General features: G+C 70.8%; 52 protein-coding genes and 1 pseudogene (2 of these 53 running past the window's edge). 45 read left to right on the top strand and 8 right to left on the bottom strand.

All coding sequences use genetic code 11. The features are described 5' to 3' along the window. The 4 genes from ACIBK6_RS12535 to ACIBK6_RS12520 form a co-directional block, all read left to right on the top strand. Nucleotides 1-400 carry the 3' portion of a DUF4365 domain-containing protein gene (locus tag ACIBK6_RS12535; RefSeq protein ID WP_399051175.1) on the top strand. 179 nt of this gene lie to the left of the window's left edge, so only the last 400 of its 579 coding nucleotides appear in the window; its start codon lies beyond the left edge, outside the window; its stop codon occupies nt 398-400. After that, nucleotides 400-1,593 (top strand): hypothetical protein, encoded by a 1,194-nt coding sequence (locus tag ACIBK6_RS12530; protein WP_399051174.1) that lies wholly within the window; start codon nt 400-402, stop codon nt 1,591-1,593. Before ACIBK6_RS12535 ends, ACIBK6_RS12530 begins: the two co-directional genes overlap by 1 nt. A 195-nt stretch (nt 1,594-1,788) precedes the next feature. Continuing rightward, on the top strand, nt 1,789-3,765 hold the full coding sequence (gene thrS / locus ACIBK6_RS12525; protein ID WP_399051173.1) for a threonine--tRNA ligase: 1,977 nt from the start codon (nt 1,789-1,791) through the stop codon (nt 3,763-3,765). A gap of 106 nt (nt 3,766-3,871) precedes the next feature. Beyond that, on the top strand, nt 3,872-4,432 hold the full coding sequence (locus tag ACIBK6_RS12520; protein ID WP_399051172.1) for an HIT family protein: 561 nt from the start codon (nt 3,872-3,874) through the stop codon (nt 4,430-4,432). A 3-nt stretch (nt 4,433-4,435) separates the two neighbouring features. Here ACIBK6_RS12520 and ACIBK6_RS12515 read toward each other — a convergent pair whose 3' ends face one another. Both ACIBK6_RS12515 and ACIBK6_RS12510 read right to left on the bottom strand, forming a co-directional pair. Next, nucleotides 4,436-6,109, bottom strand: a complete 1,674-nt coding sequence (locus tag ACIBK6_RS12515; protein WP_399051171.1) for a hypothetical protein — start codon at nt 6,107-6,109, stop codon at nt 4,436-4,438. A 164-nt stretch (nt 6,110-6,273) separates the two neighbouring features. After that, nucleotides 6,274-8,472, bottom strand: coding sequence for an elongation factor G-like protein EF-G2 (locus ACIBK6_RS12510; RefSeq protein ID WP_399051170.1), 2,199 nt, complete (start codon nt 8,470-8,472; stop codon nt 6,274-6,276). Nucleotides 8,473-8,744: 272 nt separating this feature from the next. Between ACIBK6_RS12510 and pgsA the strand changes: the two genes are divergently transcribed. From pgsA to ACIBK6_RS12435, 15 genes are all read left to right on the top strand, one after another. Further along, complete coding sequence (gene pgsA / locus ACIBK6_RS12505; protein WP_399051169.1) at nt 8,745-9,410, top strand: phosphatidylinositol phosphate synthase; 666 nt, start codon at nt 8,745-8,747, stop codon at nt 9,408-9,410. Continuing rightward, nucleotides 9,407-10,303: a phosphatidylinositol mannoside acyltransferase gene (locus ACIBK6_RS12500; protein WP_399051168.1), complete on the top strand. Its 897-nt coding sequence runs from the start codon at nt 9,407-9,409 to the stop codon at nt 10,301-10,303. The genes pgsA and ACIBK6_RS12500 overlap by 4 nt, the downstream gene beginning before the upstream one ends. After that, a complete protein-coding gene (locus ACIBK6_RS12495; RefSeq protein ID WP_399051167.1) occupies nt 10,300-11,460 on the top strand; it encodes a glycosyltransferase family 4 protein in 1,161 nt (386 codons plus the stop codon). The genes ACIBK6_RS12500 and ACIBK6_RS12495 overlap by 4 nt, the downstream gene beginning before the upstream one ends. 133 nt (nt 11,461-11,593) lie before the next feature. Continuing rightward, complete coding sequence (locus ACIBK6_RS12490) at nt 11,594-12,139, top strand: hypothetical protein (RefSeq protein WP_399051166.1); 546 nt, start codon at nt 11,594-11,596, stop codon at nt 12,137-12,139. A 130-nt stretch (nt 12,140-12,269) separates the two neighbouring features. Then, complete coding sequence (pdxS, locus tag ACIBK6_RS12485; protein ID WP_399051165.1) at nt 12,270-13,190, top strand: pyridoxal 5'-phosphate synthase lyase subunit PdxS; 921 nt, start codon at nt 12,270-12,272, stop codon at nt 13,188-13,190. 6 nt (nt 13,191-13,196) lie between these two features. Further along, nucleotides 13,197-13,781: a pyridoxal 5'-phosphate synthase glutaminase subunit PdxT gene (gene pdxT, locus ACIBK6_RS12480; protein ID WP_399051164.1), complete on the top strand. Its 585-nt coding sequence runs from the start codon at nt 13,197-13,199 to the stop codon at nt 13,779-13,781. Between the two features lie 114 nt (nt 13,782-13,895). Continuing rightward, a complete protein-coding gene (locus ACIBK6_RS12475) occupies nt 13,896-14,648 on the top strand; it encodes a YebC/PmpR family DNA-binding transcriptional regulator (RefSeq protein ID WP_399051163.1) in 753 nt (250 codons plus the stop codon). A gap of 139 nt (nt 14,649-14,787) precedes the next feature. Then, the gene (gene ruvC, locus ACIBK6_RS12470; protein WP_399051162.1) at nt 14,788-15,318 is read left to right on the top strand and encodes a crossover junction endodeoxyribonuclease RuvC; all 531 of its coding nucleotides are present in this window, start codon (nt 14,788-14,790) and stop codon (nt 15,316-15,318) included. After that, nucleotides 15,315-15,920, top strand: a complete 606-nt coding sequence (gene ruvA / locus ACIBK6_RS12465) for a Holliday junction branch migration protein RuvA (RefSeq protein WP_399051161.1) — start codon at nt 15,315-15,317, stop codon at nt 15,918-15,920. Before ruvC ends, ruvA begins: the two co-directional genes overlap by 4 nt. Before the next feature lie 46 nt (nt 15,921-15,966). Next, nucleotides 15,967-17,067: a Holliday junction branch migration DNA helicase RuvB gene (ruvB, locus tag ACIBK6_RS12460; protein ID WP_399051160.1), complete on the top strand. Its 1,101-nt coding sequence runs from the start codon at nt 15,967-15,969 to the stop codon at nt 17,065-17,067. A 163-nt stretch (nt 17,068-17,230) separates the two neighbouring features. Further along, nucleotides 17,231-17,689: a preprotein translocase subunit YajC gene (gene yajC, locus ACIBK6_RS12455; protein ID WP_399051159.1), complete on the top strand. Its 459-nt coding sequence runs from the start codon at nt 17,231-17,233 to the stop codon at nt 17,687-17,689. Between the two features lie 143 nt (nt 17,690-17,832). Then, nucleotides 17,833-19,581 (top strand): protein translocase subunit SecD, encoded by a 1,749-nt coding sequence (gene secD, locus ACIBK6_RS12450; protein ID WP_399051158.1) that lies wholly within the window; start codon nt 17,833-17,835, stop codon nt 19,579-19,581. Nucleotide 19,582: 1 nt separating this feature from the next. After that, entirely contained in the window at nt 19,583-20,689 is a 1,107-nt protein-coding gene (gene secF, locus ACIBK6_RS12445; protein ID WP_399051157.1) for a protein translocase subunit SecF, read from the top strand. Continuing rightward, nucleotides 20,686-21,237 carry an adenine phosphoribosyltransferase gene (locus ACIBK6_RS12440; protein WP_399051156.1) on the top strand — a complete coding sequence of 184 codons (552 nt, stop codon included), beginning with the start codon at nt 20,686-20,688 and terminating at the stop codon, nt 21,235-21,237. The genes secF and ACIBK6_RS12440 overlap by 4 nt, the downstream gene beginning before the upstream one ends. A gap of 169 nt (nt 21,238-21,406) precedes the next feature. Then, nucleotides 21,407-23,884: a RelA/SpoT family protein gene (locus ACIBK6_RS12435; RefSeq protein WP_399051155.1), complete on the top strand. Its 2,478-nt coding sequence runs from the start codon at nt 21,407-21,409 to the stop codon at nt 23,882-23,884. Between the two features lie 86 nt (nt 23,885-23,970). On the opposite strand, the gene ACIBK6_RS12430 is transcribed toward ACIBK6_RS12435, so the two are convergent. After that, complete coding sequence (locus tag ACIBK6_RS12430) at nt 23,971-25,200, bottom strand: DUF349 domain-containing protein (protein ID WP_399051154.1); 1,230 nt, start codon at nt 25,198-25,200, stop codon at nt 23,971-23,973. A 204-nt stretch (nt 25,201-25,404) separates the two neighbouring features. Further along, nucleotides 25,405-26,178, bottom strand: coding sequence for a peptidylprolyl isomerase (locus ACIBK6_RS12425; protein WP_399051153.1), 774 nt, complete (start codon nt 26,176-26,178; stop codon nt 25,405-25,407). 149 nt (nt 26,179-26,327) lie between these two features. Here ACIBK6_RS12425 and ACIBK6_RS12420 point away from each other — a divergent pair, with 149 nt between their 5' ends. Both ACIBK6_RS12420 and hisS read left to right on the top strand, forming a co-directional pair. Beyond that, on the top strand, nt 26,328-27,038 hold the full coding sequence (locus tag ACIBK6_RS12420; RefSeq protein WP_399051152.1) for an MBL fold metallo-hydrolase: 711 nt from the start codon (nt 26,328-26,330) through the stop codon (nt 27,036-27,038). A 14-nt stretch (nt 27,039-27,052) separates the two neighbouring features. Continuing rightward, nucleotides 27,053-28,315, top strand: coding sequence for a histidine--tRNA ligase (gene hisS / locus ACIBK6_RS12415; protein WP_399051151.1), 1,263 nt, complete (start codon nt 27,053-27,055; stop codon nt 28,313-28,315). A 165-nt stretch (nt 28,316-28,480) separates the two neighbouring features. Here hisS and ACIBK6_RS12410 read toward each other — a convergent pair whose 3' ends face one another. Together ACIBK6_RS12410 and ACIBK6_RS12405 are read right to left on the bottom strand one after the other, a co-directional pair. Next, nucleotides 28,481-29,254 carry an ABC transporter permease gene (locus tag ACIBK6_RS12410; RefSeq protein WP_399051438.1) on the bottom strand — a complete coding sequence of 258 codons (774 nt, stop codon included), beginning with the start codon at nt 29,252-29,254 and terminating at the stop codon, nt 28,481-28,483. A gap of 14 nt (nt 29,255-29,268) precedes the next feature. Beyond that, a pseudogene (locus tag ACIBK6_RS12405) lies at nt 29,269-29,619 on the bottom strand (ATP-binding cassette domain-containing protein); the annotation flags it as partial. Nucleotides 29,620-29,767: 148 nt separating this feature from the next. Here ACIBK6_RS12405 and ACIBK6_RS12400 point away from each other — a divergent pair. Further along, the gene (locus tag ACIBK6_RS12400) at nt 29,768-30,406 is read left to right on the top strand and encodes a vitamin K epoxide reductase family protein (protein ID WP_399051150.1); all 639 of its coding nucleotides are present in this window, start codon (nt 29,768-29,770) and stop codon (nt 30,404-30,406) included. Nucleotides 30,407-30,450: 44 nt separating this feature from the next. Next, complete coding sequence (locus ACIBK6_RS12395; protein WP_399051437.1) at nt 30,451-31,806, top strand: replication-associated recombination protein A; 1,356 nt, start codon at nt 30,451-30,453, stop codon at nt 31,804-31,806. Here ACIBK6_RS12395 and ACIBK6_RS12390 read toward each other — a convergent pair. Beyond that, nucleotides 31,803-32,486 (bottom strand): DUF2470 domain-containing protein, encoded by a 684-nt coding sequence (locus tag ACIBK6_RS12390; RefSeq protein ID WP_399051149.1) that lies wholly within the window; start codon nt 32,484-32,486, stop codon nt 31,803-31,805. The two genes, ACIBK6_RS12395 and ACIBK6_RS12390, sit on opposite strands and share 4 nt — an antisense overlap. Before the next feature lie 231 nt (nt 32,487-32,717). Here ACIBK6_RS12390 and rpsD point away from each other — a divergent pair, with 231 nt between their 5' ends. The 15 genes from rpsD (at nt 32,718) to nusB (ending at nt 47,335) form a co-directional block, all read left to right on the top strand. Next, on the top strand, nt 32,718-33,332 hold the full coding sequence (rpsD, locus tag ACIBK6_RS12385; protein WP_053723667.1) for a 30S ribosomal protein S4: 615 nt from the start codon (nt 32,718-32,720) through the stop codon (nt 33,330-33,332). A 363-nt stretch (nt 33,333-33,695) separates the two neighbouring features. After that, the gene (locus ACIBK6_RS12380) at nt 33,696-34,160 is read left to right on the top strand and encodes a DUF948 domain-containing protein (protein ID WP_399051148.1); all 465 of its coding nucleotides are present in this window, start codon (nt 33,696-33,698) and stop codon (nt 34,158-34,160) included. Between the two features lie 7 nt (nt 34,161-34,167). Continuing rightward, entirely contained in the window at nt 34,168-34,494 is a 327-nt protein-coding gene (locus tag ACIBK6_RS12375; RefSeq protein ID WP_399051147.1) for a DUF6167 family protein, read from the top strand. Beyond that, complete coding sequence (gene alaS, locus ACIBK6_RS12370; protein ID WP_399051146.1) at nt 34,494-37,178, top strand: alanine--tRNA ligase; 2,685 nt, start codon at nt 34,494-34,496, stop codon at nt 37,176-37,178. The genes ACIBK6_RS12375 and alaS overlap by 1 nt, the downstream gene beginning before the upstream one ends. A gap of 94 nt (nt 37,179-37,272) precedes the next feature. Further along, nucleotides 37,273-37,737 (top strand): Holliday junction resolvase RuvX, encoded by a 465-nt coding sequence (gene ruvX, locus ACIBK6_RS12365; RefSeq protein WP_399051145.1) that lies wholly within the window; start codon nt 37,273-37,275, stop codon nt 37,735-37,737. 101 nt (nt 37,738-37,838) lie between these two features. Next, nucleotides 37,839-39,575, top strand: coding sequence for an endolytic transglycosylase MltG (gene mltG, locus ACIBK6_RS12360; RefSeq protein ID WP_399051144.1), 1,737 nt, complete (start codon nt 37,839-37,841; stop codon nt 39,573-39,575). Then, complete coding sequence (locus ACIBK6_RS12355; RefSeq protein WP_399051143.1) at nt 39,556-40,398, top strand: shikimate dehydrogenase; 843 nt, start codon at nt 39,556-39,558, stop codon at nt 40,396-40,398. The genes mltG and ACIBK6_RS12355 overlap by 20 nt, the downstream gene beginning before the upstream one ends. 207 nt (nt 40,399-40,605) lie before the next feature. Further along, complete coding sequence (gene aroC, locus ACIBK6_RS12350) at nt 40,606-41,790, top strand: chorismate synthase (protein WP_399051142.1); 1,185 nt, start codon at nt 40,606-40,608, stop codon at nt 41,788-41,790. Beyond that, nucleotides 41,787-42,305, top strand: a complete 519-nt coding sequence (locus ACIBK6_RS12345) for a shikimate kinase (protein WP_399051141.1) — start codon at nt 41,787-41,789, stop codon at nt 42,303-42,305. Before aroC ends, ACIBK6_RS12345 begins: the two co-directional genes overlap by 4 nt. Then, the gene (gene aroB / locus ACIBK6_RS12340; RefSeq protein WP_399051140.1) at nt 42,302-43,396 is read left to right on the top strand and encodes a 3-dehydroquinate synthase; all 1,095 of its coding nucleotides are present in this window, start codon (nt 42,302-42,304) and stop codon (nt 43,394-43,396) included. The genes ACIBK6_RS12345 and aroB overlap by 4 nt, the downstream gene beginning before the upstream one ends. Further along, on the top strand, nt 43,393-43,833 hold the full coding sequence (gene aroQ, locus ACIBK6_RS12335) for a type II 3-dehydroquinate dehydratase (RefSeq protein WP_399051139.1): 441 nt from the start codon (nt 43,393-43,395) through the stop codon (nt 43,831-43,833). The genes aroB and aroQ overlap by 4 nt, the downstream gene beginning before the upstream one ends. A gap of 131 nt (nt 43,834-43,964) precedes the next feature. Then, on the top strand, nt 43,965-44,951 hold the full coding sequence (locus ACIBK6_RS12330; RefSeq protein ID WP_399051138.1) for a Pro-rich N-terminal domain-containing protein: 987 nt from the start codon (nt 43,965-43,967) through the stop codon (nt 44,949-44,951). A 204-nt stretch (nt 44,952-45,155) separates the two neighbouring features. Beyond that, nucleotides 45,156-46,262, top strand: coding sequence for a M24 family metallopeptidase (locus ACIBK6_RS12325; RefSeq protein ID WP_399051137.1), 1,107 nt, complete (start codon nt 45,156-45,158; stop codon nt 46,260-46,262). A gap of 69 nt (nt 46,263-46,331) precedes the next feature. Beyond that, nucleotides 46,332-46,898, top strand: coding sequence for an elongation factor P (gene efp, locus ACIBK6_RS12320; RefSeq protein ID WP_399051136.1), 567 nt, complete (start codon nt 46,332-46,334; stop codon nt 46,896-46,898). 2 nt (nt 46,899-46,900) lie between these two features. Continuing rightward, nucleotides 46,901-47,335 (top strand): transcription antitermination factor NusB, encoded by a 435-nt coding sequence (gene nusB, locus ACIBK6_RS12315; protein ID WP_399051135.1) that lies wholly within the window; start codon nt 46,901-46,903, stop codon nt 47,333-47,335. Between the two features lie 317 nt (nt 47,336-47,652). Here nusB and bldD read toward each other — a convergent pair whose 3' ends face one another. After that, nucleotides 47,653-48,153, bottom strand: a complete 501-nt coding sequence (gene bldD, locus ACIBK6_RS12310) for a transcriptional regulator BldD (RefSeq protein WP_014044812.1) — start codon at nt 48,151-48,153, stop codon at nt 47,653-47,655. Nucleotides 48,154-48,450: 297 nt separating this feature from the next. On the opposite strand from bldD, the gene pyrR reads away from it, so the two are divergent. From pyrR to ACIBK6_RS12275, 7 genes are all read left to right on the top strand, one after another. Further along, nucleotides 48,451-49,053, top strand: a complete 603-nt coding sequence (pyrR, locus tag ACIBK6_RS12305; RefSeq protein ID WP_399051134.1) for a bifunctional pyr operon transcriptional regulator/uracil phosphoribosyltransferase PyrR — start codon at nt 48,451-48,453, stop codon at nt 49,051-49,053. A gap of 94 nt (nt 49,054-49,147) precedes the next feature. After that, complete coding sequence (locus ACIBK6_RS12300; protein WP_399051133.1) at nt 49,148-50,131, top strand: aspartate carbamoyltransferase catalytic subunit; 984 nt, start codon at nt 49,148-49,150, stop codon at nt 50,129-50,131. 2 nt (nt 50,132-50,133) lie between these two features. Then, on the top strand, nt 50,134-51,420 hold the full coding sequence (locus tag ACIBK6_RS12295; protein ID WP_399051132.1) for a dihydroorotase: 1,287 nt from the start codon (nt 50,134-50,136) through the stop codon (nt 51,418-51,420). Next, entirely contained in the window at nt 51,417-52,061 is a 645-nt protein-coding gene (locus ACIBK6_RS12290) for a hypothetical protein (protein WP_399051131.1), read from the top strand. The genes ACIBK6_RS12295 and ACIBK6_RS12290 overlap by 4 nt, the downstream gene beginning before the upstream one ends. After that, nucleotides 52,058-53,200: a glutamine-hydrolyzing carbamoyl-phosphate synthase small subunit gene (gene carA, locus ACIBK6_RS12285; protein ID WP_399051130.1), complete on the top strand. Its 1,143-nt coding sequence runs from the start codon at nt 52,058-52,060 to the stop codon at nt 53,198-53,200. Before ACIBK6_RS12290 ends, carA begins: the two co-directional genes overlap by 4 nt. Next, the gene (gene carB / locus ACIBK6_RS12280; protein ID WP_399051129.1) at nt 53,193-56,501 is read left to right on the top strand and encodes a carbamoyl-phosphate synthase large subunit; all 3,309 of its coding nucleotides are present in this window, start codon (nt 53,193-53,195) and stop codon (nt 56,499-56,501) included. The genes carA and carB overlap by 8 nt, the downstream gene beginning before the upstream one ends. 66 nt (nt 56,502-56,567) lie before the next feature. Beyond that, on the top strand, nt 56,568-57,671 hold the 5' portion of the coding sequence (locus ACIBK6_RS12275; protein WP_399051128.1) for a quinone-dependent dihydroorotate dehydrogenase. 9 nt of this gene lie beyond the right edge of the window; the window shows 1,104 of its 1,113 coding nt (coding positions 1-1,104); its start codon is at nt 56,568-56,570; its stop codon lies off the right edge, out of view.

Below are 57,671 nucleotides of genomic sequence, written 5' to 3'. Positions count from 1 at the left end.
GATCGACTGGCACGTGAGCCACAGTGCTCCCGGCCACACGGTCGACGACGAAGTGACGATCAAGGTGCAGCTCAAGTGCACGTACCAGATTCCGCCGCATCCGCCGGGCGGGGCCTTCTCGTTCACGCTGGACAACGACCATCTGGTGAAGCTGGCCCGCACGCCCGTGTCGGTGCACAAGATCCTGGTGGTGATGCTGGCGCCGAGGAGCCGGGACGAGTGGCTGTGCGCGGGCCACGACCGCCTGGCGCTGCGGCACTGCTGCTACTGGACCAATCTGGCCGGACAACCGGTGACCGGCCGGCGCAGGACCACGGTGCGAATACCGACCTCGCGGATCTTCGACGACCGCGCGCTCTGCGAGATCATGACGCGGGTCGGGGTGGGAGGGAGGCCCTGATGCGCTGGTCCGACGGAGAGTCCGCGGCGGCCCCGCCGGTTGCCGGCCAGGTCGACCCGGCCGTCCTGGGGGCGCTGCTGCACCGGCACGGCTGGCGGCGGCGCGGGGGAGCGGCGGGGCGGTACGCCCGCTGGACCCCGCCCGGCGCGATCGGTTCCGGTACGAGTCTGCTGGTCCCCGAGAGCCGGGCCTACCCGGACTGCGAGGACCTGCTCGGCGAGGCGCTGACGGCGCTCGCCCGCAGCGCCGCGCCCTCCGCCCGCGAAGTCCTCGTCTCGCTCGCGGTGCCCAGCGACGAGGTGCGGTGGTGGCGCGAGGTGCCGCAAGGGCCGCTCGGCACCGCCTCCTGGAGCGAGCAGGAGCAACTGCGCGGCGCCGCGCACCGGATGCTGCTCGCGGGCGCGCTGGCGGTGCGCGGGCCCGCCGGGTACTACGGGGCGCGGCACCGCAGGCAGGCGCTGGCCTCCCTCGCGGAGGTGCTGGCCGGCCCGGGTCCCGACGGCCGGCTCACCGCGTTCGTACCGGTGGCGTCCGGGCGGCCCGCGGTGGTGCGGCTGTACGAGGCGCTCAACGCGGTCCGCGACGCCGTCGACTACCAGCGCGCCACGGCCGGTATGGAGGCCTTCGACGCGGCCGTGCGGGCCGGGGTCAGCCGGGAGCTGACCGAGGCGGTGGTCGCCCTGGTGCACGGCACCGAAGGCGTGCGGATCGCCCTCGAATGGGCGCCGGCGGCCGGGGTGCCGACGGGCTGTGCGCCCCGGCCCGAACCCGTCGACTTCTCGCCCGGGGACCTGCCCGCGCTGCGCGCGGCGGGCGCCCGCTACCTGAGCGACGAGCCGTCCGTGCCCGTGCGGATCACCGGGGCCGTGGTGCGGCTGCGGCGCTCGGGGCCGCGCGGGCCGGGCGTCGTACGGCTGCGGGTGCTGGCCGGGGCGGAGGTCCCGCACGTCCGGATGGAGCTCGACGAGGAGGCGTACCGGATCGCCGGGCACGCGCATCTGGTGGGGCTGCCGGTCCGGGTGGTGGGGCGGCTGGAGAGCCGGGGCGGGTTCCGCCGGCTCTCGGGGGTGCGCGAGGTGACTCCGGTGCAGGTGGACGATGCCGAGCGGGACCGCCTGATGAAGTCGCTCCAGGAGAACCTGGACTTCTTCGAGGAGGCCTGCGGAGCCGAGCCGGACTCCACGGCCGACTGAGGTGCCCGGGTGCCTTGCTGAGCGGCGCCGGATCCCACGGCGGACCGATGCGCGCGTGGTGCCTGCGCCGCCGAGTCGGATCCCACGGCCGACCGATGCGCGCCCGTTAACCGTTTCGCGGCGTACCCCACCGGCTCGGTAGGATCGTCTCGCGTACGCGGCACGCTGCGCGCCCCCTACGGCAGGAGAAGTCCGGTGTCAGACGTCCGTGTGATCATCCAACGCGATTCCGAGCGGGAAGAGCGCGTGGTGACGACGGGCACTACGGCCGCCGAGCTCTTCGCCGGTGAGCGCACCATCGTCGCGGCCCGGGTGGCCGGGGAGCTGAAGGACCTGGCGTACGAGGTGCGGGACGGCGAGGAGGTCGAGCCCGTCGAGATCTCCTCCGAGGACGGCCTCAACATCCTGCGCCACTCCACCGCGCACGTCATGGCCCAGGCCGTGCAGGAGCTGTTCCCCGAGGCGAAGCTGGGCATCGGCCCGCCGGTGCGGGACGGCTTCTACTACGACTTCGAAGTCGAGAAGCCGTTCACGCCCGAGGACCTCAAGGCCGTCGAGAAGAAGATGCAGGAGATCCAGAAGCGCGGCCAGCGCTTCTCGCGCCGCGTCGTCACCGACGAGGCCGCCCGCGAGGAACTGGCGAACGAGCCGTACAAGCTGGAGCTCATCGGCATCAAGGGCTCGGCCTCGTCCGACGACGGCGCCGACGTCGAGGTGGGCGGCGGCGAGCTGACCATCTACGACAACCTCGACGCCAAGACCGGGGACCTGTGCTGGAAGGACCTCTGCCGCGGTCCCCACCTGCCCACCACCCGCAACATCCCGGCGTTCAAGCTGATGCGCAACGCCGCCGCCTACTGGCGCGGCAGCGAGAAGAACCCGATGCTCCAGCGCATCTACGGCACCGCCTGGCCCTCCAAGGACGAGCTGAAGGCGCACCTGGAGTTCCTCGCCGAGGCCGAGAAGCGCGACCACCGCAAGCTCGGCAACGAGCTCGACCTGTTCTCCATCCCCGAGCAGATCGGCTCCGGCCTCGCCGTCTTCCACCCCAAGGGCGGCATCATCCGCCGGGTCATGGAGGACTACTCGCGCCGCCGGCACGAGGAGGAGGGGTACGAGTTCGTCTACACCCCGCACGCCACCAAGGGGAAGCTCTTCGAGACCTCGGGCCACCTGGACTGGTACGCCGAGGGCATGTACCCGCCCATGCAGCTCGACGAGGGCGTGGACTACTACCTCAAGCCCATGAACTGCCCGATGCACAACCTGATCTTCGATGCGCGCGGGCGTTCCTACCGTGAACTGCCGCTGCGCCTCTTCGAGTTCGGCACCGTGTACCGGTACGAGAAGTCGGGCGTCGTGCACGGTCTGACCCGGGCCCGCGGCTTCACCCAGGACGACGCGCACATCTACTGCACCAAGGAGCAGATGGCGGCCGAGCTCGACCGCACCCTCACCTTCGTGCTGGGTCTGCTGCGCGACTACGGCCTCACCGACTTCTACCTGGAGCTCTCCACCAAGGACCCGGAGAAGTTCGTCGGCTCCGACGAGATCTGGGAGGAGGCCACCGAGACGCTGCGCCAGGTCGCCGAGAAGCAGGGCCTGCCGCTGGTCCCGGACCCGGGCGGCGCCGCCTTCTACGGCCCGAAGATCTCGGTGCAGTGCAAGGACGCGATCGGCCGCACCTGGCAGATGTCGACCGTGCAGCTCGACTTCAACCTGCCGGAGCGCTTCGACCTGGAGTACACCGGCCCCGACGGCACCAAGCAGCGCCCGGTGATGATCCACCGCGCCCTGTTCGGCTCCATCGAGCGCTTCTTCGCGGTGCTCCTGGAGCACTACGCGGGCGCCTTCCCGGCCTGGCTGGCCCCCGTCCAGGCGGTCGGCATCCCGATCGGCGACGCCCACATCCCCTACCTCCAGGACTTCGCGAAGCAGGCCAAGGCCAAGGGGCTGCGGGTCGAGGTGGACGCCTCGTCCGACCGCATGCAGAAGAAGATCAGGAACGCGCAGAAGCAGAAGGTGCCGTTCATGGTCATCGCCGGTGACGAGGACATGGCCGCCGGCGCGGTCTCCTTCCGCTACCGCGACGGCTCCCAGGAGAACGGCATCCCGGTCGCCGAGGCCATCGCGAAGATCGAGAAGATCGTCGTGGAGCGGACGCAGATCTGACGTCCTGCCGTACGCGCGCACGGCCCCCGGGAAGCCCCGCTTCCCGGGGGCCGCTGCGCGTGCGGCCAGGGGCAGCCCGGCCGACGCCCCGGCCGCCCGAAGTCATATGCTGCACACCATGACGAGTGAGCCGGAGCAGCAGATCGGAGTGGGGACGCAGGACGCGTTCCAGCGCCTGTGGACGCCCCACCGGATGGCGTACATCCAGGGCGAGAACAAGCCGACGGGGCCGGGGTCCGGCGACGGGTGCCCGTTCTGCTCGATCCCGGCCAAGTCGGACGAGGACGGGCTGATCATCAAGCGTGGTGAGCACGTGTACGCGGTGCTCAACCTCTACCCGTACAACGGCGGCCACCTCATGATCGTGCCCTACCGCCACGTCGCCGACTACACCGAGCTGGACGCGGCCGAGACGGCCGAGCTCGCCGAGCTCACCAAGCGGGCGATGACCGCGCTGCGCACCGCCTCCGGGGCGCACGGCTTCAACATCGGCATGAACCAGGGCACGGTGGCCGGTGCCGGGATCGCCGCCCATCTGCACCAGCACCTCGTGCCGCGCTGGGGCGGCGACACCAACTTCATGCCGGTCGTCGGCCACACCAAGGTGCTGCCCCAACTCCTCGCGGACACCCGCAAGATGCTGGCCGACGCCTGGCCGGAGGACTAGTCCTCACGCGTCGTACCAGTCCGCCTTCCTCGGTGCCGCGTCCTGGACCATGCCGCTGAGGATGAGCGAGCGGTTCGTGAAGCGGTCGGTGTTCACGCCGTGCTCGTCGAGCACCTTCATGGCGGCGGCGTGCACCACCCGCAGCACGGGGGTCGCCGCGCGCATCGCGTCGTCCGCCATGAAGCGGTGCCGCCAGGGCTGGTCGGCCCAGGCGTGCCGCAGCCCGAACGGCTCGGGCAGCGCTATCCGGCCGCCCAGGTAGTCGAGCAGCGGCGGGTACCAGGTCAGCGGGGCCCGGGCGGCGAGCCGCACCACCTCGGTGGCGTCCACCAGCGGCAGCGGGATCGTCTTCTTCTCCCAGAACTTGAAGGTCTTGTCGACCTCCCTGGTCTTGGGCGCGGGCTTGGTGGTGAACAGCGCGTGCACCGGGCCGAGCGCGTGCCCGGTCACCTCGATCCGCAGCGTCTCGTGCAGCACGGTGACGGTGACCATCATGGTGATCACCAACTGGCCGTCCCAGAGCGTGAATTGAACGCCCAGGTAGTGGCGGTTGCCGCTGGAGAACTGCTGCTCGTTGCAGATCCGCTGTATCTCGTGCTGGCGCACCTGGAAGTTGTCGATGTCCTGCCCGCTGGGCCGCGACACCTCCTTGGCGCCCTCGCCGATCGGCGACACCACCCAGTTCTTGATGGACGGGGTGGGGAAGCCGCCGCTGTGCAGCGGGCCCCGCTCCAGCAGGAGCAGGCGGTCCTGGATCGCCCTTATGACGTCCCAGCTGCGGAAGCCGTGGATCTCCTTGCCGGCTTCCTTCGGCAGGAGTTCCTCGGCGAGCTGCCAGCTGCCCCAGCGGGTGCCCATCCCCAGTATTCCCTTGGGCCCCGCGTAGAAGACCACGTTGCTCTGGTCCTCGGCGGCCAGCTTGACCAGCGACTGGCGCAGGTGCTCCGCGGAGCCCGCCGCCGAACTCTTGGGGACCGCCTCGGGGATCTTCGCGCCGATGCCGCCACCACCCAGCAGATTGTCCCAGCGGGACCGCAGATCCAATGCGGTCTTCTCGCAGATGCGCTTGGCCCAGTACCAGCCGACGATCGGGGCCACGAGCATCGCGCGCAGATAGAAGGCGAGAAAGCCGTTGAAGGGCAGCTTGATCAGGAAGATCACGGCGGCGATGCCGACCGCGGCGAGCAGGAGGGTGCCGAGCGCGCCGACCCGCCGGTCCTTGGCGCCCGCGAGCGTGCGGCGCAGTTGGAAGCTGCCTAGCCAGATCAGCAGACCGGGCAGGAACAGCAGCCCGAACACCACCATCACCAGCGTGAGCCGGGTGTCGCGCTGCTTGCGGATGCGGATCGAGGCGAGGCAGTGCTCGACCACGGTCTGCGGCTCGATGCCGAAGGACTGGATGATGCCCTTGCGGGTGGCGCCCAGCATCCGGGACTGCACCGCGCGGGAGAACGCCTCGCCGAGGTTGGGCTCGAAGAGCGACAGCTTGCCCTTCTTCACCTCGGACTCGTGCCACTCGTTGTTGGCCTTGAGCATGTCCTCGACCGGGCTGTCGCGGTACGCGGCCGAAGCGAGCGCCTGGGTCGCGGCCGTCTGGCCGGAGGAGCCCTGGAGCGGCACCTGAGGCCTGGGAAGGAAGTCGAAGAATGGTTCTTCTGCTGTCACTGCCGCCCCCATCGCCGCACTTCGTCGCTCTGCGGCCTGTTCCCGGTCACCGCACCCGGCACACCTGCTGAGCTGGGACCACAGCGTATCGGGCGGGCGGCCCGCCCGTCAGGGGACATCGGAATGCCGCCCACCGCAAGGTGATTGAGGTGGACGGCTTTCTGAGGAACTGTCAATTACCGTCCTTCTTCTGCCTGTTCGCGAATTTTGTCGGCGAGCTGGGGAGGCATCGGCTCGTGCCGGGCGTACCGTCGGCTGAACCGGCCGGTGCCGTGCGACAGCGACCGCAGGTCCACCGCGTACCGGCCGATCTCGATCTCCGGGACCTCGGCGCGCACCAGCGTGCGCCCCGGGCTCGCCTGTTCGGTGCCGACCACCCGGCCCCGGCGTCCGGACAGGTCGCTCATCACCGGGCCCACGTAGTCGTCGGAGACAAGCACCTGGACCTCGGCGACCGGTTCGAGGAGGTGGATGCGGGCCTCGGCGGCCGCCTCGCGCAGGGCGAGGGAGCCCGCGGTCTGGAAGGCCGCGTCGGAGGAGTCCACCGAGTGCGCCTTGCCGTCAAGCAGCGTGATGCGCACGTCCACCAGCGGATACCCGGCCGCGACACCGCGTGCGGCCTGGGCCCGTACCCCCTTCTCGACGGACGGGATGAACTGCCGCGGGACCGAGCCGCCGACCACCTTGTCCACGAACTCGATGCCGCTGCCCGCCGGCAGCGGATCCACCTCGATCTCGCAGATCGCGAACTGGCCGTGCCCGCCGGACTGCTTGACGTGTCGGCCGCGCCCCGCCGACCGGGCGCCGAACGTCTCCCGCAGCGACACCTTGTGCGGTACGGCGTCGACCTGGACGCCGTACCTGCTGCGCAGCCGCTCCAGGGCGACCTCCTTGTGCGCCTCGCCCAGGCACCACAGCACCAACTGGTGGGTGTGCGGGTTCTGTTCGAGCCGCATCGTCGGGTCCTCGGCGACCAGCCGCGCGAGCCCCTGCGACAGCTTGTCCTCGTCGGCCTTGCTGTGGGCCTCGATGGCGAGCGGCAGCAGCGGGTCCGGCATGTCCCAGGGCGCCATCAGGAGCGGATCGTCCTTGGCGGAGAGAGTGTCCCCGGTCTCGGCCCGGGACAGCTTCGCCACACAGGCGATGTCACCCGCGACGCACTTGTCCAGCGGGCGCTGCTGTTTGCCGAACGGGGAGGACAGGGCGCCGATGCGCTCGTCGACGTCGTGGTCCTGGTGGCCGCGGTCCTCCAGGCCGTGGCCGGACACGTGCACCGTCTCGTCGGGGCGCAGGGTGCCGGAGAAGACCCGCACCAGGCTGACCCGGCCCACGTACGGGTCGGAGGAGGTCTTGATCACCTCGGCGACCAGCGGTCCCTCGACGGCGCAGGTCGGCGCCGGACGGGCCTTGCCCTGCGGGGTCGTGACCTCGGGCGCGGCCCGCTCCAGCGGGGTCGGGAAGCCACCGGTGACGAGTTCGAGCAGCTCGATCGTGCCGAGGCCCTGTTTGGCGCCGTCGGCGGCCGGAGCCGCGGCCAGGACCGGGTGGAAGGTGCCGCGCGCCACCGCCCGCTCCAGGTCCGTCACCAATGACGTGAAATCGATGTCCTCGCCGCCGAGGTAGCGGTCCATCAGGGTCTCGTCCTCGCTCTCCGCGATGATCCCCTCGATGAGCCGGTTGCGGGCCTCCTCGATCAGCGGGAGCTGCCCCGCGTCGGGCTCGGTCTCCTTGCGCTCGCCGGAGGCGTAGTCGAAGACCCGCTGCGAGAGCAGTCCGATCAGACCGGTCACCGGCGCGTGCCCGTCCGGGCCCGCCGCGCCGTGCACCGGCAGGTACAGCGGGAGCACGGCGTCGGGGTCGTCACCGCCGAACTCCTCGGCGCAGATCCGGGTCATCGCGTCGAAGTCGGCGCGGGCCGCCTCCAGGTGCGTGACCACGATCGCCCGCGGCATCCCGACGGCCGCGCACTCGTCCCAGACCATCCGGGTCGAACCGTCCACCCCGTCCGCGGCCGAGACGACGAAAAGGGCCGCGTCCGCTGCTCGCAGACCGGCCCTGAGTTCCCCGACGAAGTCGGCGTATCCGGGGGTGTCCAAGATATTGATCTTGAAACCACCCCATTCGACCGGGACCAGCGACAGCTGTACGGAGCGCTGCTGCCGGTGCTCGATCTCGTCGTGGTCGGAGACGGTCCCGCCGTCCTCGACCCGGCCCGCGCGGTTGACGGCCCCCGCCGCCAGCGCGAGCGCTTCCACCAAGGTGGTCTTCCCGGATCCGCTGTGGCCGACCAGCACCACATTCCGTACGGATGAGGGGTGGTCGGCCGCCGTAGCCCTGCCGGCGGCTCCGGGGTGTGCGTTGGCCTTGTCGCCCATGTCCGTTCCTCCCGATTTCGTGCGCGGTGAGGTGGTGAGAGGGCGCGGACACGCGGACCCCGCGTGTGGAGGCGGCATCAGCGACGCCCGCGGTAATTCGAGCTTTCCACTCCGGTCACTGTGCGTCCATACGTCGTACGGCACCGCACGCGCACAGTGGCCTGCCGGTCACCCTGAGGGTGCCCGGCGGTGTGTCCCCGCAGTCGTGGCTACGATGGGTCGGCCGGTGGCCAGCAGGGGCCGCGCGGCCACACCGACCCCTCGGGAAGGCCATGCTGAACAAGTACGCGCGTGCATTCTTCACGCGTGTCCTCACGCCGTTCGCCGCATTTCTGCTCCGCCGCGGAGTCAGCCCCGACGCGGTGACCCTCATCGGTACGGCCGGAGTGATGGCGGGTGCGCTGGTCTTCTTCCCCCGTGGCGAGTTCTTCTGGGGCACCATCGTCATCACGTTGTTCGTCTTCTCCGACCTGGTCGACGGCAACATGGCCCGCCAGGCCGGGATCTCCAGCCGCTGGGGCGCCTTCCTCGACTCGACGCTGGACCGGGTCGCCGACGGCGCGATCTTCGGCGGCTTCGCCCTCTGGTACGCGGGCACGGGCGACGACAACGCCCTGTGCGCGGTGGCCATCTTCTGCCTGGCCAGCGGCCAGGTGGTCTCGTACACCAAGGCGCGCGGCGAGGCGATCGGGCTGCCCGTCGCGGTCAACGGCCTGGTGGAGCGCGCCGAGCGCCTCGTCATCTCGCTCGTCGCAGCGGGCCTGGCCGGACTCCACGCGTTCGGCGTGCCGGGCATCCAGGTGCTGCTCCCCGTCGCGCTGTGGATCGTCGCCGTGGGCAGCCTCATCACCCTGGTGCAGCGGGTGGTGACGGTCCGCCGGGAATCGGCGGAGGCCGACGCGGCCGCGGCCGAGGCGGCCAGTGAGGCGGGCGCATGAAGGACAGGCTGACCGACGCGCTGTACGGAATCGGCTGGGCCACCGTCAAGAAGCTGCCGGAACCGGTCGCGAACCGACTCGGCCGGCGCATCGCGGACACCGTGTGGAAGCGGCGCGGCAAGAGCGTACTGCGCCTGGAGTCCAATCTGGCCAGGGTCGTGCCCGACGCCTCGCCGCAGCGCCTGGCCGAGCTGTCGCAGGCCGGGATGCGCTCGTACATGCGGTACTGGATGGAGTCGTTCCGGCTGCCCGCGTGGAGCAAGGAGCGGATGCGGAACGGCTTCGTGCCCGAGGACGTCCACCACCTGACCGACGCCCTCGCCTCCGGACGCGGAGTCGTCCTCGCCCTGCCCCACATGGGCAACTACGACGTCGCGGGCGCCTGGGTCACCACCAAGCTGGAGACCCCGTTCACCACGGTCGCCGAGCGCCTCAAGCCCGAGACGCTGTACGACCGCTTCGTCGCCTACCGCGAGGGCCTCGGCATGGAGGTGCTGCCGCACACCGGCGGCTCCGCCTTCGCCACCCTGGCGCGGCGGCTGCGCGCGGGCGGCCTGGTCTGCCTGGTCGCTGACCGCGACCTGTCGGCGTCCGGCGTCGAGGTCAAGTTCTTCGGCGAGCAGACCCGGATCCCCGCCGGACCGGCCCTGCTGGCCCAGCAGACCGGCGCGCTCCTGCTGCCGGTGACCCTCTGGTACGACGACTCGCCGATCATGAAGGGCCGGGTACACCCGCCCATCGACGTACCCGAGACGGGCGACCGGGCCGCGAAGACGTCCGTGATGGCGCAGGCGCTGGCCGATGCCTTCGCCACCGGAATCGCCGACCACCCCCAGGACTGGCACATGCTGCAACGGCTGTGGCTGGCCGACCTAGAGGAGCGCCGACCGTGAAGATCGGCATCGTCTGCCCGTACTCCTGGGACGTACCGGGCGGAGTGCAGTTCCACATCAGGGACCTGGCCGAGCATCTGATCCGGCTCGGCCACCAGGTGTCGGTGCTCGCCCCGGCCGACGACGAGACACCGCTGCCGCCGTATGTCGTCTCGGCTGGCCGGGCCGTCCCGGTCCCGTACAACGGCTCGGTGGCGCGGCTCAACTTCGGCTTCCTGTCGGCCGCGCGGGTGCGCCGCTGGCTGCACGACGGCACCTTCGACGTCATCCACATCCACGAGCCGGCCTCGCCCTCGCTCGGCCTGCTGACGTGCTGGGCGGCGCAGGGCCCCATCGTCGCGACCTTCCACACGTCCAACCCGCGCTCCCGCGCGATGATCGCGGCGTACCCGATCCTGCAGCCCGCGCTTGAGAAGATCAGCGCGCGCATCGCGGTGAGCGAGTACGCCCGGCGCACCCTGGTGGAGCACCTGGGCGGCGACGCGGTCGTGATCCCCAACGGCGTCGACGTCGACTTCTTCGCGAAGGCCGAGCCGAAGCAGGAGTGGCAGGGGGAGACGCTCGGCTTCATCGGCCGCATCGACGAACCGCGCAAGGGCCTGCCGGTCCTGATGAAGGCTTTCCCCAAGATCCTCGCGGAGCGTCCCGGGACCCGGCTGCTCGTCGCGGGCCGCGGCGACGAGGAGGAGGCGGTCGCCTCCCTGCCGCAGGAGATGCGCTCCCGGGTCGAGTTCCTCGGCATGGTCAGCGACGAGGACAAGGCGCGGCTGCTGCGCAGCGTGGACGTGTACGTCGCGCCCAACACCGGCGGCGAGAGCTTCGGCATCATCCTGGTCGAGGCGCTGTCGGCGGGCGCGCCGGTCCTCGCCAGCGACCTGGACGCCTTCGCGCAGGTCCTGGACCAGGGTGCGGCGGGCGACCTCTTCGCCAACGAGGACGCCGACGCGCTGGCCTCGGCGGCGGTCCGCCTCCTCGCCGACCCCGGCCGCCGGGCCGGGCTGAGCGAACGCGGCTCGGCCCATGTGCGGCGCTTCGACTGGGGGACGGTCGGCGCGGACATCCTCGCGGTGTACGAAACGGTGACGGATGGCGCGGCCTCGGTGGCGGCGGACGAACGCAGCGGATTCCGGGCGAGGTTCGGCCTGGCGCGCGACTGAGGCGCCCAGGGGTGTCCGGCGGATCACGGCCGGGCCGCGGCCGAGGCGGCTCGCGGGAGTATGAGCGGCGGAGCCCCGCGGCACCGCCGCCGTCGGGCGGGGCGGCCGCCGCCTCCCGGTAGCCTTGCGGCCCGTGACCGTAACCCTCATCTGGATCGCCGTCGCCCTCGTCGCGATCGGCCTCTATCTCAGCTGGACCGCCGGCCGGCTCGACCGGCTGCACGCCCGCATCGACGCGGCCCGCGCCGCCCTGGACGCACAACTGCTGCGCCGCGCCTCGGTCACCCAGGAACTGGCCACCAGCGGAGTGCTCGACCCCGCCGCGTCCATCGTGCTCTACGAGGCCGCGCACGCGGCCCGCCAGGCGGAGGAGGAGCACCGGGAGGTCGCCGAGAGCGAGCTCAGCCAGGCGCTGCGGGCGGTCTTCGGCGAACCCGCACAGGTCGACGCCGTACGGGAGGCGCCAGGCGGCGTGGCGGCCGCCGAGGAGCTGGCGCAGGCGGTGCGCCGGGTGCCGATGGCACGGCGCTTCCACAACGACGCCGTACGGGCCGCCAGGGCGCTGCGCAGGCACCGCACGGTGCGCTGGTTCCGGCTGGCCGGCCACGCACCCTTCCCGCTCGCGTTCGAGATGGACGACGAGCCGCCGACGGCGCTGGCCGACCGCCCGGGCAGCTGATTCCGGCCGCCGGAGCAGTGCGACTGGCGCAGAAGGATCCACCGGCTGTCCATTGGCCCTTGATGTGGACTGGTGCGCCGGGGTTCCCTCATGGCAGCAGAATCCCTTCTTCGCCCAGTGAGGTAGCTCCGTGTCCAGCACGCCTTCCAGCTCCACCCAGTCCGACAGCCCCGCGATCGGCACCGCCCGCGTCAAGCGCGGCATGGCCGAGCAGCTCAAGGGCGGCGTGATCATGGACGTGGTCAACGCCGAGCAGGCGAAGATCGCCGAGGACGCGGGCGCCGTCGCCGTCATGGCCCTGGAGCGGGTTCCGGCCGACATCCGCAAGGACGGCGGGGTGGCCCGGATGTCCGACCCGAACATGATCGAGGAGATCATCGGCGCGGTCTCCATCCCGGTGATGGCCAAGTCCCGCATCGGCCACTTCGTCGAGGCCCAGGTCCTGCAGTCGCTCGGCGTCGACTACATCGACGAGTCCGAGGTGCTGACCCCGGCCGACGAGGTCAACCACAGCGACAAGTTCGCCTTCACCACGCCGTTCGTCTGCGGCGCCACCAACCTGGGCGAGGCGCTGCGCCGCATCGCCGAGGGCGCGGCCATGATCCGCTCCAAGGGCGAGGCCGGCACCGGCAACGTGGTCGAGGCCGTCCGCCACCTGCGCCAGATCAAGAACGAGATCGCCAGGCTGCGCGGCTTCGACAACAACGAGCTGTACGCCGCCGCCAAGGAGCTGCGCGCCCCGTACGAGCTGGTCAAGGAAGTCGCCGAGCTCGGCAAGCTCCCGGTCGTGCTGTTCTCCGCCGGTGGCGTGGCCACCCCTGCCGACGCCGCGCTGATGCGCCAGCTCGGTGCCGAGGGCGTCTTCGTCGGCTCCGGCATCTTCAAGTCGGGCGACCCGGCCAAGCGCGCCGCCGCCATCGTGAAGGCCACCACCTTCTTCGACGACCCGAAGATCATCGCGGACGCCTCCCGCAACCTGGGCGAGGCCATGGTCGGCATCAACTGCGACACCCTGCCCGAGACCGAGCGCTACGCCAACCGCGGCTGGTAGTCACTCATGAACACCCCCGTAATTGGTGTCCTGGCGCTCCAGGGCGACGTACGGGAGCACCTCATCGCCCTGGCCGCGGCGGACGCCGTGGCCAGGCCGGTCAGGCGCCCCGAGGAGCTCGCCGAGGTGGACGGCCTCGTCATACCCGGCGGCGAGTCCACCACCATCTCCAAGCTGGCCGCGCTGTTCGGCATGCTGGAACCGCTGCGCGAGCGGGTCCGCGCGGGCATGCCCGTGTACGGCACCTGCGCCGGGCTGATCATGCTCGCCGACAAGATCCTCGACCCGCGCTCGGGCCAGGAGACCATCGGCGGCATCGAGATGATCGTCCGCCGCAACGCCTTCGGCCGCCAGAACGAGTCGTTCGAGGCGACCGTGGAGGTTTCGGGCGTCGGCCCCGTAGAAGGCGTCTTCATCCGCGCGCCCTGGGTCGAGTCGGTCGGCGCCCAGGCCGAGGTGCTCGCCGAGCACGGCGGCCACATCGTCGCCGTACGCCAGGGAAACGCGCTGGCGACCTCGTTCCACCCCGAGCTCACGGGCGACCACCGCATGCACGCGCTGTTCGTGGACATGGTGCGCGCCGCCTCTTGAAAGGTGCCCGCGTCAGCCCTCCATGAGGGGCGGGGGCCGGGCGACGGGTGGGCCGGGTCCCGGTAGGATCTCTGCCGAACGACGCAGAATGGGTTACGCGAAGGAGACAGGCAGATGTCCGGCCACTCTAAATGGGCTACGACGAAGCACAAGAAGGCCGTGATCGACGCCAAGCGCGGCAAGCTCTTCGCGAAGCTGATCAAGAACATCGAGGTCGCGGCCCGCACCGGCGGCGCCGACATCGACGGCAACCCGACCCTCTTCGACGCCGTGCAGAAGGCGAAGAAGCAGTCGGTGCCCAACAAGAACATCGACTCCGCGCTCAAGCGCGGTGCCGGTCTTGAGGCGGGCGGTGCCGACTACGAGACGATCATGTACGAGGGTTACGGCCCGAACGGTGTCGCGGTGCTCATCGAGTGCCTCACCGACAACCGCAACCGTGCCGCCTCAGACGTACGTGTCGCGATGACCCGCAACGGCGGCAACATGGCCGACCCGGGATCCGTCTCGTACCTGTTCAACCGCAAGGGCGTTGTCGTCCTGCCCAAGGGCGAACTCTCCGAGGACGACGTCCTGGAGACGGTCCTGGAGGCGGGCGCCGAGGAGGTCAACGACCTCGGTGACTCCTTCGAGATCATCTCCGAGGCCACCGACATGGTCGCGGTCCGCACGGCGCTCCAGCAGGCCGGCATCGACTACGACTCGGCCGAGGCCAACTTCGTCCCGACCATGCAGGTCGAGCTGGACGAAGAGGGCGCGCGGAAGATCTTCAAGCTGATCGACGCGCTGGAGGACAGCGACGACGTGCAGAACGTCTTCGCCAACTTCGACGTCTCCGACGAGGTCATGGAGAAGGTCGACGCCTGACGGACACCCAGTCCGTTCGCGGGAGTTGCCAGCGCTGTACAGCACGGGCCGACGGGGCACCCCCGTCGGCCCGTCGCTTTGTCCGAATGTCAGAGGCCACCGATACCCTGCACGAACGGACTGTCGAAGGAGGGGCGAGGTGCGCGTACTCGGCGTGGACCCGGGGCTTACCCGGTGCGGTGTCGGCGTGGTCGAAGGCGTCGCGGGGCGGCCCCTGACGATGCTCGGCGTCGGCGTCGTACGGACCCCGGCGGACGCCGAGTTGGGCCACCGCCTGGTCGCCATCGAGCAGGGCATCGAGCAGTGGCTCGATGAGCACCGGCCCGAATTCGTCGCCGTGGAGCGGGTGTTCAGCCAGCACAACGTGCGCACGGTGATGGGCACCGCCCAGGCCAGCGCGGTTGCCATGCTGTGCGCGTCCCGGCGTGGCATCCCCGTCGCCCTGCACACCCCCAGCGAGGTCAAGGCCGCCGTCACCGGCAGCGGCCGCGCCGACAAGGCCCAGGTCGGCGCCATGGTGACCCGCCTGCTCCGGCTCGACGCCCCGCCCAGACCGGCCGACGCGGCCGACGCGCTGGCCCTCGCCATCTGCCACATCTGGCGCGCCCCGGCCCTCAACAGACTTCAACAGGCCCACGCCCAGCACTCCGTACGGAAGGTCACCCGATGATCGCCTTCGTCAGCGGCCCGGTCGCCGCCCTCGCTCCCGACACCGCGGTGGTCGAGGTCGGCGGCATCGGCATGGCCGTCCAGTGCACGCCCAACACTCTGGCCGGGCTGCGCATCGGCCAGCCCGCGAAACTCGCCACGTCCCTGGTCGTACGGGAGGACTCGCTCACCCTGTACGGCTTCGCCGACGACGACGAGCGGCAGGTCTTCGAGCTGCTCCAGACGGCCAACGGGGTCGGCCCCCGGCTCGCCCAGGCGGTGCTCTCCGTCCACACCCCGGACGCGCTGCGCCGCGCTTTCGCGGCCGGTGACGAGAAGGCGCTCATGGCGGTGCCCGGCATCGGCAAGAAGGGCGCCCAGAAGCTCCTCATCGAGCTGAAGGACCGGCTCGGCGCCCCCGTCGGGCCCGCCCCCGCGGTCGGCGCTCCGGTCACCTCGGGCTGGCGCGACCAGCTGCACGCCGCGCTCATCGGGCTCGGCTACGCGACCAGGGAGGCCGACGAGGCGGTCGCCGCCGTCGCACCGCAGGCCGAGGCCTCGGACAAGCCGAACGTGGGCGCGCTCCTGAAGGCCGCCCTGCAGAGCCTCAACCGCGCCCGCTGAGCCCTCCGCGCACCACCCATCGCAACCACGATCCGAGGCACACTGCATGAACTGGGAAGACAGCTCCGACACGGCGGATCTGTCCGCGACGGCCGGCGGCCCCGGCGACCGCCTGGTCGGTGCCGACGCCGACGGCGAGGACACCGCCGTCGAGGCCGCGCTCCGCCCCAAGGACCTGGACGAGTTCGTGGGTCAGGAGAAGGTCCGCGAGCAGCTCGACCTGGTGCTGCGCGCCGCCCGCGCCCGCGGCGCCACCGCCGACCACGTCCTGCTCTCCGGCGCCCCCGGCCTCGGCAAGACCACCCTCTCGATGATCATCGCGGCCGAGATGGGCGCCCCGATCCGCATCACCAGCGGCCCCGCCATCCAGCACGCCGGCGACCTCGCCGCGATCCTCTCCTCCCTCCAGGAGGGCGAGGTCCTCTTCCTCGACGAGATCCACCGGATGTCGCGGCCCGCCGAGGAGATGCTCTACATGGCGATGGAGGACTTCCGGGTCGACGTCATCGTCGGCAAGGGCCCCGGCGCCACCGCCATCCCCCTCGAACTGCCTCCGTTCACGCTGGTCGGCGCCACCACCCGGGCCGGTCTGCTGCCGCCCCCGCTCCGCGACCGCTTCGGCTTCACCGGCCACATGGAGTTCTACGAGCCCGCGGAGCTGGAGCGGGTCATCCACCGCTCGGCCCGCCTGCTCGACGTGGAGATCGACTCGGCCGGCGCCGCCGAGATCGCGGGCCGCTCCCGCGGCACCCCCCGCATCGCCAACCGCCTCCTGCGCCGGGTCCGCGACTACGCCCAGGTCAAGGCCGACGGCGTCATCACCCCCGAGATCGCCTCGGCCGCACTCGGGGTGTACGAGGTCGACGCCCGCGGCCTCGACCGCCTGGACCGGGCCGTGCTCCAGGCCCTCCTGAAGCTGTTCGGCGGCGGCCCGGTCGGCCTGTCCACCCTGGCGGTCGCCGTGGGGGAGGAGCGCGAGACGGTGGAGGAGGTGGCCGAGCCCTTCCTGGTCCGGGAGGGCCTGCTCGCCCGCACCCCGCGCGGCCGGGTGGCCACCCCCGCCGCCTGGGCCCACCTGGGCCTCGTACCGCCGCAGCAGGGCGGCGGCCCGGTAGGAAGCGGACAACAGGGCCTCTTCGGGGCGTGACGGCGCGGAGGGTCGCATGCCGAGGAACCCCGGTGGGATGCTGGGCGTTGTTCCAGCTGTGTGGACTCGCTTAGACTCCGCCGATGCCGCCCTTCCAGGTCGGCGTACCCACCCCCGAAGATCAGGCCGCGATCCCCGCGGTCGTGCGAAGGAAGTTCCCCCCGTGAGTCTCGTGACCCTCCTCCCCTTCATCGTGCTCATCGGGGCCATGTTCCTGATGACCCGGTCCGCGAAGAAGAAGCAGCAAGCGGCCGCGGCCATGCGCAATGAGATGCAGACCGGCACCGGTGTCCGCACGATCGGGGGCATGTACGCCACCGTCAAGGAAGTCGGCGACGAGACCGTGCTTCTGGAGGTGGCCCCCGGCGTACACGCCGTCTTCGCCAAGAACTCCATCGGCGCGGTCCTGGACGACGCGGAGTACAACCGCATCGTGCACGGCGACACCGAAGAAGAGCTCCCGGCGGTGCCGGACGACGCCTCTTCGCTGACCGAGGCCGCCGAGGCCGAGGACACCAAGGAAGCCAAGATCGACCTGGACAAGAAGGACGAGGCGGAGGACGCCGCCGAGCCCAAGGACGGCAAGGACGGCAAGGCCGACGGCGGGGCCGACGCGAAGTAGTCACGCACCGGGACCGCTCGGCGCCCGACCGGCGCGAGCGGTCCCCAAGCGGGCCGACTTCCGCGGGGGACGTCCCCACAACACTTCGTGGCCGTCCACGCGCACACCCGGCGCCGGGCGGTTGGACAGGGAGAAACGACAAGGTGGCAGCACCGAACAAGGGCCGAAGGCCGGCGGCGGGGGGTCAGAGCAAGCCGGGCCGTGCCCTGGCCTTCATCCTCATCGCCATGGTCGCGCTCACCGGTGGGATGTTCCTTTCCCACAACACCACCCCGAGGCTGGGCATCGACCTCGCGGGCGGTACGAGCATCACGCTCAAGGCCAAGGCGGAGCCCGGCCAGGCGTCGGCGATCAACAAGGCCAACATGGACACGGCGGTCTCCATCATGGAGCGGCGCGTCAACGGCCTTGGTGTCAGCGAGGCCGAGGTTCAGACCCAGGGCAGCGACAACATCATTGTCAACATCCCCAAGGGAACCAACTCCGAGCAGGCCCGCTCGCAGGTCGGCCAGACCGCCAAGCTGTACTTCCGGCCGGTCCTGACCGCCCAGCAGAGCGCGGCGCCCGCACCGAGCGCCTCCCCGAGCTCCCCGGCGAGCGGCAAGCCGACCCCGTCGGGCAGCCCGAGTGCCTCCAGCTCCGGCAAGGGCACGCACTCGGCGACGCCCAGCGCCGGCAGCAGCCCCCAGGGCCGTGCGGTCTCCGACGCCCTGAAGGCCTCGCCGACGCCGGGCGCCAGCAAGCCGGGCAGCCCCGCGCCGAACCCGTCCGCCCCGTCCGGTGACGCGGCCGCCGCGGCCAAGCTCCAGGCGCAGTTCGCGGCCCTCGACTGCTCCACCAAGGAAGCCCGCTCCAAGGCCGGCGAGGGCGTCAAGCCCACCGACCCGACCGTGTCGTGCAGCCAGGACGGCAGCGAGAAGTACATCCTCGGCCCGGCCGAGGTCGACGGCACCGACGTCGCCAAGGCGCAGGCCGTGATCAACCAGAACGGTCAGTGGATCGTTCAGATGGACTTCACCGGCGGCGGCTCGAAGAAGTTCGCGTCGATCACCGGCAAGCTGTCGCAGCAGCAGTACCCGAACAACCGCTTCGCGATCGCCCTGGACAACCAGGTCGTCTCGGCCCCCACGGTGAGCTCCACGCTCAGCGGCAGCGCCGAGATCTCCGGCAGCTTCAACCAGCAGTCCGCCCAGGACCTGGCCAACGTGCTCTCCTACGGTGCGCTGCCGCTCTCCTTCCAGGAGCAGAGCGTCACCACCGTGACCGCGGCCCTCGGTGCCGACCAGCTGCACGCCGGTCTGATCGCCGGTGCCATCGGTCTCGCGCTGGTCATCATCTACCTGGTGGCCTACTACCGCGGCCTCGCGCTGATCGCCATCCTCAGCCTCGTCGTCTCGGCGATCCTGACGTACACGATCATGTCGCTGCTCGGCCCGGGCATCGGCTTCGCGCTGAACCTGCCCGCGGTCTGCGGCGCGATCGTCGCCATCGGCATCACCGCGGACTCGTTCATCGTGTACTTCGAGCGCATCCGTGACGAGATCCGAGAGGGCCGCACGCTGCGCCCCGCCGTCGAGCGGGCCTGGCCGCGCGCCCGGCGCACCATCCTGGTCTCCGACTTCGTGTCGTTCCTCGCCGCTGCGGTGCTGTTCGTCGTCACCGTCGGCAAGGTCCAGGGCTTCGCGTTCACGCTCGGCCTGACCACCCTGCTCGACGTGGTCGTGGTGTTCCTCTTCACCAAGCCGGTGATGACGCTCCTCGCCCGCAGGAAGTTCTTCGCGAGCGGCCACCCCTGGTCCGGTCTGGACCCGAAGCGGCTGGGCGCCAAGCCCCCGCTGCGCCGTGCCCGCCGTACCTCCACCTCCGCCCCCGTCGACCCGAAGGAGGCGTGAGATGTCGAAGCTCGGCACTCTCGGCGCCAAGCTGTACCGCGGTGAGGTCGGTTACGACTTCGTCGGCAAGCGGAAGATCTGGTACGGCATCTCGATCCTGATCACCATCACGGCCATCGTCGGCCTGGCGGTACGGGGTCTGACGATGGGCATCGAGTTCGAGGGCGGCGCGGTCTTCACCACCCCGAAGACCTCCGTCTCGGCCTCGCAGGCGGAGACGGACGCCAAGGCCGCGTCCGGCCACGACGCGATCGCCCAGAAGCTCGGCAACGGCGGGCTCCGCATCACCATCGGCGGGGTCGACACCGCCAAGTCCGACCAGATCAAAACGGAGCTCGCCAAGGACCTCAAGGTCCAGGCGAACGACATCAACGCCGATCTGGTGGGCCCCAGTTGGGGTCAGACGATCGCCAACAAGGCCTGGACCGGCCTGATCATCTTCATGATCCTGGTGGTGATCTATCTGGCGATCGCCTTCGAGTGGCGCATGGCGATCGCGGCCCTGGTCGCCCTGATCCACGACCTCACGATCACGGTCGGTGTGTACGCACTGGTCGGCTTCGAGGTCACCCCGGGAACCGTGATCGGTCTGCTCACGATCCTCGGTTACTCCCTCTACGACACCGTCGTCGTCTTCGACGGTCTCAAGGAGGGCCAGAAGGGGATCACCAAGCAGACCCGGGTCACCTACAGCGAGATGGCGAACAAGAGCCTCAACGGCACCCTGGTCCGCTCCATCAACACCACCGTCGTGGCGCTGCTCCCGGTGGCGGGCCTGCTGTTCATCGGTGGCGGCGTGCTCGGCGCCGGCATGCTGAACGACATCTCGCTGTCGCTCTTCGTCGGCCTCGCGGCCGGTGCGTACTCCTCGATCTTCATCGCCACTCCGCTGGTCGCCGACCTGAAGGAGGCCATGCCGGAGATGAAGGCCCTCAAGAAGCGGGTGCTCGCCAAGCGCGCGGCGGCCGCCGCCAAGGGCGAGACCGAGGAGCCGCAGGACGAGGCGCCCTTCGCAGACGCCGAGGACGACGACGATGCGGCGCCCGCCGGTGCGGTCGTCGGCCAGCGCCGCCAGCCGAACCGCAACAACCGGGGGAAGCGCCGATGACCAGCGTCTCCACCGCGACCGCGGAGCTGCTGCTCAGCCGCATCCGTGATGTGCCGGACTATCCGAAGCCCGGCGTGATGTTCAAGGACATCACCCCGCTGCTCGCGGACCCGGAGGCGTTCACGGCCCTCACCGACGCGCTCGCCGCGCTGTGCGTCGAGCACGGCGCGACGAAGATCGTCGGCCTGGAGGCGCGCGGCTTCATCCTGGCGGCCCCCGTCTCGGTCCGCGCCGGGATCGGCTTCATCCCCGTACGCAAGGCGGGCAAGCTCCCCGGAGCGACCCTCAAGCAGGCGTACGAGCTGGAGTACGGCACCGCGGAGATCGAGGTGCACGCCGAGGACCTCAGCGCGGGCGACCGCGTGATGGTCATCGACGACGTGCTCGCCACCGGCGGCACCGCCGAGGCCTCGCTGGAGCTGATCCGCCGGGCCGGCGCCGAGGTCGCCGGTGTCGCGGTCCTGATGGAGCTCAGCTTCCTCAGCGGCCGCGAGCGGCTGGAGCCCGCCCTGCGCGGAGCCCCGCTGCACGCCCTGATCACGGTCTGAGCAGGCCGAAGAAGACCGCCGAGGCGGGCACCGGAGGAATCCGGTGCCCGCCTCCGGTGTTTCTCCAGGCAGAGGCGTCACACCGGCCGAGGGCGAGCGGAGGCCCCCGGCTGGATACCATGTACTTCCGGGCCTGACCGGGGGACCCGGACCCGCACGAGGAGCGCTCTTGCCAGACGAGGCCCAGCCACTCTCCGCCGCGCAGCCCGACCAGCAGGCCAAGGAGCCCGCGGCGGCCCCGGCCACGCCCTCCGAGCCCGCGGCGGAGCCCCAGCCCGCGACGCCCGAGCAGGCCCAGGCTCCGGCCCCGGTCGCCAAGCCGGTGGTGCCGGTCGGCTCCGTGTCCCGCTCCGGCGGCTCCTCCAACCGGGTACGCGCCCGCCTCGCCCGGCTGGGCGTGCAGCGTTCGTCCGCGTACAACCCGGTGCTCGAACCGCTGCTGCGGATAGTGCGCAGCAACGACCCCAAGATCGAGACGGCCACGCTGCGCCAGGTCGAGAAGGCCTACCAGGTCGCCGAGCGCTGGCACCGCGGCCAGAAGCGCAAGAGCGGCGACCCGTACATCACCCACCCGCTCGCGGTGACCACGATCCTCGCCGAGCTCGGCATGGATCCGGCCACCCTGATGGCTGGCCTGCTGCACGACACCGTCGAGGACACCGAGTACGGCCTGGACACCCTGCGCCGCGACTTCGGCGACCAGGTGGCCCTGCTCGTCGACGGCGTCACCAAGCTGGACCGGGTGCAGTTCGGCGACGCCGCGCAGGCCGAGACCGTACGCAAGATGGTCGTCGCGATGGCCAAGGACCCCCGCGTCCTGGTCATCAAGCTCGCCGACCGGCTGCACAACATGCGCACCATGCGGTACCTCAAGCGCGAGAAGCAGGAGAAGAAGGCGCGCGAGACCCTGGAGATCTACGCGCCGCTCGCCCACCGCCTGGGCATGAACACCATCAAGTGGGAGCTGGAGGACCTCGCCTTCGCGATCCTCTACCCCAAGATGTACGACGAGATCGTGCGGCTGGTCGCCGAGCGCGCGCCCAAGCGCGACGAGTACCTCGCCATAGTGACCGACGAGGTCCAGTCCGACCTGCGCTCGGCCCGCATCAAGGCGACCGTCACCGGCCGCCCGAAGCACTACTACAGCGTCTACCAGAAGATGATCGTCCGCGGCCGCGACTTCGCGGAGATCTACGACCTGGTGGGCATCCGCGTCCTGGTCGACACGGTGCGGGACTGCTACGCGGCGCTCGGCACCGTGCACGCGCGATGGAATCCGGTCCCCGGCCGGTTCAAGGACTACATCGCGATGCCCAAGTTCAACATGTACCAGTCGCTGCACACCACGGTGATCGGCCCCAACGGCAAGCCCGTCGAGCTGCAGATCCGCACCTTCGACATGCACCGCCGGGCCGAGTACGGCATCGCCGCGCACTGGAAGTACAAGCAGGATCCGTCCGCCGGGGCCTCCAAGGTGCGCACCGACGTACCGAAGAAGGCCGGCAAGGACGACCACCTCAACGACATGGCGTGGCTGCGCCAACTGCTCGACTGGCAGAAGGAGACCGAAGACCCCAGCGAGTTCCTGGAGTCGCTGCGCTTCGACCTCTCGCGCAACGAGGTCTTCGTCTTCACGCCCAAGGGCGACGTCATCGCACTCCCAGCGGGCTCGACCCCCGTCGACTTCTCGTACGCGGTCCACACCGAAGTCGGCCACCGCACCATAGGAGCACGCGTCAACGGACGCCTGGTCCCGCTCGAATCGACCCTGGACAACGGCGACTTGGTGGAGGTCTTCACCTCCAAGGCGGCCGGCGCGGGCCCCTCCCGCGACTGGCTCGGCTTCGTCAAGTCGCCGCGGGCCCGCAACAAGATCCGCGCCTGGTTCTCCAAGGAGCGCCGCGACGAGGCGATCGAGCAGGGCAAGGACGCCATCGCGCGCGCCATGCGCAAGCAGAACCTGCCGATCCAGCGGATCCTGACCGGCGACTCCCTGGTCACCCTCGCCCACGAGATGCGCTACCCCGACATCTCCTCGCTGTACGCGGCGATCGGCGAGGGCCATGTGGCAGCCCAGGGCGTCGTACAGAAACTGGTGCAGGCGCTCGGCGGCGAGGAGGCCGCCAACGAGGACATCGCCGAGTCGGCGCCGCCCTCGCGGGGCCGCAGCAAGCGCCGCAAGAACGCCGATCCGGGTGTGGTCGTCAAGGGCGTCGACGACGTGTGGGTCAAGCTGGCCCGCTGTTGTACGCCCGTCCCCGGCGACCCCATCATCGGCTTCGTCACCCGCGGCAGCGGCGTCTCGGTGCACCGCGCGGACTGCGTCAACGTGGACTCGCTGTCCCAGCAGCCCGAGCGGATCCTCGAAGTGGAGTGGGCGCCGACCCAGTCCTCGGTCTTCCTGGTCGCCATCCAGGTCGAGGCCCTGGACCGCTCGCGCCTCCTGTCGGACGTCACCCGCGTCCTGTCCGACCAGCACGTCAACATCCTCTCGGCGGCCGTGCAGACCTCCCGCGACCGGGTGGCCACCTCGCGCTTCACCTTCGAGATGGGCGATCCCAAGCACCTCGGCCATGTACTCAAGGCCGTCAGGGGTGTCGAGGGCGTCTACGACGTGTACCGGGTGACCTCGGCGCGCCGGCCGTAACCGCCACCGGAACGCGAAGCCCGCAACCGGAACGGCAAAGGGCCCCCTGTCCAACAGGGGGCCCTTTCCCGGTACTTGACGGAGCGTCAGCCGCCGAACTCCTCAAGCCCCTTCAGCGCCTGGTCGAGCAGCGCCTGGCGGCCTTCCAGCTCGCGGCCCAGCTTGTCCGCCTTGGCGTCGTTGCCGGACGCGCGGGCCGCGTCGATCTGCCGGTGCAGCTTGTCGACGGCGTCCTGGAGCTGGCCCGTCAGACCCGCGGCACGCGCCCGTGCCTCCGGGTTGGTGCGCCGCCACTCGGCCTCCTCGGCCTCCTGGATCGCCCGCTCCACGGCGTGCATCCGGCCCTCGACCTTGGGACGCGCGTCCCGCGGTACGTGGCCGATGGCCTCCCAGCGCTCGTTGACCGAGCGGAACGCGGCGCGGGCCGCCTTCAGGTCGGTCACCGGGAGGATCTTCTCGGCCTCCTCGGCCAGCTCCTCCTTCAGCTTCAGGTTCTCGGTCTGCTCGGCGTCACGCTCCGCGAAGACCCCACTGCGCGCCGCGAAGAACACGTCCTGGGCGCCGCGGAAGCGGTTCCACAGCTCGTCCTCGGCCTCGCGCTGGGCGCGGCCCGCCGCCTTCCAGTCCGCCATCAGGTCGCGGTAGCGCGCCGCCGTCGTGGCCCAGTCCGTGGACCCGGACAGCGACTCGGCCTCGACGACCAGCTTCTCCTTGACCTTGCGGGCGTCCTCGCGCTGCGCGTCGAGCGACGCGAAGTGCGCCTTGCGGCGCTTGGAGAACGCCGAGCGGGCGTGCGAGAAGCGGTGCCACAGCTCGTCGTCGGACTTCCGGTCCAGGCGCGGCAGGCCCTTCCAGGTGTCCACCAGGGCGCGCAGCCGCTCGCCCGCCGAGCGCCACTGCTCGCTCTGCGCCAGCTCCTCCGCCTCGGCGACCAGCGCCTCCTTGGCGTGCTTGGCCTCGTCGGTCTGCTTGGCTTTCTGGACCTTGCGCTCCTCGCGGCGCGAGTCGACGGTCCGCACCAGCTGGTCGAGGCGCCCCCGCAACGCGTCGAGGTCACCGACCGCGTGATGCTCGTCCACCTGCGAGCGCAGGTGGTCGATGGCGGTCTGGGCGTCCTTCGCCGACAGGTCGGTGGTCTTCACCCGCCGTTCGAGGAGGCCGATCTCGACAACCAGGCCCTCGTACTTGCGCTCGAAGTAGGCCAGGGCCTCCTCGGGAGAGCCCGCCTGCCACGATCCGACGACCACTTCGCCATCGGCTGTACGCACATACACGGTGCCCGTCTCGTCGACGCGGCCCCACGGGTCGCTGCTCACAGCGCCTCCTCCACATGATGCCTGCGCGGGGGGTTCGTCCCCCGGGGCATCGTCCACAGTTTCCCGGCGGGCCTCGCCCGCCCTCCACAGCGCGGGCCGAGCCCGCGCTGCACAACGCCAATCTAGGCGACCGGCCGCCCGGCTGTCCGCACTCAGCGCGGCCGAATTCGACGGTTCACGCTCGGTGCCGGGCGCCCGGCCCGGTCACCCCTTGGTGACCGCGGCCGTCTGGATGGTGACGGCCTTCTTGGGAGCTCCGTCGCCCGCGCCGCCCTCGACACCCTCCTTGGCGACGTCCTGCACGGCCTTCAGGCCCGCCGCGTCGATCGTGCCGAACGGCGTGTAGGTGGGCGGCAGTTTGCTGTCCTTGTAGACCAGGAAGAACTGGCTGCCGCCGCTGTGCGCCTGGCCGGTATTGGCCATCGCGACCGTGCCCGCCGGGTAGGTCACCGTGCCGTCCGCGCCCGCCTTGCCGAGACCGGTCAGGTTCTCGTCGGGGATCGTGTAGCCGGGACCGCCCGAACCCGTGCCCTGCGGATCGCCGCACTGGAGCACATAGATGCCCTGCGTGGTCAGCCGGTGGCACTTGGTGTTGTTGAAGAACCCCTTGTCGGCGAGGTACTTGAACGAGTTCACGGTGTGCGGGGTCTTGGCCGCGTCCATCGCGAACCTGATCTCGCCGGCGTTCGTCTTCAACGCCATGTCGTACGTGCCCTTGGCCTCGATCGCCATCTTCGGCTCCGCCGACTGGCTCGGCTGGGCCGACGGGCTGTCCGAGGCGGCCGGCTTCTTCTTGCTGTCGCCGGAGAAGGCGCCCGTCGCGAAGGCGGCGCCGCCCGCCGCCACGACCACCGCGAGGGCGGCCGCGATGACGCTGTTGCGGCGCCTGGCCTTGCGCCGCGCCTCCTCCCGGCGCTGCTGCTGCCGCTCGAACTTCTCGCGGGCGAGCTGGCGCCGACGCTGTTCGCTGCTGACCACCGGTCGTCTCCTTGTGCGGTCTCGTGAGCTGTGGGTACGGGGGGTACGAGCTGTGCCCCGTACCGTATATGGGTTCGCTGTGACCGGAGCAGCGCCGGTAGGCTCTGAACAGCCGTAATCACCCGCCGCGCAAGAAATCGAGGACGATCGTGCTGATTGCCGGGTTCCTCGCCGGGGCCTGGGGGACCAACTGCTATCTGGTCGCCCCCGCCGCAGGCGAAGAATGCGTGATCATCGACCCCGGCCACCAGGCCACCCAGGGCGTCGAGGAAACGCTGAAGAAGCATCGGCTCAAGCCCGTCGCCGTCGTCCTCACCCACGGCCACATCGACCACTGCGCCTCGGTGGTCCCGGTCTGCGGAGCCCACGACGTACCCGCCTGGATCCACCCCGACGACCGCTACATGATGAGCGACCCGGAGAAGGCCCTCGGCCGGTCCTTCGGCGCCCAGCTCATGGGCGAGCTGACGGTGGGGGAGCCCGCCGACGTCAAGGAGCTGACCGATGGCGCGAAGCTGCGGCTCGCCGGCATGGAGCTCACCGTGTCGCATGCGCCCGGCCATACCAAGGGGTCGGTGACGTTCGGGCTGCCCGAGGCGGAGGACATCCCTCCGATCCTGTTCTCGGGCGACCTGCTCTTCGCCGGCTCCGTCGGACGCACCGACCTGCCCGGCGGCAGCCACGCCGAGCTCCTCGAGTCGCTGGGCCGCGTGTGCCTGCCGCTCGACGACTCGACCGTGGTGCTGTCCGGCCACGGCTCCCAGACGACCATCGGCCAGGAGCGCGCCACCAATCCGTATCTGCGGCAGGTGGCCGCCGGCCAGGGAGAGGGCATCGCCTCTCCCCGACGAGGAATGTGACGAGAAGCCTTTCCATGAGTACTTTCCAGGCCCCCAAGGGCACGTACGACCTGATCCCGCCGGACTCGGCGCGCTTCCTCGCCGTGCGCGAGGCCATCTCGGCGCCCCTGAAGCGGTCGGGCTACGGCTACATCGAGACCCCGGGGTTCGAGAACGTCGAGCTCTTCGCGCGCGGCGTCGGCGAATCGACCGACATCGTCACGAAGGAGATGTACGCCTTCGAGACCAAGGGCGGCGACCGGCTCGCGCTGCGCCCCGAGGGCACCGCCTCCGTGCTGCGCGCGGCCCTGGAGGCCAACCTGCACAAGGCGGGCAACCTCCCCGTCAAGCTCTGGTACTCGGGCTCGTACTACCGCTACGAGCGCCCGCAGAAGGGCCGTTACCGGCACTTCTCGCAGGTCGGCGCCGAGGCGATCGGTGCGGAGGACCCGGCGCTCGACGCCGAGCTGATCATCCTGGCGAACGACGCGTACCGCTCGCTGGGCCTGCGGAACTTCCGCATCCTCCTCAACTCCCTCGGCGACAAGGAGTGCCGTCCGGTGTACCGGGCCGCGCTCCAGGACTTCCTGCGCGGTCTCGACCTCGACGAGGACACGCTGCGCCGGGCCGAGATCAACCCGCTGCGGATCCTGGACGACAAGCGCGACGCCGTGCAGAAGCAGCTGGTGGGGGTGCCGCTGCTGCGCGACTACCTGTGCGACGCCTGCAAGGCGTACCACGAGGAGGTCCGTGACCTCCTGACGGCGCAGGGCGTGGCCTTCGAGGACGACGAGAAGCTGGTGCGCGGCCTGGACTACTACACCCGGACGACGTTCGAGTTCGTCCACGACGGTCTCGGCTCGCAGTCCGCGGTGGGCGGCGGCGGGCGCTACGACGGCCTCTCCGAGATGATCGGCGGCCCCGCGCTGCCGTCGGTGGGCTGGGCGCTCGGCGTCGACCGCACGGTGCTGGCCCTGGAGGCCGAGGGCATCGCCCTCGAACTCCCCTCCACGACCAGCGTGTTCGCGGTCCCGCTGGGTGAGGAGGCGCGACGCGTGCTGTTCGCGAAGGTCGCGGAGCTGCGGCGGGCGGGCATCGCGGCGGACTTCGGCTTCGGCTCGAAGGGGCTGAAGGGAGCGATGAAGAACGCGAACCGCTCGGGCGCGCGCTTCACCCTGGTGGCGGGCGAGCGCGACCTCGCGGAGGGCGTGGTCCAGCTGAAGGACATGGAGTCGGGGGAGCAGGGGCCGGTGCCGCTGGAGGACATCCTCCCGACCTTGCGGGCTCGCCTGGCCTGAGCGTTGGGGGGCGGGACCGGGCAGTGGCTCAGCCCTTCCCAGCCCCGCCCCCACGCCCGGAGGCCCGCGGCGGAGCCGCTGAGCGTCACAGCGGGAAGGGGCGGGGTGGGGTCGAAGGAGGCCGCACGTGGGTGTCGCGCGCTCCCGCCGCTCGTGCGAACCACGTCAGCCGTCGCGGCGGCTCTTCCACCTGAAGGTCCCCAGACACAGCAGCAGTCCTCCGACGCACCAGGCGCCGAGCACCAGCGCGATCCGTCCGAATTCCCAGCTCCCCGCCTGTTCGAGCTCCGCGGCGGACTGCGGCAGGAACACGCCCCGGAAACCCTGGCACATCCACTTCAGCGGGAAGAACGCGCTGATGTCGAGCAGCCAGTTGGGCACGGTGCCCACCGGGATGTAGACGCCGGAGATGAACTGGAGCACCAGGAAGGGCAGTACGACCACCGAGCTCGCGCTCCGGCCCGACTTGGGCAGGCTGCTGATCGCTATGCCGGGCAGCGCGCAGCCGCTGATGCCGAGGACGAAGATCCATGAGAAGTCCAGCCACTTCGTCGCGGTCGTCGGCAGATCGAGCCCGAACAGGGTGGAGCCGAACAGCAGCAGCACACCCGTCTCGGCGACACCGGTGGCGAGCACCAGCCAGACCTTGCCGAGGAAGTACGCGGCCGGTGGCATCGGCGTGCCGCGCAGCCTGCGCAGCACCCTCTCGTCCCGCTCGATGGCTATGAAGATGCCGAGCGACTGGAAGCTGACCGACATGATGCCCGCCGCGATCATGCCGGCGGCGTACAGCTGCGAGGCGGTGATCCCGGCGTCCTTGACCTGGTTGCTGAAGATCGACGCGAACAGGGCGAGGAAGACGACCGGGAAGGCGAAGGTGAAGATCACCTGGTCCCGCTGGCGGACGAACTGCCTGATCTCCAGGGCGCCCCGGCGCAGGCCGAGCGACCAGGCGCGATGACCCGCTCGGGATCGCGCGGCGCCGGGTAGTAGCGGGCGAAGTGGTGCACGGTCTCGCGGACCGTGAGCTCGGCGGGCGCCGACTCGTCCTGCCACACGATGCCGACCCGTGAGCGCCAGGCCCGCCCGGCGGTCGCCGGATCCGCGCCGAGGACCAGGACCTCGCCGTCGTCCCGGTCGCGATGGCCCTGCAGGATCTCCACCGTGGTGCTCTTGCCCGCCCCGTTGGGGCCGAGGATGCCGAAGACCTCTCCGTGCCGGATGCCGAGGTCCAGTCCGTCGACCGCGGTGACCTCGCCGTACTGCTTGCGAAGTCCGCGTACGTCAACCGCCAGTTCTGTCATGGCAAAGAGCGTCCCCCGGTTCCGGCGGCGCGGGCACCCTCGTGCGTACCTCCTTATGTCCATCGAACGGTGAACAGTGACCCGGGTGCGGCAGAATGAGGCTGCCCCAGCAGGCCGAACAACGATGACGGGATGACGGACCGGCGCTATGACCACAACAGTTGACGACGTCTCCTCCGACTCCGACCACCAGGGGGTGAGCACCAAGGGGACGGTCGGCGGCAGCCGCGCCTTCGCCTGGCTGCTCGTGATCACCGGCGCGGCCGGTCTGCTCGCGGCCTGGGTCATCACCCTCGACAAGTTCAAGCTCCTCGAGAACCCGAACTTCGTGCCGGGCTGCAGCCTCAACCCGGTGGTGTCCTGCGGCAACATCATGAAGAGCCACCAGGCGGCGGCCTTCGGCTTCCCGAACCCGATGCTGGGCCTGGTCGCGTACGGCATCGTCATCTGCGTCGGCATGAGCCTGCTCGCGGGCGGCCGTTTCCGCCGCTGGTACTGGCTGACCTTCAACGCGGGCACGCTCTTCGGTGTCGGATTCGTCAGCTGGCTCCAGTTCGAGTCGCTGTACCGGATCAACTCGCTGTGCCTGTGGTGCTGCCTGGCCTGGGTCGCCACGATCTTCATGTTCTGGTACGTGACGTCCTTCAACCTCCGCAAGGGCCTGCTGCCGGCGCCGCGCTGGGCGAAGAACTTCCTGTCCGAGTTCACGTGGGTGCTTCCGGTGCTGCACATCGGCGTCATCGGGATGCTGATCCTGACCCGCTGGTGGGACTTCTGGACCAGCTGACGGGCCTCGCTGCGTTGTCAGTGGGGTGACATAGGGTCGTGAGTGTGGAACCCGACCTGTTCACCGCAGCCGCAGAGGACCGCCAGGAGAAAGACCCGGCGGGCAGCCCCCTGGCCGTACGGATGCGCCCGCGCATCCTGGACGAGGTGGTCGGCCAGCAGCACCTCCTGAAGCAGGGCTCGCCGCTGCGGCGGCTGGTGGGGGAGGGCGCCGGCGGGCCCGCCGGTCCGTCCTCGGTGATCCTGTGGGGCCCGCCGGGCACCGGAAAGACGACGCTCGCGTACGTGGTGTCGAAGGCCACGAACAAGCGGTTCGTGGAGCTCTCCGCGATCACCGCCGGGGTGAAGGAGGTCCGCGCGGTCATCGACGGCGCGCGCCGTGCCATCGGCGGCTTCGGCAAGGAGACCGTCCTCTTCCTGGACGAGATCCACCGCTTCTCCAAGGCCCAGCAGGACTCGCTGCTCCCGGCGGTCGAGAACCGCTGGGTCACCCTGATCGCGGCGACCACGGAGAATCCGTACTTCTCGGTGATCTCCCCCCTCCTGTCCCGCTCCCTCCTGCTCACCCTCGAACCGCTGACGGACGACGATCTGCGGTCCCTGGTGCGGCGGGCGCTCACCGAGGAGCGGGGTCTCGGCGAGGCGGTCACCCTGCCCGCCGACGCCGAGGCGCACCTGCTGCGCATCGCGGGCGGCGACGCGCGCCGGGCACTGACCGCCCTTGAGGCGGCGGCCGGTTCGGCCATCGCCAAGTCCGAGCCGGAGATCAGCCTCCAGACCGTCGAGGAGACCGTCGACCGGGCGGCGGTGACGTACGACAAGGGCGGCGACCAGCACTACGACGTGGCGAGCGCGCTGATCAAGTCGATCCGCGGCTCCGACGTCGACGCGGCGCTGCACTACCTGGCCCGGATGATCGAAGCGGGCGAGGATCCCCGCTTCATCGCCCGGCGCCTGATCATCTCCGCGAGCGAGGACATCGGCCTGGCCGACCCGACCGCGCTGCCGACGGCGGTGGCCGCGGCCCAGGCCGTCGCCCTCATCGGTTTTCCCGAGGCGGCCCTGACCCTGAGCCACGCCACGATCGCGCTGGCCCTCGCCCCGAAATCCAACTCCGCGACGACCGCGATCGCCGCCGCGATGGAGGACGTCCGCAAGGGCCTGGCAGGACCCGTCCCACCGCATCTGCGCGACGGCCACTACAAGGGCGCGGCCAAGCTGGGCCACGCGCAGGGTTACGTCTACCCGCACGACGTCCCCGGCGCGATCGCGGCCCAGCAGTACGCCCCGGAGGCGGTGGCGGGCAAGCGCTACTACGAGCCGACACGCTACGGAGCGGAGGCGCGGTACGCGGACGTGGTGGAGAAGGTCCGCGAGCGCCTGGGCCGGGCCCCGGACTAGGGGGTGTCCGCGGCCGCGAAGAGCTGGTGCATCGCGCGGCGCAGGGCCGCGAGGCCGTCAACCGGCTCGGGGAAGTCGAAGCGCGCGTCGAAGGTGTGGCCGTCGGTCCCGGCGAAGCGCACCCGCAGGCCGAACCGGTCGAGCGCCAGCGGAGTGACCCGGGCCGTGGCCTCGCGCTCCACGACGGCGCACAGCCGGCGCAGCTGCTCGCCGTGGGCCGAGTCGAGATGCTGGAGCAGCCCGGTCTCCTGCTGCACCAGCGGATCGGGCTTCGCCGCGGCGAACTCCTCGGCCTCCACCGCGCTCGCGCCCCACAGGTCGTCCACGTACGCGTCGCGGATTTCGAGGCGCAGCGTCGTACGGCCCGGACCCGCCTGACCGGGCACCCGGGTCAGCCAGCCGGAGATCCACGCGCGGCCCCGGATCCGGTGGGGGACGGAGACCGGGGCCACGTCGGTGATCTCCAGAACCGCCGGGACCTCGTCGTCCTGCGCGTGGGTGGCGGCCCGTACGGCCGGGGAGTCGGCGGGGAAGACCAGGAAGACGTCGCCGTCCGGGCCGACGCTGCGGACGTCGGCCATCAGCTGCTCGGGACGGGCTCCGGCAAGGCCGGGAATGAGCAGCACCGACGAGCAGGTACTATGTACGAGAGTTCGTGTGCGCTCGGCTGCTGACGGCATCCGTGCGATTTCAAGTCCGCTGGGACGCGGCTGACCACGATCTGATCGGACCTCCGTCACGTGCCCGGCTCCATGCTTCGACTGGGAGCCGGTGGAGTCGACTTCTCCCGAGGGAGCAGAGTCGACCTTCTCCGTGTTGTCCGTGATGTGACTGGTGTTCCCCGGACGCGACATGCGATCTCCTTGAGTAAGGTGAGCCTAACCTAACCCAACCATGGAGGTTTGGAGAACGTGCCTAACCAGTCGCGTCCCAAGGTCAAGAAGTCTCGTGCGCTCGGCATCGCGCTGACGCCGAAGGCCGTCAAGTACTTCGAGGCCCGCCCCTACCCGCCGGGCGAGCACGGCCGTGGCCGCAAGCAGAACTCGGACTACAAGGTCCGTCTGCTTGAGAAGCAGCGTCTGCGCGCCCAGTACGACATCAGCGAGCGCCAGATGGCGCGTGCCTACGACCGCGCCAAGAAGGCCGAAGGCAAGACGGGCGAGGCGCTGGTCGTCGAGCTCGAGCGCCGCCTCGACGCCCTGGTCCTGCGTTCGGGCATCGCCCGCACCATCTACCAGGCCCGCCAGATGGTCGTGCACGGTCACATCCAGGTCAACGGTGGCAAGGTCGACAAGCCGTCGTTCCGCGTCCGTCCGGACGACGTCGTGACCGTCCGCGAGCGCAGCCGCGAGAAGGTCCCCTTCCAGGTTGCCCGCGAGGGTGGCTACGCCGGCGAGGGCGAGACCCCGCGCTACCTCCAGGTGAACCTGAAGGCCCTGGCCTTCCGCCTGGACCGCGACCCGAACCGCAAGGAAATCCCGGTCATCTGCGACGAGCAGCTCGTCGTCGAGTACTACGCCCGCTGATCCGGACGCAGTACCGGAGCCTCAGCGCTTCAGCCCGCCGTCCCCCCGCTCCGCACGGAGCGGGAGGCGGCGGGCTTCCGCATGTCCGGACCCCTCGTGCGGCTGCGCCCCCGGGGCCTGCATCGCAGAGCAGGCGGTCCAGCCGGGCCGGTTCGCACTCTCGGTCGACGAATCGGCTCAACTCTGCGGGCAGCCGGGAGCGCATGGAACACGCAGCGTGCTCAAGGGTATGCACTGCGTACAATCGGCTTGCCCGACCCCTCTCGCGGCGGCCTGGAACGCGGTACGGGAAGCCACCCCCGGCGCGATAGGGTCGGAGGACGACTTTTTTCGAGTTCCGACGGGTTGCGGGGAGCGGTGCAAGTGTCCGGTGGAGAGGTGGCCGGGATCCTGGTGGCCGTCTTCTGGGCGATCCTGGTGTCCTTCCTCGCGGTCGTTCTCGTGAGGCTGGCCCAGACGCTCAGGGCGACGACCAAACTGGTCGCGGACGTGACCGACCAGGCGGTCCCGCTGCTCGCGGACGCCTCCACCGCGGTGCGCTCCGCACAGACCCAGCTGGACCGGGTCGACGCCATCGCCACGGACGTCCAGGAGGTCACCTCCAACGCGTCCGCGCTCTCCACCACGGTCGCCTCCACCTTCGGCGGACCGCTGGTGAAGGTGGCGGCCTTCGGATACGGGGTGCGCCGGGCGATCGGGCGCAAGGGCGCCGCCCCGGCCGATGTGCCCGAGGGGCCGAGCCGCCGTCAACGAAGCAATGACGCCAGTCACACCGTGATCGTGGGGCGGACCGTGCCGTCCGCGCGGCGGTCGAAGCGAAAGGGCTGACGCTGCGATGTTCCGCCGTACGTTCTGGTTCACCGCGGGCGCGGCCGCCGGCGTCTGGGCCACCACCAAGGTCAACCGGAAGCTGAAACAGCTCACCCCGGAAAGCCTGGCCGCGCGCACCGCCGACAAGGCGGTCGAGGCCGGCCACCGGCTCAAGGACTTCGCCCTCGACATCAAGTCCGGCATGGCGCAGCGCGAGGCCGAACTCAACGACGTCCTGGGCATCGGCGGGGGCGAGCCGCGCGAACTCCCCGCGCAGCGCCGCCTCGTCGCCATCGAGACCACGCAACAGCAGTACACCAAGCATTCGTACAACCGGAATGAGGACCACTGATGGAGTCGGCCGAGATTCGCCGCCGCTGGCTGAGCTTCTTCGAGGAGCGCGGGCACACCGTCGTCCCTTCGGCGTCGCTCATCGCGGACGACCCGACTCTGCTGCTCGTCAACGCGGGCATGGTCCCCTTCAAGCCGTACTTCCTCGGTGAGACCAAGCCGCCCGCGCCGCGCGCCACCAGCGTGCAGAAGTGCGTGCGCACCCCGGACATCGAAGAGGTCGGCAAGACCACCCGGCACGGCACGTTCTTCCAGATGTGCGGCAACTTCTCCTTCGGCGACTACTTCAAGGAAGGCGCCATCGGGTACGCCTGGGAGCTGCTCACCAGCCCCGTGGCGGACGGCGGCTTCGGCCTGGAGCCGGAGAAGCTCTGGATCACCGTCTACCTCGACGACGACGAGGCCGAGCAGATCTGGCGCGACAAGATCGGCGTGCCGGCCGAGCGCATCCAGCGCCTGGGCAAGAAGGACAACTTCTGGTCCATGGGCGTGCCCGGACCCTGCGGCCCCTGCTCCGAGATCAACTACGACCGCGGCCCCGAGTTCGGCGTCGAGGGTGGCCCGGCCGTCAACGACGAGCGGTACGTGGAGATCTGGAACCTGGTCTTCATGCAGTACGAGCGCGGCGCCGGCGAGGGCAAGGAGGACTTCCCGATCCTCGGCGACCTGCCGTCGAAGAACATCGACACGGGTCTCGGCCTCGAACGCCTCGCGATGATCCTGCAGGGCGTGCAGAACATGTACGAGACCGACACCCTGCGCGTCGTCATGGACAAGGCCACCGAGCTGACGGGCGTCCGCTACGGCGACAAGCACGAGTCCGACGTCTCCATGCGCGTCGTCGCCGACCACATCCGTACGTCCGTGATGCTCATCGGTGACGGAGTGACCCCCGGCAACGAGGGCCGCGGCTACGTGCTGCGCCGCATCATGCGCCGCGCCATCCGCAACATGCGGCTGATGGGCGCCACCGGTCCGGTCGTCCAGGACCTGGTCGACGTCGTGATCAACACGATGGGCCGGCAGTACCCGGAGCTCATCACCGACCGCAAGCGCATCGAGACCGTGGCCGGCGCCGAAGAGGCCGCCTTCCTCAAGGCCCTGCGCGGCGGCACCAACATCCTCGACAGCGCCATCACCGAGACCAAGGCCACCGGCGGCACGGTGCTGGCCGGCGACAAGGCGTTCCTGCTCCACGACACCTGGGGCTTCCCGATCGACCTCACCCTGGAGATGGCCGCCGAACAGGGCCTCTCGGTGGACGAGGACGGCTTCCGCCGCCTGATGAAGCAGCAGCGCGACCAGGCCAAGGCCGACGCCAGGGCCAAGAAGACCGGCCACGCCGATCTGTCCGCCTACCGCGAGGTGGCCGACCGGTCCGGCGAGACCGACTTCACGGGCTACACCCAGACCGGGAACGAGTCGACCATCGTCGGCCTGCTGGTCGACGGCGTGCCCTCGCCCGCCGCCACCGAGGGCGACGAGGTGGAGGTCGTCCTCGACCGCAGCCCGTTCTACGCCGAAGGCGGCGGCCAGCTCGCCGACCAGGGCCGGATCAAGCTCGACACCGGCGCCGTCATCGAGGTCCGCGACGTGCAGAAGCCGGTCCCCGGCGTCCACGTCCACAAGGGTGTCGTACAGGTCGGCGAGGTCACGGTCGGCGCCTCCGCGTACGCCGCGATCGACACCAAGCGCCGCCGGGCCATCGCCCGCGCCCACTCCGCCACGCACCTCACCCACCAGGCGCTGCGCGACGCGCTCGGCCCGACGGCCGCCCAGGCCGGCTCCGAGAACTCCCCGGGCCGCTTCCGCTTCGACTTCGGCTCGCCCGCCGCCGTGCCCGGCACGGTCCTCACCGATGTCGAGCAGAAGATCAACGAGGTGCTGGCCCGCGAACTGGACGTGCAGGCCGAGGTCATGTCGATCGACGAGGCCAAGAAGCAGGGCGCCATCGCCGAGTTCGGCGAGAAGTACGGCGAGCGGGTCCGGGTCGTGACCATCGGCGACTTCTCCAAGGAGCTGTGCGGCGGCACCCACGTCCACAACACCGCCCAGCTGGGTCTGGTGAAGCTGCTCGGCGAGTCGTCCATCGGCTCCGGCGTGCGCCGCATCGAGGCCCTGGTCGGCGTCGACGCGTACAACTTCCTGGCCCGCGAGCACACGGTCGTCGCCCAGCTCCAGGAGCTGGTCAAGGGACGCCCCGAGGAGCTCCCGGAGAAGATCTCCAGCATGCTCGGCAAGCTGAAGGACGCCGAGAAGGAGATCGAGAAGTTCCGCGCCGAGAAGGTGCTCCAGGCCGCCGCCGGTCTCGTGGAGTCCGCCAAGGACGTACGCGGTACGGCGCTGGTCACCGGCCAGGTGCCGGACGGCACTTCGGCCGACGACCTGCGCAAGCTGGTCCTCGACGTGCGCGGCCGACTGGATCAATTGTCGGGGGCGGGCGACCGCCCGGCGGTGGTGGCCCTGTTCAGCACGGCCAACGGCCGCCCGCTGACCGTCATCGCCACCAACGAGGCCGCCCGCGAGCGCGGTCTCAAGGCCGGTGAGCTGGTCCGTACCGCCGCCAAGACCCTCGGCGGCGGCGGTGGCGGCAAGCCGGACGTCGCCCAGGGCGGCGGCCAGAACGCGGACGCGATCGGCGACGCCATCGACGCCGTCGAGCGCCAGGTCGCCGAGGTCTCGTGAGCGACGACCGCGCGGCCGCCGGGCCGCAGCCGACGACGATGCCCGAGCCGCCGCGCCGCGCGGTCGGAGAAGCGAACAACCGGGCAGGTGCCTGATGCGACGAGGACGCCGACTGGCGATCGATGTGGGCGACGCCCGGATCGGGGTCGCCTCGTGCGACCCCGACGGGGTGCTCGCCACGCCGGTGGAGACCGTGCCGGGACGCGATGTCCCGGCCGCCCACCGGCGGCTGCGGCAGCTCGTCGCGGAGTACGAACCGCTCGAAGTGGTCGTCGGACTGCCCCGCTCCCTCAACGGGGGCGAGGGCCCGGCGGCGGCCAAAGTCCGCGTCTTCGCCCAGGAGTTGGCGCGCGGCATCGCCCCGGTCGGGGTGCGTCTCGTGGACGAGCGGATGACGACGGTGACGGCGAGTCAGGGGCTGCGCGCCTCGGGCGTGAAGTCCAAGAAGGGCAGATCCGTCATCGACCAGGCCGCCGCCGTGATCATCCTTCAGAACGCGCTGGAGGCCGAACGGGTGTCGGGCAACGCCCCCGGCGAAGGCGTCGAAGTGGTTATCTGATCGCGATACGGTAACGTTCCGCGCGATGCGGAGGCATTCGAACAGTCGCCGCACAGCAAAAGAGGCGGACCGTCCGGATGCCTCGCGGCTCTAGGGGACCGATGACTGAGTATGGCCGGGGCGCAGGCTCCGAACCGTGGCACCCAGAGGACCCCCTCTACGGGGACCAGGGATGGGCAGCGCAGCAGGCTGCCTCCGGCCAGGCTCCGTACGGCGGCCAGCAGCAGTCGCAGCATCAGCAGCACTACCCGCAGCAGCCGCAGGACCAGTACGCGCAGCACCCGCAGGGCCAGTACGTGCCCCAGCCGCACTACGCCGAGCAGCCCCAGCAGGGCTACCCGCAGCAGCAGTACCCGGCGCAGCAGCACTACCCGCAGCAGCCCCAGGACCAGTACGCGCAGCAGCCCCAGCCTCCCCAGCAGTACAACGGGGGCTGGGACACCGGCCAGCAGGCCGCCATGCCGTACGCGGGTCAGCAGCCCGATGCGTACCCCAACGGCTACGCGGGCGAGGGCCACGACTCCTACCGCACGCCCGAGGCGTACCCGCCGCCGCAGCCGCCCGGCCAGCGCCAGGCGCCCACCGTGCCCGAGGTCCCCGAGCAGGGCCAGGAGTGGAACGCGGAGCAGGAGCCGCAGGAGGAGAACCACCCGTTCTTCACCGGCGTTGACGACAGCGAACGCAATGACGACGATCCGGGCGACTCCCGTCGGGGCGCCGGGGACGGCGGCCGAGACCGGCGCGGCAAGACCAAGAAGAAGGGCAAGAGCGGACGCGCCTGCCTGGTTCTGACGGTCATCTTCGCCGTCGGCGTGGGCGGCGTCGGCTATGTCGGCTACGAGTTCTACCAGAGCAAGTTCGGCGCGGCCCCCGACTACGTGGGCGAAGGCAGCGGCGAGACGGTCACCGTCGAGATCCCGACGGGTGCGGGCGGCTCCGAGATCGGCCAGCTCCTGAAGGAGGCCGGTGTCGTGAAGAGCATCGACGCCTTCGTCCAGGCCCAGAACAACAATCCCAAGGGCAAGACGATCCAGGCCGGTGCCTACACCATGAAGAAGGGCATGTCCGCCGCCAACGCGGTCGCCCTGATGCTCAACCCGACCAGCCGCAACGCGCTCATCATTCCCGAAGGTAAACGCAACGCCTGGGTCTACCAGCAGATCGACCAGCGGCTCGGCGTCCCCGAAGGCACGACCAAGAACGCCGCGTTCAAGAACGCCGACAGCCTGGGTCTGCCCGACTGGGCCAAGGGCCACAAGAACGTCAAGGATCCGCTGGAAGGATTCCTCTACCCGGCCAGCTACCCGGTCGCCAAGGGCATGAAGCCCGAGGACGTGCTGCGCAAGATGGTCTCGCGGGCCGACTCCGAGTACGGCAAGCAGGACCTTGCGGCCGAGGCCAAGAAGCTGAACGTGGACGGCCCCTGGCAGGTCATCACCATCGCCAGCCTCGTGCAGGCGGAGGGCAAGACGCACGACGACTTCCAGAAGATGGCCGAGGTCGTCTACAACCGCCTCAAGCCGTCCAACACCCAGACCAACCAGAAGCTCCAGTTCGACTCGGCGTACAACTACCTCACCGGCAAGAGCAACATCAAGATCGGCGAGTCCGAGATCAACAGCAACCCGGACCCGTACAACACGTACAAGTGGCGGGGTCTGACCCCCGGACCCATCGGCAACCCGGGCACCGAGGCGCTGGCCGCCGCGCTCAGCCCGACGAGCGACGGCTGGCTGTACTTCGTGGCCACCGACGGCGAGCACAAGACCGAGTTCGCCAAGACCTACGCCGAGTTCAACAAGCTGAAGGAAAAGTTCAATGGCCAGACCGGCCAGTGAGGGCGCGCGCCGGGCGGCCGTGCTCGGCTCGCCCATCGCGCACTCGCTCTCCCCGGTCCTGCACCGGGCCGCCTACGCGGAACTCGGCCTCGGCCACTGGTCGTACGACCGTTTCGAGGTGGACGAGGCCGGGCTCCCCGGCTTCGTCGCGGAGCTCGACGCATCCTGGGCGGGGCTCTCGCTCACCATGCCGCTGAAGCGGGCGATCATCCCGCTGCTCGACGGGATCAGCGACACGGCCGCCTCGGTCGAGGCGGTCAACACCGTCGTCCTCACCGACGACGGCCGCCGCCTCGGCGACAACACCGACATCCCCGGCATGATCGCGGCCCTGGGCGAACGCGGCGTGCGCGACGTCGAGTCCGCCGCCGTGCTCGGCGCGGGCGCGACCGCGTCCTCGGCGCTCGCCGCGCTCGCGCGGATCTGCGCCGGCCCGGTCACCGCCTACGTACGCAGCGAGGCGCGGGCCGAGGAGATGCGCGGCTGGGGCGAACGGCTCGGCGTCGACGTCCGTACCGCCGACTGGGCGCAGGCGGCCCGGGCCTTCGAGGCGCCGCTGGTCATCGCCACCACCCCGGCCGGCACCACCGACGCCCTGGCCGCGGCCGTCCCCGAGCACCCCGGCACCCTCTTCGACGTGCTGTACGAGCCCTGGCCGACCGCGCTCGCGGCCGCCTGGTCGGGGCGCGGGGGAGCCGTCGTCGGCGGACTCGACCTCCTGGTGCACCAGGCGGTGCTCCAGGTCGAGCAGATGACGGGCTGCGCGAGCGCTCCGCTGGAGGCGATGCGCAAGGCGGGCGAAGCGGCACTGGCACTCCGCTGAGCCCTCCTGGCCGGGGCGCCCTACAGGGGCGCGGGGAACTGTGCGACCAGCCCACGACGGCCCGCACCTGACCAGATCACAGTCCGACTGCTGGACCAGGGCCCGGCCCACCACCGTGGACGTGGGAGGATCATTGGTGGCGGGCCAGGGCCGCGCACCCCGGCCGCGCCGCAGTAGTCCAGGACGCGCGAGCAACGAGGAGCACCGTTGAGCAGGTTGCGCTGGCTGACCGCTGGGGAATCCCACGGACCCGCACTTGTCGCGACGCTGGAGGGTCTTCCCGCCGGCGTACCGATCACCACGGAGATGGTGGCCGACCACCTGGCCCGGCGGCGGCTCGGCTATGGACGCGGCGCCCGCATGAAGTTCGAGCGCGACGAGGTGACCTTCCTCGGCGGCGTTCGGCACGGCCTGACCATGGGCTCGCCGGTCGCGGTCATGGTGGGGAACACCGAGTGGCCCAAGTGGGAACAGGTCATGTCGGCCGACCCCGTGGACCCCGAGATCCTCGCCGAGCTGGCCCGCAACGCCCCGCTGACCCGGCCCCGGCCCGGCCACGCCGACCTCGCCGGCATGCAGAAGTACGGCTTCGACGAGGCCCGGCCGATCCTGGAGCGCGCCAGCGCCCGGGAGACCGCCGCCCGCGTCGCGCTCGGCGCCGTTGCCCGCTCCTACCTCAAGGAGACGGCCGGCATCGAGATCGTCTCGCACGTCGTGGAGCTGGCCGCCGCCAAGGCCCCGTACGGCGTCTACCCGACCCCCGCCGACGTCGAGAAGCTCGACGCCGACCCGGTGCGCTGCCTGGACGCGGACGCGTCGAAGGCGATGGTCGCCGAGATCGACCAGGCCCACAAGGACGGCGACACCCTCGGCGGTGTGGTCGAGGTGCTCGCGTACGGAGTGCCGGTCGGCCTCGGTTCGCATGTGCACTGGGACCGCCGCCTGGACGCGCGGCTCGCCGCCGCCCTCATGGGCATCCAGGCCATCAAGGGCGTCGAGGTCGGCGACGGCTTCGACCTGGCCCGGGTGCCCGGCTCGCAGGCCCACGACGAGATCGTGCAGACGCCCGAGGGCGTCAAGCGCACCTCCGGCCGCTCCGGCGGCACCGAGGGCGGCCTCACCACCGGTGAACTGCTGCGCGTACGGGCCGCGATGAAGCCCATCGCGACCGTGCCCCGCGCGCTCGCCACCATCGACGTCGCCACCGGCGAGGCCGCCAAGGCGCACCACCAGCGCTCCGACGTGTGCGCCGTGCCGGCCGCCGGCATCGTCGCCGAGGCCATGGTCGCGCTCGTCCTCGCGGACGCGGTCGCCGAGAAGTTCGGCGGGGACAGCGTGCCCGAGACCCGCCGCAACGTCCGCTCGTACCTCGACAACCTGCAGATCCGGTGAGCACCGGACCGCTGGTCGTCCTGGTCGGGCCGATGGGCTCGGGCAAGTCCACCGTGGGCGCGCTGCTCGCCGAGCGGCTCGGCGCGCCCTACCGGGACACCGACGCCGACATCGTGGCAGCCCAGGGCCGGGAGATCTCGGACATCTTCATCGAGGAGGGCGAGCCGCACTTCCGCGACCTGGAGCGGGAGGCGGTACGAGCCGCGCTCGCCGAGCACACCGGCGTGCTGTCCCTCGGCGGCGGCGCCATCCTCGACGCCTCGACGCGCGCGCTGCTCGCGCCGCACCCCGTCGTCTATCTCTCGATGGACGTCGAGGCCGCGGTCAGGCGCGTCGGCCTGAACACCGCCCGGCCGCTGCTCGCCGTCAACCCGCGCCGGCAGTGGCGCGAACTCATGGACGCGCGGCGCCATTTGTACACCGAAGTCGCCCGTGCGGTCGTCGCGACCGACGAGCGCACCCCCGAAGAGGTCGCCCAGGCGGTCCTCGACGCACTGGAGTTGAAGGACGCATGACGGAGCAGGCACCCACCCGGATCCAGGTCGGCGGCAGTGCCGGGACGGAGCCGTACGAAGTGCTCGTCGGCCGGCGGCTGCTGGGCGAACTGCCCGGACTGATCGGCGACCGGACGAAGCGGATCGCGATCATCCACCCGGAGGCGCTGGCCGGCACCGGCGACGCGATCCGCGAGGACCTCGCGGCCGAGGGCTACGAGGTCATCGCCATCCAGGTCCCGAACGCCGAGGAGGCCAAGACCGCCGAGGTCGCCGCCTACTGCTGGAAGGCGCTCGGCCAGTCCGGCTTCACCCGCACCGACGTCGTCATCGGCGTGGGCGGCGGCGCCACCACCGACCTGGCCGGATTCGTCGCCGCGACCTGGCTGCGCGGGGTGCGCTGGATCTCGGTGCCGACCACCGTGCTCGGCATGGTCGACGCGGCCGTCGGCGGCAAGACCGGCATCAACACCGCCGAGGGCAAGAACCTCGTCGGCGCCTTCCACCCGCCGGTCGGCGTCCTGTGCGACCTGGCCGCGCTGGACTCGCTGCCGGTGCACGACTACGTGTCGGGCATGGCCGAGGTCATCAAGACCGGCTTCATCGCCGACCCGGTCATCCTCGACCTCATCGAGTCCGACCCGGCCGGCGCCCGCACCCCCGAGGGCCCGCACACGGCCGAGCTGATCGAGCGCTCCATCCGGGTCAAGGCCGAAGTGGTCTCCGGCGACCTGAAGGAATCGGGTCGGCGCGAGATCCTCAACTACGGGCACACCCTCGCCCACGCGATCGAGAAGAACGAGCGCTACAAGTGGCGGCACGGCGCGGCCGTCTCCGTGGGCCTGGTCTTCGCGGCCGAACTCGGCCGTCTGGCGGGCCGGTTGGACGACGCGACCGCCGACCGGCACAGCGCCATCCTGGAGTCCGTCGGCCTGCCGCTCACCTACCGCGGCGACCAGTGGCCCAAGCTCCTGGAGAACATGAAGCTGGACAAGAAGTCCCGCGGCAACCTGCTCCGCTTCATCGTCCTGGACGGCCTCGCCAAGCCGACCGTCCTGGAGGGCCCGGATCCGGCGGTGCTGCTCGCCGCGTACGGCGAGGTCTCCGCATGAGCCGACGGGTGTTCGTCCTCAACGGCCCCAACCTGGGCCGCCTCGGCTCCCGCGAGCCGGACGTCTACGGCGCCACCAGCTACGCGGGCCTGGTCGAGGTGTGCGAAGCGCTCGGCAAGGAACTCGGCTTCGACGTCTCGGTCCGCGAGACCAACGACGAGGGCGAGCTGATCCGCTGGCTGCACGAGGCCGCCGACGGCCGGATTCCGGTCGTCATCAACCCGGGCGCGTTCACCCACTATTCGTACGCGATGCGCGACGCGGCCGCCCAGCGCACCGCACCGCTCATCGAGGTGCACATCTCGAACCCGTACGCCCGTGAGGAGTTCCGCCACACCTCGGTGATCGCGCCGGTCGCCACCGGCACCGTCGCGGGCTTCGGCATCGGCTCCTACCGCCTGGCGCTGCGCGCGCTCGCCGACGAAATCGACAGCTGACGGGCACTGTTGCCGCTCTTCGGCCGTTCACACTGTGACGGCCGGGAGAGGTACGGTTCTGCACCGGGCCGTCCGCCGCCGACGGGCGCCCGACCAGCGCCAGTTGCCTGTACGAGACGGAGTGGCACCGGATGCAGCACGCAGGGGGGGCTCCACTGCCGCCGCCCCACGCCCCGGGGCAGCCCCCGCACGACTGGGCCCAGGGCATCGAGCCCGAGCGGACGGCCCCGCTCCGTCCGGGCCCGCCCCCGGCCGGCCCGCCCGCGCCCGCTGCCCCGATACCGCAGCCGCCGCCGTACCAGCCCGGCCCCTCGCCGGGGCCCGAGCCGGCGGCCGCTCAGCTCCCCGCACACCCGCGGCCGCAGGCCCCCCAGCACCCCGTGCTTCCGCACGCGCCGGGCCGCAGCGGTCATCCCGGGCCGCCGCAGGCGCCCGGACCGGGGTGGCGGGGGCCCGCACCGCAGCACGCTCCGGCGCCGCCGTCCCGCGACACGACCGGCCATGTCTCGCTGCCGCCCGGCGGCCCCGTCCCGCTGCCACAGGCGCCCGAGGGCACCGGGGCGACCACGCTCGCGGTGCTGCTCATCGGCCCGGCCGGGGCCGGCAAGACGACCGTGGCGCGGTACTGGGCGCAGCACCGCCGGGTACCGACCGCGCATATCAGCCTCGACGACGTACGCGAATGGGTGTGCTCGGGGTTCGCAGATCCGCAGGCGGGCTGGAACGACCATTCCGAGGCCCAGTACCGGCTCGCCCGCCGCACCTGCGGTTTCGCGGCGCGCAACTTCCTCGCCAACGGGATCTCGTGCATCCTCGACGACGCGGTGTTCCCCGACCGGCCGGTCGTGGGCCTCGGCGGCTGGAAGCGGCACGTGGGCCCGGGGCTGCTGCCGGTCGTGCTGCTGCCGGGCCTCGAAGTGGTCCTGGAGCGCAACGCGGAGCGGAGCGGCAACCGCCGTCTCTCCGACGAGGAGGTCGCCGGAATCCACGGCCGGATGGCTGGCTGGTACGGCTCGGGCCTCCCGATCATCGACAACTCCCAGTACGACGTCCCCACCACGGCCCGCCTCCTGGACGACGTCCTGGCCCGAACCATCGCCAGCCCCCCGAACTGGTAAACCCTGGCGAAAAGGAGCCCGTCCGGCGATTGAGGACGAAGCGCTGGGTGCCCCTGACGACGGGGCCGGGACCGGCCAGCCCAGCAGGGGAGCACCCCCGAGCCCGTCCGGCGATTGAGGACAGGAACGGACCGACTACCGGGGCGGCCCCCGGTCGGACGCGCAGAACCAGCCAACCCCCGCCCCCGCAAATACGCTCAAGACATGTCAGAGGTGTTCGCGGTGCGCCGCGGCTGGCTGCGGGACCGCTGCGCGGCCGCAGGCAGCGCGGCCGCCCTGGTCTCGCGCCCGGCCAATGTCCGCTACCTCGCGGGCGGCGCCCCGCCCGGCGCGGTCCTGCTGATCGGCCCCGTCGAGGACGTACTGCTGTGCCCCGGCACGCCGTCGGGCGACCTCATCGAGGGGCACCTGGACGAGCAGCTGCGCCTCATCGTGCTGCCCGCCCCCGGCGGCGACCCCGCCGTCGCGGCCGCCGACCTCGCCCAGACCAGCGGCGCCGACTCGCTGGCCGTGGAGGAGCACCACCTCTCGGTGGCCCGGCACCGCGCGCTCGGCTCGGTGGCGCCCCGGCTGCTCCTGAGCGACCTCGGCAGCGCCGTCGAGCAGCGCCGCCTCGTCAAGGACGAGGAGGAGATCGCCTGCCTGCGCATCGCCGCGGAGATCACCGACCAGGCGCTCGGCGAACTCCTGGAGTCGATTCTGGTGGGCCGTACCGAGCGGCACCTCGCGCTGGAACTGGAGCGCCGCCTGGTCGACCACGGCGCCGACGGGCCCGCCTTCATGACCTCGGTCGGCACCGGCCCCAACTCCGGCCGGGGCGGCCACCGCCCGGCCGACCGACGGGTCGAGGAGGGTGACTTCCTCTCTGTCTGCCTGGGCGCCTCGTACCGCGGATACCGCTGCGAGATCGGCCGTACGTTTGTGATCGGCACCACCCCCGCCGACTGGCAGATCGAGCTGTACGACGCCGTTTTCGCAGCCCAGCGGGCCGGCCGGGAGGCGCTTGTGCCGGGCGCGGAGTACCGCGCGGTGGACCGCGCGGCTCGCCAGGTGCTGGACGCCGCGGGCCACGCCGAGGCCTTCGGACCGCTCACCGGACACGGTGTCGGCATCGAAATCGACGAGGAGCCGCAGCTCGCACCTGGAGCCATGGGTAAACTGGACACTTGCGTGCCGGTCACCGTCGAACCGGGGGTCCACCTCCCGGGCCGGGGCGGCGTCCGGATCGATGACACGCTCGTCGTACGCCCCGAGGCGGACGGCGGCCCCGAGCTACTCACCATCACGACCAAGGAGCTGCTAGCGCTCTAGCGCGCGTACGTGCCCCGGGTACGTACCCTCGGTCGTCCACCAGCTTTCAGTCCAGGAGATTCCGCAACCGTGGCTTCCACGAACGACCTCAAGAACGGCCTGGTGCTCAAGCTCGACGGAGGCCAGCTCTGGTCCGTCGTCGAGTTCCAGCACGTCAAGCCCGGCAAGGGCCCGGCCTTCGTGCGCACCAAGCTCAAGAACGTGCTCTCCGGCAAGGTGGTCGACAAGACCTTCAACGCCGGTGTGAAGGTCGAGACGGCCACCATCGACCGCCGCGACATGCAGTTCTCGTACATGGACGGCGAGTACTTCGTCTTCATGGACATGAACACCTATGACCAGCTGATGGTCGACCGCAAGTCCGTCGGTGACGCCGCCAACTTCCTCATCGAGGGCTTCACGGCCTCCGTCGCCCAGCACGAGGGCGAGGTGCTCTACGTCGAGCTCCCGGCCGCCGTCGAGCTGACGATCCAGCACACCGACCCGGGCGTCCAGGGCGACCGCTCCACCGGCGGCACCAAGCCGGCCACCCTGGAGACCGGTTACGAGATCGGCGTCCCGCTCTTCATCACCACCGGTGAGAAGATCAAGGTCGACACCCGCACGGGCGACTACCTCGGCCGGGTGAACAGCTAACCGTGGCTGCCCGGAACAAGGCCCGCAAGCGCGCCTTCCAGATCCTCTTCGAGGCCGACCAGCGCGGTGAGTCCGTGCAGACGGTCCTCGCGGACTGGGTGCGGCACTCGCGGTCCGACGACCGTCAGCCGCCAGTCGCCGAGTACACGATGCAGCTTGTCGAGGGGTACGCGGGCCACGTCGCCCGCATCGACGACCTGATCTCCACGTACGCGGTGGGCTGGACGCTCGACCGGATGCCGGTCGTCGACCGGAACATCCTGCGCCTCGGCGCGTACGAGCTGGTCTGGGAGGACGAAACGCCCGACGCGGTCGTCATTGACGAGGCCGTGCAGCTGGCGAAGGAGTTCTCCACGGACGACTCACCGGCCTTTGTGAACGGGCTCCTGGCCCGTTTCAAGGACCTCAAGCCGAACCTGCGCCACGACGACTCCTAGCCGTCCGTCGCACCACCGGCCACGAAGGGCCCGCAGCACGCAGGTGCTGCGGGCCCTTCGGCGTTCTCCTGTCCGCCCGTGCGGGCGCGCGAAAAAGCCGTCGGGGGGGGGGGGGGGGGGGGGGGGGGGGGGGGGGGGGGGGGCCGCCGCCGCGGGCGCGGGGGGGGGGGGGGGGGGGGGGCGCGGGCCCCCCCCCGCGGCCCCCCCCCCCCCCCGCCCCCCCCCCCCCCCCCCCCCCCCCCCCCCCCCCCCCCCCCCCCCCCCCCCCCCCCCCCCCCCCCCCCCCCCCCCCCCCCCACGTTTCTGCTGAAGAGGCGTCAGCCCTCTTCGTGGGCGACCGCACGGCGCGCGTCCGCGTCGAGCACGCCCCAGCTGATCAGCTGCTCGGTCAGCACCGAGGGCGACTGGTCGTAGATCACGGCAAGCGTGCGCAGATCGTCCTGGCGGATCGAGAGGACCTTGCCGTTGTAGTCGCCGCGCTGCGACTGGATCGTCGCGGCATAGCGCTGCAGCGGGCCCGCCTTCTCCGGCGGCACGTGCGCCAGGCGCTCAAGGTCGAGGACCAGCTTCGGCGGCGGCTCGGCGGCCCCGCCCGGCGTGGTGCCCGGCAGCAGCTCCTGCACCGGAACCCCGTAGAAGTCCGCCAGCTCGGCAAGGCGCTGTACGGTCACGGCGCGGTCGCCACGCTCGTACGAGCCCACCACGACGGCCTTCCAGCGGCCCTGCGACTTCTCCTCCACGCCGTGGAGGGAGAGGCCCTGCTGGGTGCGGATGGCGCGGAGCTTGGCCCCGAGCTGTTTTGCGTATTCGCTGGACATATAGCTCCCCGGACGCTGTGACAACGTGCGGCTCCGCCGCGCGGCTGTAACTCACTGTGAGGTTACGCAGCGTTACTTGGCCGCGTCAAGCCGAATGGTCCACACCCCCGCCCCAGAGGAGTGACGGACTCCGCGCGGGGCACGCCCTTGCAGGCCACCGCGATTTCCTCCGGCAGACTCACCCGTTCGGGTGAGGACCCGGTGCGGGGCGCCGGTCGGTCCCTGGTACCGTGGATGAAGCAATTTCGACGTCCTTTAAGGTCCGTCCCGTGAGGCGGAGAAGGAGGTCCGTTTCATATGGACACGCAACACCCGCACCACCAGCAGGATCCGGCGCACTCCGATGCGGCGCGGCCCGTTCTCGAAGGCCCCGACATCGCCCGCGTCCTGACCCGCATCGCCCACGAGATCGTCGAACGTGCCAAGGGCGCCGACGACGTGGTGCTCCTCGGCATCCCGACCCGCGGCGTCTTCCTCGCCGAGCGGCTCGCCGTCAAGCTCCGGGAGATCACCGGGCGCAAGACCCCGGTCGGCTCGCTCGACATCACCATGTACCGCGACGACCTGCGCCTGAAGCCCGCCCGGGCACTGGGCCGCACCGAGATCCCCGGCGACGGGGTGGACGGCCGCCTCGTCGTCCTCGTGGACGACGTCCTCTTCTCCGGCCGCACCATCCGCGCCGCCCTCGACGCGCTCGGCGACATCGGCCGCCCCCGCGCCGTCCAGCTCGCGGTCCTCGTGGACCGCGGCCACCGCGAACTTCCGATCCGCGCCGACTACGTCGGCAAGAACCTCCCCACGTCGCTGCGGGAGACGGTCAAGGTCCAGCTCGCCGAGGAGGACGGCCGCGACGCCGTGCTGCTCGGCGTCAAGCAGACCGCCCCGGCCCGCGAGCAGTAGCCCCCTCGTTCCGTACGGTCCACACCACGCCGTACGGCCCGCTGCCGCGCGCCCGCATGCCCGAAAACCTCCACCACACCTGGAGAACCCCCAGATGAAGCGCCACCTCATCTCGGCCGCCGACCTCACCCGCGACGACGCCGTACTCATCCTCGACACCACCGAGGAGATGGCCCGGGTCGCCGACCGGCCGATAAAGAAGCTCCCCGCCCTGCGCGGCCGGACGATCTGCAACCTCTTCTTCGAGGACTCCACCCGCACCCGGATCTCCTTCGAAGCCGCCGAGAAGCGCCTGTCGGCCGATGTCATCAACTTCGCCGCCAAGGGCTCCTCGGTCTCCAAGGGCGAGTCCCTCAAGGACACCGCGCAGACCCTGGAGGCCATGGGCGTCGACGCCGTCGTCATCCGGCACAGCGCGTCGGGCGCCCCCTACCGCCTGGCGACCTCCGGCTGGATCGACGCCCCCGTGATCAACGCCGGCGACGGCACCCACCAGCACCCCACCCAGGCGCTGCTCGACGCGTTCACCATGCGCCGCCGCCTGGTCGGCAAGGACGCGCTCGGCCAGGACCTGGCCGGCAAGCGCATCACCCTCGTCGGCGACGTGTTGCACAGCCGGGTGGCCCGCTCCAACGTCGACCTGCTGCACACGCTGGGCGCCGAGGTCACCCTGGTGGCCCCGCCGACCCTGCTGCCGGTCGGCGTCGAGCACTGGACCTGCGACGTGTCGTACGACCTGGACACCGTGCTGCCGAAGTCCGACGCGGTGATGATGCTGAGGGTGCAGCGCGAACGCATGAACGCCGCCTTCTTCCCGACCGAGCGCGAGTACTCGCGGCGCTACGGGCTCGACGGCGAGCGCATGGCCAAGATGCCGGAGCACGGCATCGTGATGCACCCCGGCCCGATGGTGCGCGGCATGGAGATCACCGCCGAGGTCGCCGACTCCGACCGCTGCACGGTGGTCGAACAGGTCGCCAACGGCGTCCACACCCGCATGGCGGTCCTGTACCTGCTCCTTGGCGGCAACGAGCCCGCCGTCAGCCACGCCCGTCCCGCCGATTCGGAGAACAAGTAACCATGAGCAAGATCCTTATCCGTGGTGCGAAGGTCCTTGGCGGCGAGGTCCAGGACGTCCTGATCGACGGCGAGACCATCGCCGCGGTCGGTACCGGCCTCGAAGCCGGTGACGCGGCCGTCATCGACGCCGAGGGCCAGATCCTGCTGCCCGGCCTCGTCGACCTGCACACCCACCTGCGCGAGCCCGGCCGCGAGGACTCCGAGACCGTCCTCACCGGCACCCAGGCCGCCGCGCGCGGCGGCTACACCTCGGTGTTCGCCATGGCCAACACCTTCCCCGTCGCCGACACCGCCGGTGTGGTCGAGCAGGTCTGGCGGCTCGGCAAGGAGTCCGGCTACTGCGACGTGCAGCCCATCGGCGCCGTCACCGTCGGCCTCGCGGGCAAGCAGCTCTCCGAGCTCGGCGCCATGCACGACTCCGCGGCCGCGGTCACCGTCTTCTCCGACGACGGCAAGTGCGTGGACGACGCGGTGATCATGCGTCGCGCCCTGGAGTACGTGAAGGCCTTCGGCGGCGTCGTCGCCCAGCACGCCCAGGAGCCCCGCCTCACCGAGGGCGCCCAGATGAACGAGGGCGTCGTCTCGGCCGAACTCGGGCTCGGCGGCTGGCCGGCCGTCGCCGAGGAGTCGATCATCGCCCGCGATGTGCTGCTCGCCGAGCACGTCGGCTCCCGCGTGCACATCTGCCACCTGTCGACCGCCGGTTCGGTCGAGATCGTCCGGTGGGCCAAGTCACGCGGCATCGACGTCACCGCCGAGGTCACCCCGCACCACCTGCTCCTCACCGACGAGCTGGTCCGCTCGTACAACCCGGTCTACAAGGTGAACCCGCCGCTGCGCACCGAGCGCGACGTCCTGGCGCTGCGCGAGGCCCTGGCCGACGGCACGATCGACATCGTCGCCACCGACCACGCCCCGCACCCGCACGAGGACAAGGACTGCGAGTGGGCCGCGGCCGCCATGGGCATGGTGGGCCTGGAGACCGCGCTCTCCGTCGTCCAGCACACGATGGTCGAGACCGGGCTGCTGGACTGGGCCGGCGTCGCCGACCGCATGTCCCACAAGCCCGCTCAGATCGGCCAGGCCACCGGCCACGGACGCCCCGTCTCGGCAGGCGAACCCGCCAACCTGACGCTGGTCGATCCGGCATACCGTGGAGAGGTGAACCCCGCGGGCTTCGCCTCGCGCAGCCGCAACACCCCCTACGAGGGCCGCGAGCTGCCCGGACGCATCACCCACACCTTCCTGCGGGGCCGGGCAACGGTCGTGGACGGGAAGCTGGCGTGACGTACGCATCACTGATCAATCTGGCCGCCGAGGAGAAGTCGGCCGCGGTGACCAACTGGGGCGGGCGGATCGGCTGGGTCGTCGGACTGCTGCTCTTCGTGGCGCTCGTCTACTGGCTGATGCGCCAGGGCTGGCAGTGGCGCGGCCGCCTCCAGTCCGACCTGCCCGCCCTTCCCGCCCGCCCGTCTCCCGCCGCCGCCCTCGACGGAGGCGGCAAGCCGCCGCTGCATGGGATGCCCGAGACGCCGGGCGAGGCGACACTGAAGCTGAGCGGCCGCTACCACGGCTCCACCACCGCCGGTCAGTGGCTCGACCGGATCGTGGCGCACGGCCTGGGCGTCCGCAGCAAGGCCGAGCTCACGCTGACGGACGCGGGCCTGGACGTCGTACGCCCCGGTGCGAACGACTTCTTCGTCCCGGCCGACCGGCTCCGCGAGGCCCGGCTCGACAAGGGCATCGCGGGCAAGGTCCTCACCGAGGGCGGCCTGCTCGTCGTCACCTGGCAGCACGGCGACCGGCTCATCGACTCGGGCTTCCGCTCCGACCGGGCGGAGCAGCACACCGCCTGGGTCGAAGCCATCAACTCCATGACTGAGACTTCTGAACAACCCACCAACACGACGGAAGGCGCCGCACGATGACGACCTCCACCCGGGGAGCCGCCAACGCTCCCGCCGTACTCGTCCTGGAGGACGGCCGCATCTTCCGCGGCCGCGCCTACGGGGCCGTGGGGGAGACCTTCGGCGAGGCCGTGTTCTCCACCGGCATGACCGGCTACCAGGAGACCCTCACCGACCCGTCGTACCACCGCCAGGTCGTCGTGATGACCGCCCCGCACGTCGGCAACACCGGCGTCAACGACGAGGACCCCGAGTCCTCGCGCATCTGGGTGGCCGGCTACGTCGTGCGCGACCCCGCCCGCATCCCGTCCAACTGGCGCTCGCGCCGCTCCCTGGACGACGAGCTCGTCAAGCAGGGCGTCGTCGGGATCTCCGGCATCGACACCCGCGCGCTCACCCGCCACCTGCGCGAGCGCGGCGCCATGCGCGTCGGCATCTTCTCCGGCGACGCTGTCGCCGAGGACGCCAAGCTGCTCGCCCGGGTCAAGGAAGCCCCCCAGATGGTCGGCGCGAACCTCTCCGCCGAGGTCGCCACCAAGGAGGCGTACGTCGTCCCCGCGATCGGCACGAAGCGCTTCACCGTCGCCGCCGTCGACCTCGGCATCAAGGGCATGACCCCGCACCGCATGGCCGAGCGCGGCATCGAGGTGCACGTGCTGCCCGCGACCGCCACCGCCGAGGACGTGTACGCGGTCAACCCCGACGGCGTGTTCTTCTCCAACGGCCCCGGCGACCCGGCCACCGCCGACGGCCCGGTCTCGGTCATGCGAGCCGTCCTCGAACGCAAGACGCCGCTGTTCGGCATCTGCTTCGGCAACCAGATTCTCGGCCGCGCGCTCGGCTTCGGCACGTACAAGCTGAAGTACGGCCACCGCGGCATCAACCAGCCGGTGCAGGACCGTACGACCGGCAAGGTCGAGGTCACCGCGCACAACCACGGCTTCGCCGTCGACGCGCCGCTCGACAAGGTCTCCGAGACGCCCTACGGGCGCGCCGAGGTCTCCCACGTCTGTCTGAACGACCAGGTCGTCGAAGGCCTCCAGCTGCTCGACCAGCCGGCCTTCAGCGTCCAGTACCACCCCGAAGCCGCCGCGGGACCGCACGACGCCGCGTACCTCTTCGACCGCTTCGTACAGCTCATGGAGGGCCAGCGTGCCTAAGCGCTCCGACATCCAGTCCGTCCTGGTCATCGGCTCCGGCCCGATCGTCATCGGCCAGGCCGCCGAGTTCGACTACTCCGGCACCCAGGCCTGCCGCATCCTCAAGGCCGAGGGCCTCAGGGTCATCCTGGTCAACTCCAACCCCGCGACGATCATGACCGACCCGGAGATCGCCGACGCCACGTACGTCGAGCCGATCACCCCGGAGTTCGTGGAGAAGATCATCGCCAAGGAGCGCCCCGACGCGCTCCTGCCCACCCTCGGCGGCCAGACCGCGCTCAACACCGCGATCTCCATGCACGAGCAGGGCGTCCTGGAGAAGTACGGCGTCGAGCTGATCGGCGCCAACGTCGAGGCCATCAACAAGGGCGAGGACCGCGACCTCTTCAAGGGCGTCGTGGCGGCCGTCAAGGAGAAGATCGGCTACGGCGAGTCCGCCCGCTCGGTCATCTGCCACTCCATGGACGACGTCCTCAAGGGCGTCGACACGCTCGGCGGCTACCCCGTCGTCGTCCGCCCCTCCTTCACCATGGGCGGCGCCGGCTCCGGCTTCGCGCACGACGAGGAGGAGCTGCGCCGCATCGCCGGCCAGGGCCTCACGCTCTCCCCGACCACCGAGGTGCTCCTGGAGGAGTCCATCCTCGGCTGGAAGGAGTACGAGCTGGAGCTGATGCGCGACAAGAACGACAACGTCGTGGTCGTCTGCTCCATCGAGAACTTCGACCCGATGGGCGTGCACACCGGCGACTCCATCACCGTCGCCCCGGCGATGACGCTGACCGACCGCGAGTACCAGCGGCTGCGCGACATCGGCATCGCGATCATCCGCGAGGTCGGCGTCGACACCGGCGGCTGCAACATCCAGTTCGCGATCGACCCGGACGACGGCCGCGTCATCGTCATCGAGATGAACCCCCGGGTGTCGCGTTCGTCCGCGCTCGCGTCGAAGGCCACCGGCTTCCCGATCGCCAAGATCGCGGCCAAGCTGGCCATCGGCTACACGCTGGACGAGGTCCCCAACGACATCACCGAGAAGACCCCGGCCTCCTTCGAGCCGACCCTCGACTACGTCGTGGTGAAGGCCCCGCGCTTCGCCTTCGAGAAGTTCCCCTCGGCGGACTCCACCCTCACCACCACCATGAAGTCGGTGGGCGAGGCCATGGCGATCGGCCGCAACTTCACCGAGGCCCTCCAGAAGGCGCTGCGCTCCCTGGAGAAGAAGGGCTCGCAGTTCGACTTCACGGGCCCGGTCGGCACCAAGGACGTGCTCCTGGAGGAGGCCAAGCGGCCGACCGACGGGCGCATCAACACCGTCATGTACGCGATCCGGGCCGGCGCGACCCAGCAGGAGGTCTTCGAGTCCACGAAGATCGACCCGTGGTTCGTGGACCAGCTCTTCCTCATCAAGGAGATCGCCGACGAGCTGGCCGCCGCCGACAAGCTCGGCCCCGAACTGCTCGTCGAGGCCAAGCGGCACGGCTTCTCCGACGCCCAGATCGCCGAGATCCGCGGCCTGCGCGAGGACGTCGTCCGCGAGGTCCGGCACGCGCTCGGGGTGCGCCCGGTCTACAAGACGGTCGACACCTGCGCCGCCGAGTTCGCCGCCAAGACCCCGTACTTCTACTCCTCGTACGACGAGGAGAGCGAGGTCGCGCCGCGCACCAAGCCCGCGGTGATCATCCTGGGTTCGGGCCCCAACCGCATCGGCCAGGGCATCGAGTTCGACTACTCCTGCGTCCACGCCTCCTTCGCGCTGAGCGACGCGGGCTACGAGACCGTGATGGTCAACTGCAACCCGGAGACCGTCTCGACGGACTACGACACCTCCGACCGCCTCTACTTCGAGCCGCTCACGCTCGAAGACGTGCTTGAGATCGTCCACGCCGAGACCCTCGCGGGCCCGGTCGCGGGCGTCGTCGTCCAGCTCGGCGGCCAGACCCCGCTGGGCCTGGCGCAGGCGCTGAAGGACAACGGCGTCCCGGTGGTGGGCACTTCGCCCGAGGCGATCCACGCCGCCGAGGACCGCGGCGCCTTCGGCCGCGTGCTCGCCGAGGCCGGTCTGCCCGCGCCCAAGCACGGCACCGCCACCACCTTCGCGGGCGCCAAGGCCATCGCTGACGAGATCGGCTACCCCGTCCTGGTGCGTCCGTCGTACGTGCTCGGCGGCCGCGGCATGGAGATCGTGTACGACGAGGAGCGGCTGTCCTCGTACATCGCCGAGTCCACCGAGATCAGCCCGACCCGGCCGGTCCTGGTCGACCGCTTCCTGGACGACGCCATCGAGATCGACGTGGACGCCCTCTACGACGGCACCGAGCTCTACCTCGGCGGCGTCATGGAGCACATCGAGGAGGCCGGCATCCACTCCGGCGACTCGGCGTGCGCACTGCCCCCGATCACGCTCGGCGGCTTCGACATCAAGCGCCTGCGCGCGTCGACCGAGGCCATCGCCAAGGGAGTTGGGGTCCGCGGACTGATCAACATCCAGTTCGCGATGGCGGGCGACATCCTGTACGTCCTGGAGGCCAACCCGCGCGCCTCGCGCACCGTGCCCTTCACCTCGAAGGCGACCGCGGTGCCGCTCGCGAAGGCCGCCGCCCGCATCTCGCTGGGCGCGACCATCGCCGAGCTGCGCGCCGAGGGCATGCTCCCGAAGGACGGCGACGGCGGCACGCTGCCGCTGGACGCGCCGATCTCCGTCAAGGAGGCCGTGATGCCGTGGAGCCGCTTCCGCGACGTGCACGGGCGCGGCGTGGACACGGTGCTCGGTCCGGAGATGCGCTCCACCGGTGAAGTCATGGGCATCGACTCGGTGTTCGGCACCGCGTACGCCAAGTCGCAGGCGGGCGCCTACGGTCCGCTGCCGACGAAGGGCCGCGCGTTCATCTCGGTCGCCAACCGGGACAAGCGCACGATGATCTTCCCGGCGCGCGAACTGGTCGCCCACGGCTTCGAGTTGCTCGCCACCTCCGGCACCGCCGAGGTGCTGCGCCGCAACGGCATCAACGCCACGGTCGTACGCAAGCTCAGCGACGGCGAGGGTCCGAACGGCGAGAAGACGATCGTCCAGCTGATCCACGACGGCGAGGTCGACCTCATCGTCAACACCCCGTACGGCACGGGTGGCCGCCTCGACGGCTACGAGATCCGCACGGCGGCCGTCGCCCGGTCCGTACCGTGTCTGACCACGGTCCAGGCGCTCGCCGCCGCCGTCCAGGGCATCGACGCCCTCAATCGCGGTGACGTGGGCGTCCGTTCGCTCCAGGAACACGCGGAACACCTGACCGCGGCCCGCGACTAGCAGCAGTTGAGGGGGACACCGGAAACGGTGTCCCCCTCTTCATGAGCCCTCCTGAGGACACCGAACATGTACAAGCTCTTCTTCAACCTCGTCTTCAAGCGGATGGACCCCGAGCAGGCGCACCACCTGGCCTTCCGCTGGATCCGGCTCGCGGCCCGTGTCCCCGTACTGCGCACCTTCGTCGCCGCGGTCCTCGCCCCCCGCTACCAGGAGCTGCGTACCGAGGCGCTCGGCCTGCGCATGCACGGCCCGTTCGGCCTCGCGGCCGGCTTCGACAAGAACGCCGTCGCCGTCGACGGCATGTCGATGCTGGGCTTCGACCACATCGAGATCGGCACGGTCACCGGCGAGCCCCAGCCGGGCAACCCCAAGAAGCGCCTGTTCCGCCTCGTGCCGGACCGCGCGCTGATCAACCGCATGGGCTTCAACAACGAGGGCTCGGCGGCGGTCGCGGAGCGCCTGGCGGCGCGCAAGGCCGTGTTCCGTACGACCGTCGGCGTCAACATCGGCAAGACCAAGGCCGTACCGGAGGCCGAGGCCGCCGCCGACTACGTGAAGTCGACCGAGCGGCTCGCCGCGCACGCCGACTACCTCGTCGTGAACGTGTCCTCGCCGAACACGCCGGGCCTGCGCAACCTCCAGGCCACCGAGTCGCTCCGCCCGCTGCTCACCGCCGTGCGCGAGGCCGCCGACCGCAGCGTCCCGGGCCGCCGGGTCCCGCTGCTCGTCAAGATCGCGCCCGACCTCGCCGACGCGGACATCGACGCGGTCGCCGACCTCGCCGTCGAGCTCGGCCTGGACGGGATCATCGCCACCAACACGACGATCGCCAGGGACGGGCTCGGCCTGAAGTCCGCGGCGGACCTCGTCGAGGAGACCGGCGGCCTGTCCGGCGCCCCGCTCAAGGAGCGCTCCCTGGAGGTGCTGAGCCGCCTGTACGCGCGCGTCGGCGACCGCCTCGTCCTGATCGGCGTCGGCGGCATCGAGAACGCCGAGGACGCCTGGCAGCGCATCCTCGCCGGCGCCACCCTGGTCCAGGGCTACAGCGCCTTCATCTACGAGGGCCCCTTCTGGGGCCGCGCGATCCACAAGGGCCTCGCGGCCCGGCTCGCCACCTCCCCGTACGCAACCCTCGCCGAGGCCGTCGGCGCCGAGACCCGGAAGAAGGCC

The sequence above is a fragment of the Streptomyces sp. NPDC050485 genome, from assembly GCF_044458185.1.
Classification (GTDB): Bacteria; Actinomycetota; Actinomycetes; order Streptomycetales; family Streptomycetaceae; genus Streptomyces.
Note: the sequence above shows the minus strand (reverse complement) of the source record. Positions and strands in the feature narration are given on the sequence as shown.

Bases quoted from the DNA above. Each gene is read 5' to 3' on its own strand.
- ruvA (WP_399051161.1), top strand. From the start codon at position 15,315: ATGATCGCCTTCGTCAGCGGCCCGGTCGCCGCCCTCGCTCCCGACACC.
- secF (WP_399051157.1), top strand. From the start codon at position 19,583: ATGTCGAAGCTCGGCACTCTCGGCGCCAAGCTGTACCGCGGTGAGGTC.
- bldD (WP_014044812.1), bottom strand. From the start codon at position 48,153: ATGTCCAGCGAATACGCAAAACAGCTCGGGGCCAAGCTCCGCGCCATC.
- pyrR (WP_399051134.1), top strand. From the start codon at position 48,451: ATGGACACGCAACACCCGCACCACCAGCAGGATCCGGCGCACTCCGAT.
- ACIBK6_RS12440 (WP_399051156.1), top strand. From the start codon at position 20,686: ATGACCAGCGTCTCCACCGCGACCGCGGAGCTGCTGCTCAGCCGCATC.
- aroB (WP_399051140.1), top strand. From the start codon at position 42,302: ATGACGGAGCAGGCACCCACCCGGATCCAGGTCGGCGGCAGTGCCGGG.
- ACIBK6_RS12530 (WP_399051174.1), top strand. From the start codon at position 400: ATGCGCTGGTCCGACGGAGAGTCCGCGGCGGCCCCGCCGGTTGCCGGC.
- ACIBK6_RS12400 (WP_399051150.1), top strand. From the start codon at position 29,768: ATGACCACAACAGTTGACGACGTCTCCTCCGACTCCGACCACCAGGGG.
- ACIBK6_RS12355 (WP_399051143.1), top strand. From the start codon at position 39,556: ATGGCCAGACCGGCCAGTGAGGGCGCGCGCCGGGCGGCCGTGCTCGGC.
- ACIBK6_RS12520 (WP_399051172.1), top strand. From the start codon at position 3,872: ATGCTGCACACCATGACGAGTGAGCCGGAGCAGCAGATCGGAGTGGGG.
- pdxT (WP_399051164.1), top strand. From the start codon at position 13,197: ATGAACACCCCCGTAATTGGTGTCCTGGCGCTCCAGGGCGACGTACGG.
- hisS (WP_399051151.1), top strand. From the start codon at position 27,053: ATGAGTACTTTCCAGGCCCCCAAGGGCACGTACGACCTGATCCCGCCG.
- ACIBK6_RS12375 (WP_399051147.1), top strand. From the start codon at position 34,168: ATGTTCCGCCGTACGTTCTGGTTCACCGCGGGCGCGGCCGCCGGCGTC.
- ACIBK6_RS12325 (WP_399051137.1), top strand. From the start codon at position 45,156: ATGTCAGAGGTGTTCGCGGTGCGCCGCGGCTGGCTGCGGGACCGCTGC.
- ACIBK6_RS12330 (WP_399051138.1), top strand. From the start codon at position 43,965: ATGCAGCACGCAGGGGGGGCTCCACTGCCGCCGCCCCACGCCCCGGGG.
- ACIBK6_RS12510 (WP_399051170.1), bottom strand. From the start codon at position 8,472: ATGGGCGACAAGGCCAACGCACACCCCGGAGCCGCCGGCAGGGCTACG.
- aroQ (WP_399051139.1), top strand. From the start codon at position 43,393: ATGAGCCGACGGGTGTTCGTCCTCAACGGCCCCAACCTGGGCCGCCTC.
- ACIBK6_RS12295 (WP_399051132.1), top strand. From the start codon at position 50,134: ATGAGCAAGATCCTTATCCGTGGTGCGAAGGTCCTTGGCGGCGAGGTC.
- ruvX (WP_399051145.1), top strand. From the start codon at position 37,273: ATGCGACGAGGACGCCGACTGGCGATCGATGTGGGCGACGCCCGGATC.
- ACIBK6_RS12475 (WP_399051163.1), top strand. From the start codon at position 13,896: ATGTCCGGCCACTCTAAATGGGCTACGACGAAGCACAAGAAGGCCGTG.
- ACIBK6_RS12515 (WP_399051171.1), bottom strand. From the start codon at position 6,109: ATGGGGGCGGCAGTGACAGCAGAAGAACCATTCTTCGACTTCCTTCCC.
- ACIBK6_RS12300 (WP_399051133.1), top strand. From the start codon at position 49,148: ATGAAGCGCCACCTCATCTCGGCCGCCGACCTCACCCGCGACGACGCC.
- ACIBK6_RS12390 (WP_399051149.1), bottom strand. From the start codon at position 32,486: ATGCCGTCAGCAGCCGAGCGCACACGAACTCTCGTACATAGTACCTGC.
- alaS (WP_399051146.1), top strand. From the start codon at position 34,494: ATGGAGTCGGCCGAGATTCGCCGCCGCTGGCTGAGCTTCTTCGAGGAG.
- pgsA (WP_399051169.1), top strand. From the start codon at position 8,745: ATGCTGAACAAGTACGCGCGTGCATTCTTCACGCGTGTCCTCACGCCG.
- mltG (WP_399051144.1), top strand. From the start codon at position 37,839: ATGACTGAGTATGGCCGGGGCGCAGGCTCCGAACCGTGGCACCCAGAG.
- ruvB (WP_399051160.1), top strand. From the start codon at position 15,967: ATGAACTGGGAAGACAGCTCCGACACGGCGGATCTGTCCGCGACGGCC.
- ACIBK6_RS12500 (WP_399051168.1), top strand. From the start codon at position 9,407: ATGAAGGACAGGCTGACCGACGCGCTGTACGGAATCGGCTGGGCCACC.
- carA (WP_399051130.1), top strand. From the start codon at position 52,058: ATGACGACCTCCACCCGGGGAGCCGCCAACGCTCCCGCCGTACTCGTC.